The 57,671-nt window shown below is 71.5% G+C and carries 39 protein-coding genes and 1 pseudogene; 15 read left to right on the forward strand and 25 right to left on the reverse strand.

The genetic code is table 11. From position 1 onward, the window contains the following. Positions 1–59 precede the first annotated feature (59 nt). From IF99_RS0100005 to hemG, 3 genes are all read right to left on the reverse strand, one after another. Complete coding sequence (locus tag IF99_RS0100005; RefSeq protein ID WP_030994164.1) at positions 60–1,640, reverse strand: FMN-binding glutamate synthase family protein; 1,581 nt, start codon at positions 1,638–1,640, stop codon at positions 60–62. 213 nt (positions 1,641–1,853) lie between these two features. Beyond that, entirely contained in the window at positions 1,854–2,570 is a 717-nt protein-coding gene (gene hemQ / locus IF99_RS0100010; RefSeq protein WP_030994165.1) for a hydrogen peroxide-dependent heme synthase, read from the reverse strand. 98 nt (positions 2,571–2,668) lie between these two features. After that, positions 2,669–4,147, reverse strand: a complete 1,479-nt coding sequence (gene hemG, locus IF99_RS0100015; protein WP_030994166.1) for a protoporphyrinogen oxidase — start codon at positions 4,145–4,147, stop codon at positions 2,669–2,671. A gap of 224 nt (positions 4,148–4,371) precedes the next feature. Between hemG and IF99_RS0100020 the strand changes: the two genes are divergently transcribed. Continuing rightward, a complete protein-coding gene (locus IF99_RS0100020) occupies positions 4,372–5,745 on the forward strand; it encodes an FAD-dependent oxidoreductase (RefSeq protein ID WP_030994167.1) in 1,374 nt (457 codons plus the stop codon). Between the two features lie 97 nt (positions 5,746–5,842). Here IF99_RS0100020 and hemE read toward each other — a convergent pair whose 3' ends face one another. Beyond that, entirely contained in the window at positions 5,843–6,901 is a 1,059-nt protein-coding gene (gene hemE / locus IF99_RS0100025) for a uroporphyrinogen decarboxylase (protein WP_030994168.1), read from the reverse strand. 214 nt (positions 6,902–7,115) lie between these two features. On the opposite strand from hemE, the gene IF99_RS0100030 reads away from it, so the two are divergent. From IF99_RS0100030 to IF99_RS0100050, 5 genes are all read left to right on the forward strand, one after another. Next, positions 7,116–7,778: a DUF3000 domain-containing protein gene (locus tag IF99_RS0100030; protein ID WP_030994169.1), complete on the forward strand. Its 663-nt coding sequence runs from the start codon at positions 7,116–7,118 to the stop codon at positions 7,776–7,778. A gap of 429 nt (positions 7,779–8,207) precedes the next feature. Then, positions 8,208–8,867 (forward strand): helix-turn-helix transcriptional regulator, encoded by a 660-nt coding sequence (locus IF99_RS0100035; RefSeq protein ID WP_007820863.1) that lies wholly within the window; start codon positions 8,208–8,210, stop codon positions 8,865–8,867. 99 nt (positions 8,868–8,966) lie between these two features. After that, complete coding sequence (locus tag IF99_RS0100040) at positions 8,967–10,262, forward strand: HRDC domain-containing protein (protein ID WP_030994170.1); 1,296 nt, start codon at positions 8,967–8,969, stop codon at positions 10,260–10,262. A gap of 273 nt (positions 10,263–10,535) precedes the next feature. Further along, positions 10,536–11,750 carry a thiolase family protein gene (locus tag IF99_RS0100045; RefSeq protein WP_030994171.1) on the forward strand — a complete coding sequence of 405 codons (1,215 nt, stop codon included), beginning with the start codon at positions 10,536–10,538 and terminating at the stop codon, positions 11,748–11,750. Continuing rightward, positions 11,747–13,876, forward strand: a complete 2,130-nt coding sequence (locus IF99_RS0100050) for a 3-hydroxyacyl-CoA dehydrogenase NAD-binding domain-containing protein (protein WP_030994172.1) — start codon at positions 11,747–11,749, stop codon at positions 13,874–13,876. The genes IF99_RS0100045 and IF99_RS0100050 overlap by 4 nt, the downstream gene beginning before the upstream one ends. A gap of 96 nt (positions 13,877–13,972) precedes the next feature. Here the strand turns inward: IF99_RS0100050 and IF99_RS0100055 are convergent, their stop codons facing one another. Genes IF99_RS0100055 through IF99_RS0100070 form a run of 4 tightly spaced genes read right to left on the reverse strand, consistent with a single transcriptional unit; the run spans position 13,973 to position 21,149 of the window. Beyond that, positions 13,973–16,072 carry a glycosyltransferase family 4 protein gene (locus tag IF99_RS0100055; RefSeq protein ID WP_030994173.1) on the reverse strand — a complete coding sequence of 700 codons (2,100 nt, stop codon included), beginning with the start codon at positions 16,070–16,072 and terminating at the stop codon, positions 13,973–13,975. Then, complete coding sequence (locus IF99_RS0100060; protein ID WP_030994174.1) at positions 16,069–17,829, reverse strand: stealth family protein; 1,761 nt, start codon at positions 17,827–17,829, stop codon at positions 16,069–16,071. The genes IF99_RS0100055 and IF99_RS0100060 overlap by 4 nt, the downstream gene beginning before the upstream one ends. Beyond that, positions 17,826–19,487, reverse strand: coding sequence for a sugar phosphotransferase (locus IF99_RS0100065; protein ID WP_234340522.1), 1,662 nt, complete (start codon positions 19,485–19,487; stop codon positions 17,826–17,828). The genes IF99_RS0100060 and IF99_RS0100065 overlap by 4 nt, the downstream gene beginning before the upstream one ends. Positions 19,488–19,517: 30 nt before the next feature. Beyond that, positions 19,518–21,149 (reverse strand): stealth family protein, encoded by a 1,632-nt coding sequence (locus tag IF99_RS0100070; protein WP_234340523.1) that lies wholly within the window; start codon positions 21,147–21,149, stop codon positions 19,518–19,520. Positions 21,150–21,588: 439 nt separating this feature from the next. On the opposite strand from IF99_RS0100070, the gene IF99_RS0100075 reads away from it, so the two are divergent. Continuing rightward, a complete protein-coding gene (locus IF99_RS0100075) occupies positions 21,589–22,665 on the forward strand; it encodes an LCP family protein (protein WP_030994177.1) in 1,077 nt (358 codons plus the stop codon). 66 nt (positions 22,666–22,731) lie between these two features. On the opposite strand, the gene IF99_RS0100080 is transcribed toward IF99_RS0100075, so the two are convergent. Then, positions 22,732–23,838: a hypothetical protein gene (locus tag IF99_RS0100080; RefSeq protein WP_030994178.1), complete on the reverse strand. Its 1,107-nt coding sequence runs from the start codon at positions 23,836–23,838 to the stop codon at positions 22,732–22,734. Positions 23,839–23,965: 127 nt separating this feature from the next. Here IF99_RS0100080 and IF99_RS0100085 point away from each other — a divergent pair, with 127 nt between their 5' ends. After that, a complete protein-coding gene (locus IF99_RS0100085) occupies positions 23,966–24,337 on the forward strand; it encodes a hypothetical protein (RefSeq protein ID WP_030994179.1) in 372 nt (123 codons plus the stop codon). 261 nt (positions 24,338–24,598) lie between these two features. Here the strand turns inward: IF99_RS0100085 and IF99_RS0100090 are convergent, their stop codons facing one another. The 11 genes from IF99_RS0100090 to IF99_RS0100140 all read right to left on the reverse strand — a co-directional run bounded on the left by IF99_RS0100090 (position 24,599) and on the right by IF99_RS0100140 (position 41,685). Continuing rightward, positions 24,599–26,110 (reverse strand): amino acid permease, encoded by a 1,512-nt coding sequence (locus IF99_RS0100090; RefSeq protein WP_030994180.1) that lies wholly within the window; start codon positions 26,108–26,110, stop codon positions 24,599–24,601. Positions 26,111–26,313: 203 nt separating this feature from the next. Then, positions 26,314–28,245, reverse strand: coding sequence for a 1-deoxy-D-xylulose-5-phosphate synthase (gene dxs, locus IF99_RS0100095; RefSeq protein WP_030994181.1), 1,932 nt, complete (start codon positions 28,243–28,245; stop codon positions 26,314–26,316). Positions 28,246–28,546: 301 nt separating this feature from the next. Continuing rightward, the gene (locus IF99_RS0100100; RefSeq protein WP_030994182.1) at positions 28,547–29,848 is read right to left on the reverse strand and encodes a sugar ABC transporter permease; all 1,302 of its coding nucleotides are present in this window, start codon (positions 29,846–29,848) and stop codon (positions 28,547–28,549) included. Next, positions 29,845–30,633 carry an ATP-binding cassette domain-containing protein gene (locus IF99_RS0100105; RefSeq protein ID WP_030994183.1) on the reverse strand — a complete coding sequence of 263 codons (789 nt, stop codon included), beginning with the start codon at positions 30,631–30,633 and terminating at the stop codon, positions 29,845–29,847. Before IF99_RS0100105 ends, IF99_RS0100100 begins: the two co-directional genes overlap by 4 nt. A gap of 215 nt (positions 30,634–30,848) precedes the next feature. Continuing rightward, the gene (locus IF99_RS0100110; protein WP_107048905.1) at positions 30,849–31,979 is read right to left on the reverse strand and encodes a substrate-binding domain-containing protein; all 1,131 of its coding nucleotides are present in this window, start codon (positions 31,977–31,979) and stop codon (positions 30,849–30,851) included. 118 nt (positions 31,980–32,097) lie between these two features. Further along, positions 32,098–33,297, reverse strand: coding sequence for an ROK family transcriptional regulator (locus IF99_RS0100115; protein ID WP_030994185.1), 1,200 nt, complete (start codon positions 33,295–33,297; stop codon positions 32,098–32,100). Positions 33,298–33,694: 397 nt separating this feature from the next. Continuing rightward, a complete protein-coding gene (locus tag IF99_RS0100120; protein ID WP_030994186.1) occupies positions 33,695–34,669 on the reverse strand; it encodes a carbohydrate ABC transporter permease in 975 nt (324 codons plus the stop codon). After that, positions 34,669–35,706 (reverse strand): carbohydrate ABC transporter permease, encoded by a 1,038-nt coding sequence (locus IF99_RS0100125; RefSeq protein ID WP_234340524.1) that lies wholly within the window; start codon positions 35,704–35,706, stop codon positions 34,669–34,671. The genes IF99_RS0100120 and IF99_RS0100125 overlap by 1 nt, the downstream gene beginning before the upstream one ends. Beyond that, the gene (ngcE, locus tag IF99_RS0100130; protein WP_030994188.1) at positions 35,706–37,151 is read right to left on the reverse strand and encodes an N-acetylglucosamine/diacetylchitobiose ABC transporter substrate-binding protein; all 1,446 of its coding nucleotides are present in this window, start codon (positions 37,149–37,151) and stop codon (positions 35,706–35,708) included. Before ngcE ends, IF99_RS0100125 begins: the two co-directional genes overlap by 1 nt. A 521-nt stretch (positions 37,152–37,672) precedes the next feature. Continuing rightward, positions 37,673–40,393, reverse strand: coding sequence for an aconitate hydratase AcnA (gene acnA, locus IF99_RS0100135; protein ID WP_030994189.1), 2,721 nt, complete (start codon positions 40,391–40,393; stop codon positions 37,673–37,675). 380 nt (positions 40,394–40,773) lie between these two features. Continuing rightward, on the reverse strand, positions 40,774–41,685 hold the full coding sequence (locus IF99_RS0100140) for an LLM class flavin-dependent oxidoreductase (protein WP_030994190.1): 912 nt from the start codon (positions 41,683–41,685) through the stop codon (positions 40,774–40,776). A 197-nt stretch (positions 41,686–41,882) separates the two neighbouring features. Here IF99_RS0100140 and IF99_RS0100145 point away from each other — a divergent pair, with 197 nt between their 5' ends. The 4 genes and pseudogenes from IF99_RS0100145 to secD all read left to right on the forward strand — a co-directional run bounded on the left by IF99_RS0100145 (position 41,883) and on the right by secD (position 48,026). Further along, positions 41,883–43,412, forward strand: a complete 1,530-nt coding sequence (locus IF99_RS0100145) for a UDP-N-acetylglucosamine 1-carboxyvinyltransferase (protein ID WP_030994191.1) — start codon at positions 41,883–41,885, stop codon at positions 43,410–43,412. A gap of 87 nt (positions 43,413–43,499) precedes the next feature. Then, positions 43,500–43,649, forward strand: a pseudogene (locus IF99_RS34225) (hypothetical protein); the annotation flags it as partial. Between the two features lie 471 nt (positions 43,650–44,120). Further along, on the forward strand, positions 44,121–44,906 hold the full coding sequence (locus IF99_RS0100155) for a rod shape-determining protein (RefSeq protein WP_107048906.1): 786 nt from the start codon (positions 44,121–44,123) through the stop codon (positions 44,904–44,906). Positions 44,907–45,704: 798 nt separating this feature from the next. Continuing rightward, positions 45,705–48,026 carry a protein translocase subunit SecD gene (secD, locus tag IF99_RS0100165; RefSeq protein WP_030994194.1) on the forward strand — a complete coding sequence of 774 codons (2,322 nt, stop codon included), beginning with the start codon at positions 45,705–45,707 and terminating at the stop codon, positions 48,024–48,026. Positions 48,027–48,566: 540 nt separating this feature from the next. Here the strand turns inward: secD and IF99_RS0100170 are convergent. After that, positions 48,567–49,313 (reverse strand): SDR family oxidoreductase, encoded by a 747-nt coding sequence (locus tag IF99_RS0100170; RefSeq protein ID WP_030994195.1) that lies wholly within the window; start codon positions 49,311–49,313, stop codon positions 48,567–48,569. Between the two features lie 71 nt (positions 49,314–49,384). After that, positions 49,385–50,455 (reverse strand): aldo/keto reductase, encoded by a 1,071-nt coding sequence (locus IF99_RS0100175; protein WP_030994196.1) that lies wholly within the window; start codon positions 50,453–50,455, stop codon positions 49,385–49,387. Positions 50,456–51,217: 762 nt separating this feature from the next. Between IF99_RS0100175 and IF99_RS0100180 the strand changes: the two genes are divergently transcribed. Beyond that, the gene (locus tag IF99_RS0100180) at positions 51,218–51,793 is read left to right on the forward strand and encodes a TetR/AcrR family transcriptional regulator (protein ID WP_234340525.1); all 576 of its coding nucleotides are present in this window, start codon (positions 51,218–51,220) and stop codon (positions 51,791–51,793) included. A gap of 732 nt (positions 51,794–52,525) precedes the next feature. Here the strand turns inward: IF99_RS0100180 and IF99_RS0100185 are convergent. Further along, positions 52,526–53,044 carry a pyridoxamine 5'-phosphate oxidase family protein gene (locus IF99_RS0100185; protein ID WP_030994198.1) on the reverse strand — a complete coding sequence of 173 codons (519 nt, stop codon included), beginning with the start codon at positions 53,042–53,044 and terminating at the stop codon, positions 52,526–52,528. 303 nt (positions 53,045–53,347) lie between these two features. Continuing rightward, positions 53,348–54,277 (reverse strand): alpha/beta fold hydrolase, encoded by a 930-nt coding sequence (locus IF99_RS0100190; RefSeq protein WP_234340526.1) that lies wholly within the window; start codon positions 54,275–54,277, stop codon positions 53,348–53,350. A gap of 99 nt (positions 54,278–54,376) precedes the next feature. On the opposite strand from IF99_RS0100190, the gene IF99_RS0100195 reads away from it, so the two are divergent. After that, the gene (locus IF99_RS0100195; protein ID WP_030994200.1) at positions 54,377–54,967 is read left to right on the forward strand and encodes a CGNR zinc finger domain-containing protein; all 591 of its coding nucleotides are present in this window, start codon (positions 54,377–54,379) and stop codon (positions 54,965–54,967) included. Positions 54,968–55,483: 516 nt separating this feature from the next. On the opposite strand, the gene IF99_RS0100200 is transcribed toward IF99_RS0100195, so the two are convergent. Beyond that, entirely contained in the window at positions 55,484–56,572 is a 1,089-nt protein-coding gene (locus tag IF99_RS0100200) for an alcohol dehydrogenase catalytic domain-containing protein (protein WP_030994201.1), read from the reverse strand. Between the two features lie 112 nt (positions 56,573–56,684). Between IF99_RS0100200 and IF99_RS0100205 the strand changes: the two genes are divergently transcribed. Next, a complete protein-coding gene (locus IF99_RS0100205) occupies positions 56,685–57,578 on the forward strand; it encodes a LysR family transcriptional regulator (protein WP_030994202.1) in 894 nt (297 codons plus the stop codon). Positions 57,579–57,671 lie beyond the last annotated feature (93 nt).

Below are 57,671 nucleotides of genomic sequence, written 5' to 3' on the forward strand. Positions count from 1 at the left end.
GGGTCCGGGCGGGACGAGCGTGACGCGGGCGGGGTGGCCGGGCGGGAGGGGAGGGCGGCTCAGACCGCGAAGACGTCCGGGTCCGCGTGCTTCCAGTCGGCGGCCCAGGCTTCGGGGGCACCGGTGAGCAGTTCCCCGTCCTCCAGCCAGTCGTAGAGCTCGTCGAAGGCGCGGAAGGCGCGGTCCGGCTCGCGCCGCATCAACTGCCCCGGGTGCAGGCCGCCCGGCTCGCTGACGCCCATCGCGGCCATGATCTGCAAGGCGCTCTTGACGGTCGCCTCCTGGTAGCGGGCCACGCGCGCCGACTTGTCGGCCACGTCCAGTGCGCGGGCCCGCCGCGGGTCCTGCGTGGCGACCCCGGAGGGACAGCGGTTGGTGTGGCAGCGCTGCGCCTGCACGCAGCCGACGGCGAACATCATGGCGCGGGCGGCGTTGGTGTAGTCGGCTCCCATGAGCAGCCGCTTGACGAGATCGCTGCCGGTCGCGACCTTGCCGCTGGCGCCGATGCGCACCCGCTCGCGCAGGCCGGTCCCCACGAGGGCGTTGTGCACCGTGATGAGTCCTTCGGTGAGCGGCATCCCGAGGTGGTCGGCGAATTCGAGCGGGGCGGCGCCGGTCCCGCCCTCGGCACCGTCGACGACGATGAAGTCCGGGGTGACGCCCTCCTCCCGCATCGCCTTGCAGACGGCGAGGAACTGACGGCGCGAACCCACGCAGAGCTTGAAGCCGACCGGCTTGCCCCCGCCCAGCTCGCGCATCCGGGCGAGGAAGCGGACGAGTCCGCGAGGCGTGGAGAAGACGCGGTGGTACGGCGGTGAGATGACCGTCTCGCCCTGCGGCACACCGCGCACGGAGGCGATCTCCGCGTTGACCTTGTCGCCGGGCAGCACCCCGCCGATCCCCGGTTTGGCGCCCTGGCTGAGCTTGAGCGACAGGCAGCGCACCGCCGGGTGGGCGGCCTTCTCGGCGAACTGCTCCGGGTCGAAGTCCCCGTCGGGTGTGCGGCAGCCGAAGTAGCCGGTGCCGATCTCCCACACCAGGTCCCCGCCCGGGCGCAGGTGGTACTCGGAGAGCCCGCCCTCACCCGTGTCGTGCGCGAAGCCGCCGCGCGCCGCACCGGTGTTGAGGGCGAGTATCGCCTGGGCGGAGAGCGAGCCGAAGCTCATCGCGGAGACGTTGAGCAGGGCCATGTCGTAGGGCTGGGAGCAGTCCGGCCCGCCGATCCGTACCCGGGGTGCCTCCTCGGGCTGCCGGACGGGCGCGAGGGAGGGGACCAGGGACTCGTGACCCACCGCGTAGACGTCGCGCTCGGTGCCGAAGGGCTGCTCGGCGTCGACGCCCTTGGCCCGCTCGTAGACGATGCTCCGTGTGTCCCGGTCGTAGGGGCGGCCGTCGAAGTTCCGCTCCACGAAGTACTGCTGGAGTTCGGGCCGCAGCGATTCGAGCAGGAAGCGCAGGTGCCCGAGGACGGGATAGTTGCGGAGGATCGAGTGCCGGGGCTGGAGGAGATCGGCCCAGGCCAGCAGGGCGAGCGCGAGCAGCGGGGCCGCTCCGCACCACCACCAGGGCGAGACGGCGAAGGCGGCGACCGCACCGGCGGCCGCGCAGAGCGACAGGAGGACGACCACGACGAAACGCATCACGTTCAGGGCCTGTCCGCCCGCGATGCGTTCATGCCCCACGGGATGTTCATGAAAAGGCAATTCCCGTGCGACTTCCGCCGGATTCGCTCACGAACCTCACGCGGCGCGCCCCGTGCCCGACGCGGCACGGGCACCGGCGGGGGGCGCCTCACCCGCGCCTGCGGTACCGGGCGGCGAAGCCGTGCGGCCCGCCGCCCGGTACCCCGCGCCTCAGGCCAGGTCGCGCACCAGTTCGCTCACCGAGCGGCGGCGGCCCGTGTAGAAGGGGACCTCCTCGCGGACGTGGCGGCGCGCCTCGGAGGCACGGAGGTGGCGCATGAGGTCGACGATGCGGTGCAGCTCGTCGGCCTCGAAGGCGAGAATCCACTCGTAGTCGCCGAGCGAGAACGACGCGACCGTGTTGGCGCGCACGTCGGGGAAGCCGCGGGCCATCTTGCCGTGGTCGGCGAGCATCGTGCGGCGCTCCTCGTCGGGCAGCAGGTACCACTCGTAGGAGCGTACGAAGGGGTACACGCTGACGTAGGCGCGCGCGTCCTCGTCGGCGAGGAACGCCGGGATGTGGGACTTGTTGAACTCCGCCGGGCGGTGCAGCGCCATGTTCGACCAGACCGGCTCCAGGGCACGGCCGAGGCGGGTGCGGCGGAAGAGGTTGTACGCCTCCTGGAGCGCGTCCGAGGTCTCGGCGTGCCACCAGATCATGAGGTCGGCGTCGGCGCGGAGCCCGGAGACGTCGTACGTGCCGCGCACGGTGACGTCCTTGGCGGCGAGCTGGTCGAAGAGGTCCTGGACCTCCTCGGCGTAGCCGGACCGGTCCTCGGGCAGCACGTCGCGGAGCTTGAAGACGGACCACAGGGTGTAGCGGATGACCTCGTTGAGGTCCTTGGCCTTCTTGCCCGCGTTGGGGATCTTCTCAGGAGCAGCACTCATACCGCTCATTCTGCTTCCTCGCTCTTCGCGATCCGACGCCGGGCTCCCCAGCCGTGGCGACGCTCCGCCGCCGGGGAGCCCGCACCGTGCCGGAAGGCTCAGCCGGCGCGCAGCAAGCCGTCGACCGCCGCCCGCGCGCTCGCCACGCACGCCGGGATGCCCACGCCGTCGTACGCCGCGCCGCACACCGCGAGGCCGGGAAGCTTCGCGACGTGCTCGCGCACGCGCGCGACGCGGCCGTGGTGGCCCACCGGGTACTGCGGCAGGCCGTCGTTCCAGCGCGTCACGAGGGAGGCGACGGGGCGCGCGTCGAGGCCCGTGGCGAGGCGGAGGTCGCGCCGCGAGAGGCTCACGAGCTCCGCGTCGTCGCGCGCGAGGTCGGCGGTGTCGCCGTAGCGCCCGACCGAGGTCCGCAGCACGAGCAGTTCGGGATTCTCCTCGTCCACCCACGCCCACTTCTGGCTGCTGAACGTCGAGGCCTTGATCGTGCGGCCGTCGACGGGCGGGACGAGGAAGCCGCTGCTCCCCGCGGGCAGCGCGGCCGTGTCGGAGCGGCGGTAGGCGAGCGTGACGAGCGCCATGGAGGCGTACTCGACCGCGCGCAGTTCGGCCGCCGCCGCCGGGGACTCCGCGTCGAGCAGCCGCGCGGCGCGGGGCGCGGGCAGCGCGACGACGACCGCGTCCGCCGCGAGGACACTGCCGTCGGTGAGGACGACGCGCCAGCCGTCGGGGGTGCGGCGCAGTTCCTCGGCAGCCGTCCCCGTCCGGATCTCGCCGCCCCGGTCGCGCACGGTGCGGGCCACCGCGAGCGGCAGGGTGCCGAGGCCGCCCTTGAGGCCCTGGAAGACCGGGCCGCCCGGCTGCTTGCCGCTCGCCGCGCGCGCGGCATCCGCCTGCGCGGCGCGCACCGCGTCGGTCAGGCGCGGGTGCTCCTGGGCGGTCTTCCACAGCTGCGGTACGGCGGCCCGCATCGAGAGGCGGTACGCGTTGCCCGCGTAGACCCCGCCGAGCAGCGGCTCCACGAGCCGGTCGACGACCTCACGGCCCAGGCGGCGCGCCACGTACTCGCCGATCGCGACGTCGTCGCCCAGTTCCTCGGGCGGCAGACCCGCCTCCGCCTCGATCCGCCGCAGCCCTTCGTCCGAGAGCACCCCCGCGAGGCTTCCCGCCTCCGCCGGGACGCCCATGACGTGTCCCTTCGGCATCGGGCGCAGCGCGTCGCGCGTCCACAGCGAGGCACTCGCCGTGTTCGGCGGCTGGAGCTTGTGGCGCAGTCCCGCGGCGCCCGCGAGAGCGACGGCCTCGGGGCGCCGGGCGAGCATCGACTCGGCGCCGAGATCGACGCGTACGCCCTCGATCTCGCCGGAGCGCAGCTTGCCGCCGAGCCGCGCGGCGGCCTCCACGAGCGTCACACGGGCACCGGCGTCGACCGCGTGCAGCGCGGCGGCGAGCCCGGTGATGCCGCCGCCGAGGACGAGGAGGCGGGGAGCGGTGCCGGGTGCGGGCTCGCCGGGGGACGGCGCGGGCAGCGGTGAGGAAGTGGCGGAGACGGGGGTGCTGCGGGGGACTTCGCTCATGGGTCCACTTTCTCACCGTACGGACAGCGGGCGGCGGCAGGGTCGGGCTTGCGGGGGCGGTCGCCGGAGGCGCGCGCCTCCGCGCCGTGCTTCCCTCCCCGGGCCCCTCGGACCCGCCGGACGCCCCGGCGCCGGCGGCACACCCGAGCCCCCGCCACCGACACCCCCGGCGCGGACCCGCGGTCCCCCCGCCCGGCGCTGATCACTCCGCGTAGCCTGCCCGTATGAGTGAACGACTGGTCGTCATCGGCGGCGACGCGACGGGGATGGCGGCGGCCTCGCAGGCACGCCGGCTCAAGAGCCCGGACGAGCTGGAGATCATCGCCTTCGAGCGCGGGCGGCACACCTCGTACTCGGCCTGCGGCATCCCCTACTGGGTCGGCGGGGATGTCGCGGGCCCGGACGAACTCGTGGCGCGCACGCCCGAGGAGCACCGGGCGCGCGACATCGACCTGCGCACAGGCACCGAGGTGACGGAACTCGACATCGAGGGGCGCCGCGTGCGGGCGCGCGAGGTGGAGTCGGGCGGCGAGTACTGGACTTCGTACGACAAGCTCGTCCTCGCGACCGGGGCAGCGCCGCTGCGTCCGGACCTGCCGGGCATCGACGCGCCCGGTGTGCACGGCGTGCAGACGCTCGACGACGGCGAGCGCCTCCTCGCGACGCTGTCCCGGGCGCGCGGCAAGCACGCGGTCGTCGTCGGCGCGGGCTACATCGGCGTCGAGATGGCCGAGGCCCTGATCCGGCGCGGCTACGAGGTGACCGTCGTCAACCAGGCGCCGCAGCCGATGACGACGCTCGACCCGGACATGGGCGCGCTCGTCGACGAGGCGATGCGCGGCATGGGCATCACGATGGTCAACGGGACGGCCGTGACCGCGCTCCGCACGGGACGGGACGGGCACGTGGAGGCGGTGCGCACCAACGAGGCGGAGTACCCGGCCGACGTCGTCGTGCTCGGCCTCGGGGTCCGCCCGCAGACCGACCTCGCGCGCGCCGCGGGTCTCCCGCTCGGGCCGGCGGGCGGGCTGCTCACGGATCTCGCGATGCGCGTGCGCGGGCACGAGGAGATCTACGCGGGCGGCGACTGCGTCGAGGTGCTGGACCTGCTCGCCGGGCGCACCCGGCACATCGCGCTCGGCACACACGCCAACAAGCACGGCCAGGTCATCGGCTCCCGCGTCGGCGGCGGCTACGCGACGTTCCCGGGCGTCGTGGGCACGGCGGTGAGCAAGGTATGCGAGCTGGAGATCGGGCGTACGGGGATGCGCGAGCGGGACGCCGCCGAGGCCGGGTACCAGTTCGTGAGCGTGACGATCGAGTCGACGAGTCGCGCGGGGTACTACCCGGACGCGGCACCCATGACGGTCAAGATGATCGCCGAGCGCGTCACGGGGCGGCTCCTGGGCACGCAGATCGTCGGCCGCGAGGGCGCGGGCAAGCGCGTGGACATCGCGGCGGTCGCGCTCACGGCCGGGATGACGGTCGAGCAGATGACGGCTCTCGACCTCGGCTACGCGCCGCCGTTCTCGCCGGTGTGGGACCCGGTGCTCGTCGCGGCCCGCAAGGCGGTCAAGGCGGTACGGGCGGCGGGATGACGGGCCCGGTCCGGGGGCGGGACGGCGGTACGGAGGCGGCCCTCACGTCCGCGCCCCCGCCCGGGAGCCCGCCGCCGCCCCGTACCCCCGCTGCCGTTCAGCGCCGCGTGCGCTCGTGGACGTCCGCGACGAGGTCCGCCAGGACGCCGGGGTCCGTCGTGGGGAGCACGCCGTGGCCGAGGTTGAAGATGTGGCCCTCCAGGTCGCGGGCCGCGTCCAGGACCTCCGTCGTCTTCTCGCGGATCGCGGCCTCGTCGGCGAAGAGCACCGCCGGGTCCAGATTGCCCTGGAGCGCCTTGCCCGGGCCGACGCGGCGGGGCGCCTCGTCGAGCGGGGCCCGCCAGTCCACGCCCACGACGTCCGCGCCCGCCTCGCCGAGGTCGTGGAGCAGTTCGCCCGTACCGACCCCGAAGTGGATGCGGGGCACGCCGTACCCGGCGACGCCGGCGAGGACCTTCGCGCTCGCGGGCCGGACGTAGCGGCGGTAGTCGGCAGGGGAGAGCGCGCCGACCCAGGAGTCGAAGAGCTGCACGGCCGAGGCGCCCGCCTCGATCTGCACCTTGAGGAAGCCGGTGGTGATGTCGGCGAGGCGGTCCAGAAGCTGGGCCCACAGCTCGGGCTGCCCGTACATGAGTGCCTTGGTGCGCTCGTGGTTGCGCGAGGGGCCGCCCTCGACGAGGTAGCTCGCGAGCGTGAAGGGCGCGCCCGCGAAGCCGATGAGCGGGGTCGCGCCGAGTTCGGCCGTGAGGAGGCCGACCGCCTCGGTGACGTAGGAGACGTCCTCGGGCACGAGCGGGCGCAGGCGCTGGAGGTCGGCGGCGGTGCGGACCGGGTCGGCGACGACCGGGCCGACGCCGGGCTTGATGTCGACGTCCACGCCGATCGCCTTGAGCGGGACGACGATGTCGCTGTAGTAGACGGCCGCGTCGACCTTGTGGCGCCGGACCGGCTGCATCGTGATCTCGGCGACGAGTTCGGGGCGCCGGCAGGACTCCAGCATCGGGATGCCCTCGCGCACCTTGAGGTACTCGGGCAGCGACCGCCCGGCCTGGCGCATGAACCACACAGGCGTGTACGGGACGGGTTCGCGCCGGCACGCCTTGAGGAAGGCGGAGTCGCGGGGGGTCACGGGCGGCGGGATGTCATTGGCACTCACGACGACAAGTCTGTCATTCCCCCCGCCACGCCCTCGCACGAGGAGCCCGGTCCGAGCGAACCCCTCCGGCGTGCGGGGAGCGGGGGCCCGGGCCGGGCCCCGTGTCCGGGACCGCGGCGGGGTCCCGCGAGGCCGCCCCGACTTCCGGCCAAACCTTTCGCCACACGGCGAGCACCCCCCGTCCCCCCGCGCGAATGCGCATACGCTTCGCCGCATGGCTGCGGCTCAGGAACCACAATCCGGTGGTACGGACGGAACAGGCGGTACGGGTGGGACTGACTTTCAGGGGGCTCCGGCCGATTTCGGTGCCGCCGTCGCGGCCTTGCGCGCGGCGCGCCCCCGCCCCGAGATCGAGCTGAGCCCCACGCGGGCCCCGCGGCGCCTCGCACCGTGGGCGTACGCGCTGGAGGCCGCCGTCGCCGACGGCGAGGACGAGGATCTCGCGGACGGACGGCTCGTCCTGCTCCACGACCCCGCCGGGCACGAGGCCTGGAAGGGCCGCTTCCGCCTGGTCACGCTCGTCCGCGCCGAGCTGGAACCGGAGCTCGCCGCCGACCCGCTGCTCCCTGAGGTGTGCTGGTCGTGGCTGACCGGAGCCTTCACGGCGCGCGGTCTCGCCTACGGGGAGGCGGGGGGCACGGTGACGCGGGCGAGTTCGCACTACTTCGGTGGCCTGCGCGAACGCCCCTCCGCCTCGCAGATCGAGATCCGCGCCTCCTGGACCCCGCGCGAGTCGCCGAGCGGCGTGCCCGACGCGACGGCGCACCTCGCGGCGTGGTGCGAGCTGCTCTCGCAGATCGCCGGGCTCCCCCCGGCGACGGGGCCGGGTGAGGCGGCGGTGGTCTCGTTGCCGCAGCGCAGGGGACCGCGCTCCTGAGGACGGACGGACCGGGCGGCGAGGCCGCTGACAGGCCCGGTCGCGGGGGTCCGGTGACGGGCCCGGACGCAGGTCGGCCCCTGGGCCCGCTGACGGGCCCGCCCGGCAAGCCCGGTGACGGGTCGGCAGCAAGGCCCCGGCGCACGGGACTGACGATTACGGATCGGTTACGGACCGGTAGGGGAAGACATGGCGTCGTTCACGAACGGATGACACGCGGGACCTGATTCGTTCGAGTTCTCGTTCCGATCTCTTCGTGATCGAAAACCCGTCCTAATCATTCCGGCTTTTTCCTCCCTCGTTCGTGATCATCCCCTAAAGGACTCCAGGCGTGCTGCCGACATTCATTTCGACCTTGTCGGCACGGTTCGCCCGGCTTCTTCCCCGGCCGGGACCGTCCCGCTCCTCTCCCCCACCACAGGAGGCCCGGTGTCCGTTCTTCTTGAGCAGCCCGCAAGCCTGGTCGCCTACCGTCCGAACAAGCCGACCGCGATGGTCGTCGTGGCCGACCCCCGGGTGCGCTCCACGGTCACCCGGCACCTCTGGGCGCTCGGCGTACGCGACGTCATCGAAGCCTCGTCCATCGCCGAGGCCCGTCCCCGCATCGGCAACCCGCGCGACATCTGCGTGGCCGATGTCCACCTGCCCGACGGTTCCGGGCTCACCCTTCTCTCCGAGACCCGCGCCGCGGGCTGGCCCAACGGGCTCGCCCTCTCCGCGGCCGACGACATCGGTGCCGTGCGCAACGCCCTCGCGGGCGGGGTCAAGGGCTATGTCGTCACCGGCACCCGTACCAACGTCGGGCTGCCGGGCCGTCCCGGCGCGGCCCAGCTCGGCGCCGCTTCCCGCACTCACCGTCGCCCCCCGGGTACCCCGAGCCACCCGGGCGGCTACCGCGAGCTGTCGGGTCGTGAGGTCGAGGTGCTCAGACTGGTCGCGGAGGGCCAGTCCAACAAGGCCATCGGCGTCTCGATGGGCCTGTCCGCACTGACCGTCAAGAGCCACCTCGCCCGTATCGCCCGCAAGCTCGGCACCGGTGACCGCGCCGGAATGGTCGCCGTGGCCCTGCGTACCGGCATCATCCACTGAGTACCCGAGCACCCGGGTCCACACCCCCGTCCCCCAGGGAGGCCACCGGCGGAACATTCCGTCGGTGGCCTCCGGCACGTCCCCGGATACCCTTGACCGGTGACCGATGCCACCGACGCCCAAGACAGCCCAGCAGCCACCGCACCGCAGGTCTCCGGGACGGACCCCGGGCCCGCCGAAGGCGCCGCGCATCCGGCACCGGTCCCCCTCCTCGAACCGCGCGAGGGCATTCCCCCCGTCATCGCGGACCCCGAGAGCCTCGCCTCCGCCGTCGCCGCCTTCGCGAGCGGCAGCGGCCCCGTCGCCGTCGACGCCGAGCGGGCCTCCGGCTACCGCTACGGGCAGCGCGCCTACCTCGTACAGCTGCGGCGCGAGGGTGCGGGCACCGCGCTCATCGACCCCGTCGCCTGCCCCGACCTCTCCGGACTCGGCGCCGCGCTCGCCTCCGCCGAGTGGGACCTGCACGCGGCGACGCAGGACCTGCCGTGCCTGCGCGAGATCGGGATGATCCCGCACTCCCTCTTCGACACGGAGCTGGCCGGGCGGCTCGCGGGCTTCCCGCGCGTCGGGCTCGGCGCGATGGTCGAGAGCGTCCTCGGCTACACGCTGGAGAAGGGGCACTCGGCCGTCGACTGGTCGACCCGGCCGCTGCCCGAGCCCTGGCTGCGGTACGCGGCGCTCGACGTCGAACTCCTCGTGGACCTGCGCGACGCGCTGGAGAAGGAGCTGGAGCGGCAGGGGAAGCTGGAGTGGGCGCTGGAGGAGTTCGACGCGATCGCCTCCGCGCCGCCGCCCGCCCCGCGCAAGGACCCCTGGCGCCGCACCTCGGGGATGCACCGCGTCCGCAGGCGCCGTCAGCTCGCGGTCGTACGGGAACTGTGGACGCTGCGCGACCGCATCGCGCAGCGGCGCGACATCTCGCCCGGCAAGGTCCTGCCCGACGCCGCGATCGTCGAGGCCGCGCTCGCCGTGCCGGTGAACGCGCACGCGCTCGGCGCGCTCCCCGCCTTCGGGCGGGGCGCCCAGAAGCGGCAGCTCGACCAGTGGCAGGCCGCGATCGACCGGGCCAGGGAGCTGCCCGAGAGCGAACTGCCGCAGCAGGGCGCCTCGGTCGCCGGGCCCCCGCCGCCGCGCGCCTGGGCGGACCGCGACCCGGAGGCGGCGGCCCGTCTCTCGGCCGCGCGGGCCGGCGTCAACACGCTCGCGGAGCGCCTGCACCTGCCGCAGGAGAACCTGATCACGCCCGACACCGTGCGCCGCGTGTGCTGGGAGCCCCCGGCATCCCCCGACCCGGACGCGGTCGCGGAGGCGCTGCGGGGGTACGGGGCGAGGCGCTGGCAGATCGAGCACGTGACCCCGGTCCTGACCCGGGCCCTCCAGGCCCACGCGGCCTAGCCACACCCGAGGCCCGGAGGGCCGAGCAGCGTCGACGGAGCCGAAGGAAGCGCGACGGTGTCGAGACGCCCGTCGCGCGCAGGTGGGCGAGGAACGAGCCCACCGAGCACGTCGGGTGGCTCGACACCGGCACCGGCGCTTCCGGAGGCGGAGCCGACGCGAGACAAGAGGGGGGTGCCACTTACGGTTACTCACGAGTAGCATGACCGGGAGAGCGACACGCCCCGCCGTGCCGCGTGGCAGTTCCGTCCCGCACCCTGGAGGAGAGCCAACGTGCCTCGTACCATCCGGGACGTCGTCTTCGTCGACGGCGTCCGCACCCCGTTCGGCAAAGCGGGCCCCAAGGGCATGTACCACGAGACACGCGCCGACGATCTCGTCGTGAAGGCCATCCGGGAGCTGCTGCGCCGCAACCCGGACCTGGACCCGCAGAAGATCGACGAGGTCGCGATCGCCGCGACGACGCAGCTCGGCGACCAGGGCCTGACGCTGGGCCGCACCGCCGGCATCCTCGCCGGGCTGCCCCAGTCGGTCCCCGGCTACTCCATCGACCGCATGTGCGCGGGCGCGCTCACGGCGGTCACGACGACCGCCGGTTCGATCGCCTTCGGCGCGTACGACGTGGTGATCGCCGGTGGCGTCGAGCACATGGGCCGCCACCCGATGGGCGAGGGCGTCGACCCGAACCCGCGCTTCGTCTCCGAGAAGCTCGTCGACGAGTCCGCCCTCTTCATGGGCATGACGGCGGAGAACCTGCACGACCGCTTCCCGCACCTGACCAAGGAGCGCGCCGACGAGTACGCCGTGCGCTCGCAGGAGAAGGCGGCGAAGGCGTACGCGAACGGCAAGATCCAGGCCGACCTGGTGCCGATCTCCATCCGCCGTACCTCGCCCGAAGGCGGGGAGACGGGCTGGGGCCTCGCGACGGCCGACGAGCCGATGCGGCCGGGCACGACGATCGAGCAGCTCGCGGGCCTGAAGACCCCCTTCCGCCCGCACGGCCGGGTCACCGCCGGGAACGCGGCGGGTCTCAACGACGGCGCGACCGCGTCGGTCATCGCCTCCGAGGACTTCGCGCGCGAGAACGGCCTGCCGGTCAAGATGCGCCTCGTCTCGTACGCCTTCGCGGGCGTCGAGCCGGAGGTCATGGGCTACGGGCCGATCCCCGCGACGGAGAAGGCGCTCGCCAAGGCGGGCCTGTCCATCTCCGACATCGGTCTCTTCGAGATCAACGAGGCGTTCGCCGTCCAGGTCCTCGCCTTCCTCGACCACTACGGCATCGCCGACGACGACCCGCGCGTCAACCAGTACGGCGGCGCGATCGCCTACGGCCACCCGCTCGCCTCCTCCGGTGTCCGGCTGATGACCCAGCTGGCGCGGCAGTTCGAGGAGCAGCCCGAGGTGCGGTACGGCATCACCACGATGTGCGTCGGCTTCGGCATGGGCGCCACCGTGATCTGGGAGAACCCCCACTGGGAGGGCAAGTGAGCACCACCACCGAGCTGCTGCGGGAAGCCGCCGCGCTCTTCCCCGACGAGGTCGTCACGCAGGCGCACGTGCGCCACCTCGACCTCCCCGGCGCGGGCCGCTTCGCGCTCATCACGCTGGACAACGGCCTCGACCACACGAAGCCGACGACCTTCGGCCCCGCCTCGCTCGCGAACCTGAGCGCCGCGATCGACCAGGTCGAGCAGGAGGCGGCCGACGGGCGGATCGTCGGGGTCGGCATCACCGGCAAGCCGTTCATCTTCGCGGTCGGCGCCGACCTCAAGGGCGTCGGGCTGCTCAAGCGCCGCGAGGACGCGCTCGCGATCGGCCACGGCGGGCACGAGGTCTTCAAGCGCCTCTCCGGCCTCGCGGTGCCCACGTTCGCGTACTACAACGGCGCGGCGATGGGCGGTGGCGTCGAGGTCGGCCTGCACTGCGCGTACCGCACCGTCTCCGCCGCGCTGCCCGCGTTCTCGCTGCCCGAGGTCTTCCTCGGCCTCGTCCCCGGCTGGGGCGGCTGCACCCTGCTGCCGAACCTGATCGGCGCCGAGAAGGCCGTCAAGGTCGTCATCGAGAACTCGCTCAACCAGAACCGGCAGCTCAAGGGCAAGCAGGTCTACGAACTCGGCATCGCGGACGCGATCTTCGAGGGCGCGGACTTCCTGGAGCAGTCGCTGCTGTGGACGGCGGCCGTCCTCAAGGGCGAGATCACCGTCGAGCGTCCCGAGGTGGACCGGGGCGAGGCCTGGGACCAGGCCGTCGCCACGGGCCGCTTCCTCGCGGACGGCAAGGTGCACGGCGCCGCCCCGGCCCCGTACCGCGCCCTGGACATCATCGCGGCGGCGAAGGACGGCGACCTCCAGGCCGGCTTCGACGCCGAGGACGAGGCGCTCGCGGACCTCATCATGAGCGGTGAGCTGCGCAGCGGCCTGTACGCCTTCGACCTCGTGCAGCGGCGCGCGAAGCGCCCGGCGGGCGCGCCCGACAAGTCGCTCGCGCGCCCGGTCAACAAGGTCGGCGTCGTCGGCGCCGGGCTCATGGCCTCGCAGCTCGCGCTCCTGTTCGTGCGCCGCCTCGAAGTGCCGGTCGTGCTGACCGACATCGACCAGGCGCGCGTCGACAAGGGCGTCGGCTACGTGCACGACGAGATCGACAAGCTGCTCGCCAAGGGCCGCGTCAACCAGGACAAGGCGAACCGCCTGAAGGGCCTGGTCAGCGGTGTCCTGGACAAGGCCGAGGGCTTCGCGGACGCGGACTTCGTGATCGAGGCCGTCTTCGAGGAGATCGGCGTCAAGCAGCAGGTCTTCGCCGAGGTCGAGGCGGTCGTGCCCGAGGGGGCGATCCTCGCGACGAACACGTCCTCGCTCTCGGTGAGCGAGATGGCGTCGAAGCTCAAGCACCCCGAGCGGGTCGTCGGCTTCCACTTCTTCAACCCCGTCGCGGTCCTGCCGCTCCTGGAGATCGTGCGCGGCGAGGCCACGGACGACGCCTCGCTCGCGACGGCCTTCGCCGTGGCGAAGAAGCTGAAGAAGAGCGCGGTGCTCGTCAAGGACGCCCCGGCGTTCGTCGTGAACCGCATCCTGACCCGCTTCATGGGCGAGATCCAGAACGTCATCGACGAGGGCACCCCGGTCGCCGTCGCCGAGAAGGCCGTCGAGCCGCTGGGCCTGCCGATGTCGCCGCTCGTGCTCCTGGAGCTCGTCGGCCCGGCGATCGGCCTGCACGTCTCCGAGACGCTGCACGGCGCCTTCCCCGACCACTTCACGGTCTCGCCGAACCTCAAGGCGGTCGTCGAGGCGGGCAAGCGCGGCTTCTACGTGTACGACTCCGGCACGCCGGAGCTGGACCCCGAGGTCGCCGCGCTCCTCCAGCAGGGCGACAAGGTCCTGACGGAGGACCAGGTGCGCGACCGCGTGCTCGACGCGGTCGCCGAGGAGGTCTCCCTCATGCTCGCCGAGGGCGTCGTCGCCGAGGCGCAGGACATCGACCTGTGCCTCATCACGGGCGCGGGCTGGCCCTTCCACCTGGGCGGCATCACCCCGTACCTGGACCGCGCGGGCGTCAGCGAGCGGGTCACGGGCAAGCGTTTCCTGGCCCCTGGAGTAGCCTCGGTCCCGGCGGCCTGAGCCGGCACGAACAGGCAGGACGACGGCGGGCCGCCCCGGATCTCCCGGGGCGGCCCGCCCTGTTGTGCTGGTGCCCGTGCGGAACCGGACGGCGGCTCAGCGCTCCACGACGTTGAGCGCCATCCGGCCGGACGAGGAACAGTACGGTCGCACCCGCACCGGCGCGAAGCCGTACACCCCGAGGTGCGGCCCCTCCAGATCGCCCTCCGCGGTGAGGGTGGGGTGGACGACCACGGACTTCACGTCGGCGAAGTCCTCCAGCATGTGGCACACCGGGCGGGTTTCGGGGTCGGTGCCGTGGAGGAGCACCCCCCACTCCCAGTCCTCCCAGTCCTCCAGTCGCCGGTCGATCAGCTCGCGCACGGGGAGCACGGCACGCACCACGCGGGGGGAGACGAGCTCGACGGGCACCGTCAGCCGGTCGGGGTGCGTCCCCCGGCGGTCGAGGACGAAAAGGCTTCCGGGGCCCGGCTCCGGGCCGCTGCCGCACACGCGGGCCGTCACCGTGATGGTCTCGCCCGGCCCGACCCGGACGCCGGCGCACTCGACGTGCTCCGCGCGGTCGAGCGTGCGCAGCAGCAGCCGGCCGTTGCGATGGGCGTACGGGAGTATCCAGCGCACCCGTGGCCCGGAGCGACCGCCGACGAGCAACAGCTGCCGCGCGGCGAGGAGTTCGCGGGTGTCACGCACTCCGGCCCGCAAGGGGACAGCGGCCTCGGCGGAGGTGCCGAGCAGCACGTGCCACGTGCCCTCCCCCGCCCGTTCCACCGTGTCGGGTCCGACGACCGCGCAGTACGTCGTGCTCTCGTGACCGCGGTGCTCGTACCGGGTCTCCAGCGGCAGACAGAGACGGCCGCCGTCCTCGTCCTTCGCGGTGGCCCGCAGGAACAGGCGGCGGCGTTCGCGGCCGTCATAGGGCGCCCCGACACTCAGCCGTACCTCTCCGCCCGGCTCGACGAAGGCCTCGGCCTCCCCGGCCTCGCGCAGCAGGTGCGAGCGTCCGCTGCGGCGACCGGTACCGGTCGAAGGCGCGCGGTAGCCGCGGGAGGAGGAGGCACGACGGGCGGCGGCCTCCTCGAAGAGCCGCGTGTAGAGGTCGGCCACGTGTTCGGGGTCGTAGCGCTCGGAGTTGCGCAGCGCGGCGGCGCTCATCTCCTTGCGCAGTACGTCGTCGCCCATGAGGCGGCCGAGCCCGTCCGCGATGGCGTTCACGTCCCCGTTCGCGACGAGCAGCCCGTCCTCGCCGTGGCGCAGGATCTCGCGCGGGCCCACCGGACAGTCGGTGGAGACGACGGGGAGACCGCACCGCATGGCTTCGACGAGAGTCATGCCGAAGGACTCGGCCGAGGACGTGACGGCGGCGACGGAGCCCTTGGCCCACTCGGACTCGATGGGGGAATGCCCACCCATGAGCAGGACGCGTTCGTCGAGCCCCGTCTTCCTGATGAGCCTGCCGAGTTCGGCCTGCTCGTCGCCGGTCCCGTAGATGCGCAGGTGCCATTCGGGGAAGTCGGGGGCAAGCAGCGCGAAGGCGCGCACGAGCAGGTCGTAGCGCTTGATGTGATGGAGGCGCCCGGCGCTCACCACGACCCGGGCGGTGCCGTCCGAGGGCGCGACGCGGGGGCGCGGGACGCTGTTGGGGATGGCGACGACCGGGACCCCTGCCACGGGCGTGTGTTCCCGGAAGGAACGGGCGTCGGCTTCCGTGACGGTGCTAATGGCGTCCAGGCGCGGGTAGACCCTCGCCATCGCGGCCCGGACGGCCGGCGGGATGGCGAGATGGGTCATGTGCTCCTGCGCGACACGCAGCGCCCGGTCGGCGGTGTGGGCCGCGACGAAGAGGTTGAGGCTCGGCCGGGTGCCGATGACGACATCGGCATCGGTGCCGCTCAGTTCCTCTCTGAGCCGTTCGTCGCTGAAGCGCGTGTACTGGGAGTAGTACTCCTCCTGCTGCGGGACGACCTCGCTGGGCCCGGAGGCGAGATGCGGGGCCCGGTCGGGGCGGCCGGGCCGGGTGTCGAGGAGGGAGCGCACGCGCACGGCCGGGGAGATCGTGAACTGGGGGGCCGCGGCGCGCTGGAACACGGAGACGATCTCGACCTCGTGCCGGGCGGAGAGCGCCTCGGCGAGGTTGATGACAGTGCGGTTGGTGCCGCCGATCCCGTAGATGTTGTTGATCAGGAAGGAGAGCTTCATCGAGGCCCGGTCTCCTTGCGCTCGAAGGGGCTGGGCACGGGGAAGTAGGACTGAAGGAAGGCTTTGACCTGCTGGGTGCGGCGCTCGCCCTCGCCGAAGTCTTCGGTGAGGGTGTCGTTGATGCAGAAGGCCTGCCGGTCCCGGCGGGCGAGGAGGATGCCGAGCCGCCGGGCGATCTCGGTCCGGGCCAGGTCGAGGTAGGCGAACTCGATGTCGGAGGGCACCGCGCGGCCCGTGAAGTAGGCGTAGTAGTGGTAGAGCGAGGAGGGGATGGAGATGTCGGCGGGGCTGCGGAAGCGGCTCGCCGCCGTCTTCGCGTGCTCGTGCGCGAAGGCCTGCTCCAGCTCGTAGAGGACGGAGCGGCGCAGCGCATAGGGCGCGTGCCGCAGCTTCTGCACGATGGTGGACCCGAAACGCTCCCGGATCAGCCTGCGGTTGTTCTTCCCCGCCGCGTCCACGGGGCGGTCCGCCTCGCCCCAGTCGTGGCTAGGGACCTGCGCCGGGGAGAGGAAGATGCGGGTCATCCCGTTGGAGAGGAAGAAGGTCTGCGGGAGAACGGGGCGGCCGAGGAACATGTCGTCGTTGAAATAGAGGAAATGCTCGGCGAGGCCGTCGATGTGGTGGAGCTGGCTCTCGATGGCGTGGGAGTTGAAGGTGGGCAGGAGCCCGGGATCGCTGAAGATCTCGCGGTGGTCGACGACGGTCAGCCAGGGCTGGAAGTCGTCGAGCCAGGCCGGACGCTGCTGGTCGGTCACGAGGAAGACGCGGCGTATCCAGGGGGCGTTCTGGTGCAGGGAGCGCAGAGAGAACCGCAGTTCGTCGCGGCTGATGTAGCGCGCCGCGTTGGCCGCCTCCGCATGGTAGCCGCCCTCGCCGAAGGCGGCGCGGCGCGACTGCCAGGCGGGGTCCTCGCCGTCCACCCAGGTGTAGACGGCGTCGATGGGGAAGCGGATGTCCTCGGGCAGGGCGCCGAGCGCGATCGGGAGCGTCGGCACGCGCCGCCCCTCGGCGGAGTGCGCGGGCGAGAACTGCGTCAGCCGCCGGGCGGGGGCGAGGACGAGGTCCTCGTTCACGGCGACGGCCTCGGTGACGCGGTTGGGGCGCGGTGCGTGGAGCATCCCGTCCTCCGCCCGCCAGAACTCCAGGTCGCAGCTGTGGGTGAGGCCGAGGACATGGCTTCCGCCGGGGTCGCTCCACAGGACGCCCACGCGCAGCACGCTCGCCTGCCGCAGGAGACGCTCGGCGTGACCGCTACCGCAGAGCACCGGGCGTCCGCGCAGGGACTCGCCGTCGCAGGCGCCGACGTAGAGCGGCAGGGTGACGGCCAGTTCGGTGAGCGCCGCCGCGACCTGCTCGCGGGCGTGTTCCGGCACGGCTATGACGCTGCGCAGCTCGGACTTGCCCCGTACGGCGAAGTGGTCGATGCCCTCGCGTTCCAGGAGACCGGCGATGAGGTCGAGGTTCTCCTCGCGGAGCAGGACGGGGGTCGCGTCCTCGCGGACCATGGCGATGGAGGAGCCGCGCACGGCCACGGTGCGGGACTCCTCGCCCTCCCGCATCCCCGGCCAGCGGCGTCGCGCCCTCGCCTCGCGCACAGCTCCGGTGAGCGGGGCGAGGAACTGGCTCTGCCGGAGGATGCCCTTGACTCCCTGCCGGACGCGCGGCGGCACATGACGGGCCACCTGGCCGCGGACGGAGGGGGGTACGAGGGAGCGGTAGGCGGTGACCGCCGCCCCCGCCTCCGCGTTGCCGCTCACGCCTGTCCCCCGGCGTTCGTGACCACCCGGTCCGGGGCGGCCGTGGCCCCGGGGACGGCGGGGGACGTGCCGGCACCGGCCGGGACGGCGGGGGAAGATTCGTAGGGGCTCGGCACCGGGAAGTACGCGCGCAGGAAGTCGAGCGCGGCCCTGGTGCCGTCGGCGAGCGCGGTGGCCGAGCCGAGGCCGAAAAGGTGCAGGTGCTGGACATCGCGCCGCACGAGGAGCCGGGCGTAGAGCCGCCGTGCCCCGGGGTGGGCGGCGTGGAGGGCGAGACCCTTGCCGCTGAGCGGTGTGGCGGCGTCCGCGACGCGGGCGTGGTGGTGCGCCAGTCCGTCCAGGGGGTGCGTGGTGGGCAGCGTGTCGCGCGTCTGGCCGTCGCCGCAGGGGTCGGCCGGCAGCGCGGCGCCCAGCTCGGCGAGGGTCGCACGGCTCAGCGGCTGGGGGCCGTGCGCGTAACCGCTGGTCACGGCACGGCCGGTCAGCTCCTGGGCGCGCGCGGTCCATTCAGCGAGGGCTTCGTCGGCGGTCCACGGCCCGGTCCTGGGGCGGGTCGCGCCGGTCGGCGTGAAGTAGTCGAAGGGGCGGGTGGGCCGGCCGAGGAGGGCGCCGGGCCGCAGCAGCAGGAAGTGCTCGCTGAGCCGGGGTATCGCGTGCAGGGCGCTACCGTGCCCTGACCGGTGGACCACGAGCCGTTCGCCGGGGGCGAGCCAGGAGGGGACCGGGGACTCGGCGAGAACGTGGACGACGTCGATCCAGGGAGCGTGCTGGTGCAGGGAGCGCAGGGCGGCGCGCAGCAGCTCCTCCGCCCAGGGCGCGGTGTCGCGCCACAGCACGACCGCGTCCACGGGGAAGGTGATGTCCTCCAGCCGCGGGATGTCGAAGGGAGCCAGCGAGGTAGTGCCGACGGAGGGGTCGGCGATGTAGCCGCTGAGCTGCCGCAGACCCAGCTCCACGCGGGGGGTGTCGCGTGCGACCACGCGCTGGACGCGGTTGGGCCTGGGGCCCACGAGACGTTCCGTGGCCAGCTCGTTGTTGACGGTCCAGAACTCGATCTCGACCCCGGCGTGCTGGCCGAGCACGAGGCTCGCGGTGGGATCGGCGCGCAGCCACTGGACGCGGAAGACGCGGACGCGCCCGTAGTTGCGCCACGCGGCGAGGTCACCGCCGGGTATCCGACTGGGCGCCGGGTCTCCCGGCATCACGGAGCTGACATAGCCGGTGTGCTCCTGGAGGAGGGCGCGCAGTGCCCGGCGCACGGGGCCCTTGTAGCGGCTCTCGACGGCGAGGCTGAGCCGCCGGTCGTCCAGCGCGGGCACGGCGAACCACGGGATACCGGCCGAGTCGAGGGCGGCGGTGACCACGTCGTGGTCGATGCGCCAGGCCTCCTGCGGAGTGAGGCCGGGGCTGACGTGCGCGGTCCTGCCGTCGGCGAGAAGGACCTCCTGGCCGGAGAGGAGGTGGAGTTCGGTGCGGCGCAGACGGCGCAGGGCGCGCTTGTGCAGCCCCACCTCACGTATGTCGAGGGTGCGGGCGAGAGACTGCTTCGCCTTGCGGCGCACACCTGCCGGCATACCGGAGGCCAGGGAGCGCAGGGGACGCGGGACGACGCGCCCGTACAGACGGGCGGCCGAACCCAGGGACGAGGGGTCAGGCACGGTGGCAGCTCCGGGAGGAGTTCTCGCTGGTCATCGTTCGTGGGGACTCGGGGTCGGGAAGTAACGGTGGAGAAAGGAGTCGAGTACTTCTTGCTGGGCCTCGACCTCCTCGGGGAGCGAGAAGGCGTCGTTGAGGCAGAAGCTGTCCTTGTCCCGTTCGATGAGCAGGCGGTCCAGCCGCGCCACGAGGTCGGGCACGGCGAGCTGGATGTAGGAGAACGGCAGCGACGACGGCAAGGCGCGTCCGGTGAGCGCCGCGTAGTAGAGGGCCATGGAGGAGGTGGGGGACAGGTCCGTCATGGCGCGGAAACGACTCGCCGCGGTCCGTCCCCAAGCCTCGGGGAAGTCGCGCTCCGCCTCCTCCATGGCGCTGCGGCGCAGGGCGTACGGGGCGTGCTCCATGGGTTGCGTGATGACGCGCCCGAAGCGCTGACGCAGCAGGGCCCGGTTGTTCTTGCACGCGGCGTCCACCGGGGTGTCCGTCTCCACGACCGGTCCTTGGGGGATCCGGTTGCGGGAGGGGAAATAGCGGGCGACACCCGTGGGACCGAAGAAGGTGTGGGGTGTGACGGGGCGGCCGAAGAACATGTCGTCGTTGAGGTAGAGGAAGTGTTCCGCCAGGCCGTCGATGTGGTGGAGCTGACTCTCGATGGAGTGCGAGTTGAAGGTGGGCAGATCCTCGGGACGGGTGAAAATCTCCCGATGGCTGACGACGCGTACACCCGGGACATCGGTGCGCAGCCAGGCGGGCGTCTGGTCGTCGGTGACGATGTGGACGGTGCGCACCCACGGCGCGAAGAGGTGCACCGAGCGCAGGGAGAAGCGCAGTTCGTCCCGGCTGATGAAGCGGGCGTCGCTCGCGGACTCGGCGTGGTACACCTCGCCCTTGACGGCGGCCTTGCGGCGCTGCCACGCGGGGTCGTTCCCGTCCACCCAGGTGTAGACGAGGTCGATGGGGAAGGTGATGTCCTCGACAGTGGGGACCAGGAACTCGGGCCTGGTGGGCAGCGGGGGGGCCAGTTCCGGGGGCGTCCACGGGGAGACGAAGCGGCTGAAGAGATGGGCGGGCCCGGTGACGGTGGGGCCGTCGGCGGCCACGGCCCAGGTGACCCGGTTGGCGCGCGGGGCGAGGAGCCGGTCCCCTTCCTGCCGCCAGAACTCCACGGCGCAGCCGTACTGGTCGCCGAGCAGGAGGTGTCCGCCGGGATCGGAGCGGTGCCAGGCGAGGTGCACGGCGAGGGCTTCGTGGGCGTCGAGCCAGGCTCGGGAGGCGGCGCACGGGGCGGCCTCGGTCGTCCCGCCCTCGGGGTCGAGGACGAGGGACAACATGGCGTCCTCGTCGGCGAGATCCTGGCGCAGCGCGCTGAGCGCCCGGTCCCTGTACTCCTCCGCCACGGCGAGCGTGGTGCCGTGGTCGCCGCGGCCCCGGACGGTGAAGTACGGGATGCGCGCGGCGTCGAGGACGCGGGTCACGCCGAGGCGGTTGGCCTCACGGGCGCCCAGCGGCGTGGCGCGTGGGTCGGTTCGGACGCGGGGCCCGCTGAGGGCGTAGGAACCGGCGGCGGGGTGTCGCGTCTCGTCCCAGGGATGCGAGAGGGAGGTCTCAGCCGCTCCTCCGGCTCTGATGTCCTGACCGGACCCGGGTGCGGAAATCGTCGCCACTGTCCACCTTCCCCACGGCGGCACCCTGTGCGCGACTGTCCTAGCGGTGCCGAAAAATGCCCGGCACGACGAGGCGACACGGACCTGATCGAGGGAGCCGTTTCGCCGGTGTTCCGCCGCCGTCACCCAGGCGTACGTCGGGCCACTCTGGAAACCTGCTCCACATCTTCCTCATATCGTCGCTTACTTCTTCAATAATTGTCAACGACGGTTCACTTGGTCACAAATGTGAACAAGGATGATCGACAGAGGTATCTCAGCAGCGCGAGAAGAGTGCGCAAGGGAGCGAGGGAAGAGCGGAACCCGGCACCCTCGGGGAAGCGTCTGTACGTTCGATGTCGCCTATATATAGTGCGGATTCACGCGCAGCCCGGTCCTCGCCGCCCCGTGACGGCTCACTCCCCCACACCGAGGCCCCTCAAGCGACGACTGGAGCAGCATGAGCCACAACGAGGCGCCGCCCGCCGCCCCTTCCCGACGTGCCCGGCCGCGCAGGAAGCGGCACACAGGGCGGTGGATCCTCGTCGGCCTGCTGGTCGTCGTGCTCGCCGCCGGCGGTACCGGCTGGTGGTACTACGAGCACCTGAACGGCAACCTCAAGGGCGTGGACCTGAGCAAGCAACTCGACGAGTCCACGCGGCCGAAGAAGGCCGTCGCCGCCGGGGACGCCACCAATCTCCTGGTCCTCGGCTCCGATTCGCGCGCGGGGGACAACGGCAAGCTCGACGCGGGGAACGTGAGCGGGGCCCGCTCGGACACCGCGCTGCTCGTGCACATCCCCGAGGGGCGGCAGAAGGCGGTCGCGGTGAGCATCCCGCGCGACACGCTCGTGGACCGGCCCGAGTGCACGAAGCACGACGGCTCGGCCCTCCCGGCCGCGCACCGCGTCATGTTCAACTCGGTGTACTCGCTCGCCGGGCCCGCCTGCGTCGTCAAGACCGTCGAGAAGATGTCGGACGTACGCGTCGACCACCTCGTCGAGGTGGACTTCGCCGGCTTCAAGGGCCTCGTGGACGCGATCGGCGGCGTCACCGTGACGACGGACGAGGACATCCACGACGCGAAGAGCGGCTTCGACCTGCCGAAGGGCACGCACAAGCTCGACGGCACCGACTCGCTCAAGTTCGTCCGCACCCGCTACGGCCACGGCGACGGCAGCGACCTCGGCCGCATCGGTCTCCAGCAGCAGTTCCTGCTGGCGCTGCTGAGCGAGGTGAAGAACCAGGACCTCCTCGGCAGCCCCGCCAAGGCCATCAAGATGGCGAACTCCGCGACCAAGGCGCTCACCACGGACGAGGACCTCGCCTCGCTCACGTCCCTCGCCAAGTTCGCCCGGAGCATGCGCGGGATCGACCCGAACACGATGGAGACCATCATGTTGCCGGTCGCCTACGACAAGCAGGACCCCAACCGCGTCGTTCCGGCCGAACCGCAGGCCACGCAGTTGTGGAAGGCGCTCCGCAACGATGTGGACATCCCGGAGTCGGCGAAGAAGTCACCGGCGACGGGGGGCTGAGCGCTGAGCCCCGTGTCGTGCCGCACGCCGGCGCCCCGCGTCGCGACGGTCCCTGGGGCCCGCTCCTCAGACCGTCAGCGCGGGTCCCATCAGGAGACCCGGCTCGTCGCTGCGGCGGCTGAGGCGCGGGCGGCCGTCCGTGCCGAACACGCCGAGGGTCACGCGGCCCGCGCCGTCCAGGGCCAGGCAGGGGCGGCCGGTGCCGCTGAGCCCGCTAGGGGCCCACCACAGCCCGTCCTGCTCCTGCTCGCTACGGCACATCGCGACCATGACCTGCCCGGCCGCGTCGCGATAGGCGAAGACCGTGCGGTCCTCGCCGTCGATCCGCGCGCGCAGCACTGACAGGGTGTCGTCCACGGGGGAACCGCCCATGGGTATCAGCCAGCTTCCCGGGCGGTGCGCGACGAGTCCTCCGTTGGCCGGGTCGGTCCAGTAGAAGGTGACCACGCCGGGCGAGGTCTCCAGCCCTCGTACGCTCCCGCTCCGTACCGAGAGCGGAATGTCCGGCCGCTGCGCGAAGGGGCCATGCGCCTTGTCCCGCACCCAGTAGGAGGTGAGGGCCTCGCCCGGGGCGAGCACCTCCACCGTGCCGGCCGAGGTGGCGACGGCCGCGGGCACGTCGTAGAGCCTGGACCCCTTGAGATCCTTCCACCCCTCCCACTTCCCCGTCTTGTCCTCGCGGCGCAGCATGAGGCCGCGGCCTGCGTTGCGCACCAGGACGTGGACGGTGCCTCCGTCGTCCACGGCGACGGCGGGGACGCCGAGCCGGGCGGCCCGCGTGGGGCTCTTGGTGTGCGGGTTGCCGAGGCCGCGGAAGGTGCCGAGGGCACGCCCCGTCTGGTACTGGACGGCGTGCACGAGATCGACGGCAGTCGGCGCGTCCTCCCGCGGCACCGCGCGCCGGCCGACGAGATGGGTGTAGCCGTTGGCGCCCTGGCCCACCGTGAGGGAATCGAGGTGCGGAACGGGGAAGAAGTCGGGCCCCTCCCAGTCCGGGGCACCCGCGCGCCGCTCGGTCCAGCGCAGTACGCCCTCGGCGGTGTGCGCGAAAGCGGTCAGCCGTCCATCCGTCCCACGCGTGAGCCACGTCCCACGCGGCACCCGCACCTCGACGACGGCCGCTCCGTGCCCCGTCTGCTCGGCCGCCCCGCCCCGCTGTCCCGCTCTCGCCATCAGCCCGCCCTTCTTCCCAGGCCGGACCACCGGCCGCCGCGGGCCGTACCGTCACCCGGGCAGCGCCCATCATAGGAGCCGTCGGAGAACGGCTCCGCCCCCGTCCCCGCCGCGCGATGATGAGGCCATGGACGCACAGCGCACACTCGTCGTGGACGCCGCCAATGTCGTCGGCTCGGTGCCGGACGGCTGGTGGAAGGACCGCAAGGGGGCCGCAGAGCGGCTCCGGGACTCGCTCGCGCGGTACGGGAGCGAGGGCTTGCCCGGCTGGCCGGCGCCGCTCGACGTGGTGCTCGTCGTCGAGGGCGCCGCGCGGGGCGTGACGGCGGTGGAAGGCGTACGGGTCGTGGCCGCCCCCGGCAGCGGCGACGACGAGATCGTGGCGGAGGTCGAACGGGCCCCCGGCCCGGCCCTCGTCATCACGGCCGACCGCGAACTGCGCGAGAGAGTCACGGCCTTGGGCGCGGAGGTGGCGGGCCCCCGCACCGTACGGCCCTGAGGGGACCCCCGGCCCGCGAGGGGGCACCCCTGCCGCCCCCCCACTCCCCCGCCGCAGCCCGACCACGGCTGCGTCTCCACCCCTCCCGCCCGTACGCAGCCTGCCGCGGCGATGTGACCCCGGAGCGGGAGCGCCGTCGAGGAGCGTCCACGACGGCGCCGCAGAGGCTCCCGCAGGCGGCGGGCTCCGGAGAGGGGCGGGGACGACGGAGGGGGCGGGGTGAGCATGGCGCTCAGCCTGTCCGCCCCCTTCCGCCCTGTGCTACCCCTTCCCGGACGACGCCTCGTGGGGGTCGAGCCGGCTGTGGCGGTGGCCGTAGGTCGCGTACAGGATCGTGCCGATGACCATCCAGATGAGGAACCGGAGCCAGGTCTCGGCCGGGAGGTTCAGCATGAGCCACAGCGAGGCGAGGACCGAGGCGATCGGCAGCCAGGGCACGAGCGGCGTGCGGAACGAGCGGTGGAGGTCCGGGCGGGTGCGGCGCAGGATGACGACGCCGAGTGCGACGACGATGAAGGCGAAGAGCGTGCCGATGTTGACGAGTTCGGCGAGTTCGTCGATCGACGTGAACCCGGCGACGACCGCGACGACACCGCCGAGCAGCGCGGTGGAGCGGTACGGGGAGCCGAAGCGCGGGTGGACCTTCGAGAAGCTCTTGGGCAGCAGGCCGTCCCGGCTCATGGCGAAGAAGACGCGGGTCTGGCCGAGGAGCAGGATCATGCAGACCGAGGTGAGCCCGACCGCCGCGCCGAAGCTGATGAGCCCGGCCCAGAAGGGGTGCCCGACCGCCTTGAAGGCGTCGGCGAGCGGGGCGTCGACGGTGAGGTCCGTGTACTTCTGCATACCGGTGACGACGACCGAGACAGCGATGTAGAGGACCGTGCAGATGGCCAGGGAGCCCAGGATGCCGCGCGGGACGTCGCGCTGCGGCTTGCGGGTCTCCTCGGCGGCGGTCGCGACGACGTCGAAGCCGATGAAGGCGAAGAAGACGACCGCGGCGGCCGTGAAGATGCCCATGACGCCGAAGTTCGACGGCGTGAAGCCGGCGATGAGCTGGATGAGCGGGGCGGTGAGGCCGCCGCCGCCTTCCGTGGGCTCGGACGGGGGCACGAAGGGCTTGTAGTTGGCGCCCGTGATGAAGAAGGCGCCGACGATGACGACGATCAGGACGACGGTCACCTTGACGGCGACGATGACGTTCGTGACGCGCGAGGAGAGCTTCGTGCCCGCGACGAGGATGCCGGTGAGGACGAGGACCAGAAGGGCCGCGAGAAGGTCGAAGCCGAAGTGACCGCCGTGCGTGCCGCTGAGCCATTGCGGCAGGTGGAATCCGGCCGTGTCGAGGAGCGAGCGGATGTAGCCGGACCAGCCGACCGCCACCACCGCCGCACCGAGCGCCAGTTCGAGGATGAGGTCCCAGCCGATGATCCAGGCGGGGAACTCACCGAGCGAGGCGTAGGAGAAGGTGTACGCGGAACCGGCGACCGGGACCGTCGAGGAGAACTCGGCGTAACACAGCGCGGCGAGCGCGCACACGACGCCGGCGACGGCGAAGGCGATCGCGACCGAGGGGCCGGCGTTCTGCTTGGCGACCTTCCCCGTGAGCACGAAGATTCCGGTGCCGATGACGACCCCGACGCCGAAGACGGTCAGGTCGAGGGCCGAGAGGGATTTCCGGAGCGAGTGCTCGGGGTCCTCGGTGTCCTTGATCGACTGTTCGATGTTCTTCGTACGGAACAGGGTCCTCGCACGGAAGGGGCTGTGGCTGTTCAACGGGGCGACCTCCCACCCTCGGGTGCACGCATGATCGCGAAAGCGATGGGCCACGTCTGCCCGGCCACGGCCCTTTTCACGCGAACGGACCACCGTTTCCGCCCCGGAGAGGGGTTTCGACGGCGGTCCGCACCCGGAGGAACGAGCGCGCGCCTCCACCTGCCGGTCCCGGGGCGCGCGGTTCCGTGCGCCCCGGCGCCCGCTCAGTCGCGCGTGCGCTCCACCTGCTCGTCGGCGGCGGCCCGCTCCGTCTCGTACGCGCCCTGGAGGCTCGCGACGAGACCGGTGACCTGCCGGGCGATGTCGGGGGCCGTGAGGCCGATCTCGGCGAGCACCTCCTTGCGCGAGGCGTGGTCGAGGAAGCGCGGCGGGATGCCGAAGTCGCGCAGCGGGAGGTCGACGCCCGCGTCGCGCAGCGCCTGCGCGATCGCGGAGCCGACGCCGCCGACGCGGCTGTTGTCCTCGACGGTGACGACGATGCGGTGCTTCTCTGCGAGCGGGGCGAGCGCCTCGTCGACCGGCTTCACCCAGCGCGGGTCGACGACGGTCGTGGAGATGCCCTGCTTGTCGAGGAGCGTCGCGGTCTCCAGGCACATCGGGGCGAGGGCGCCCACGGAGACGAGGAGCACGTCGGGGTGCTCGCTGCCCGCCTCGCGCAGCACGTCCATGCCGCCGACACGGCCCACGGCCGGTACGGCGGGCCCGACGACGCCCTTGGAGTAGCGGACCACGGTCGGCGCGTCGTCGACGGCGACGGCCTCGCGGAGCTGGGCCCGCAGCTGCTCGGCGTCGCGCGGCGCGGAGATCCGCAACGACGGGACGATCTGGAGCAGCGACATGTCCCACATGCCGTTGTGCGAGGCGCCGTCGTCGCCCGTGACGCCCGCGCGGTCCAGGACAAAGGTCACTCCGCACTTGTGCAGGGCGACGTCCATGAGGACCTGGTCGAAGGCGCGGTTGAGGAAGGTCGCGTACACCGCGAAGACGGGGTGCAGGCCACCGGTCGCGAGCCCGGCGGCGGAGACCGCCGCGTGCTGCTCGGCGATGCCGACGTCGTAGACGCGCTCGGGGAACGCCTCGGCGAACTTCTTGAGGCCGACCGGCTGGAGCATCGCCGCGGTGATCGCGACGAGGTCCTCGCGCTCACGGCCGATCCGGACCATCTCGTCGCCGAAGACCGAGGTCCAGCTCGCCGCCGCCGTCTTGACCGGCAGGCCGGTGTCGGGGTGGATGGGGCCGATGCCGTGGAAGCGGTCGGCCTCGTCGTGCTCCGCGTGCTCGTAGCCGCGGCCCTTCTGCGTGATGCAGTGGACGATGACGGGGCCGCCGAAGCGCTTGGCGCGCGTCAGGGCGGACTCCAGGGCCTCCATGTCGTGGCCGTCGATGGGGCCGACGTACTTGAGGCCGAGGTCCTCGAACATGCCCTGCGGCGCGATGAAGTCCTTGAGGCCCTTCTTCGCGCCGTGCAGCGTCTCGTAGAGCGGGCGGCCCACGACGGGGGTGCGCTCCAGCATCTCCTTGCCGCGGGTCAGGAAGCGCTCGTAGCCGTCGGTCGTGCGGAGCGTGGCGAGGTGGTTCGCGAGGCCGCCGATCGTCGGCGCGTAGGAGCGCTCGTTGTCGTTGACGACGATGACGAGGGGGCGGTCCTTGGCGGCGGCGATGTTGTTGAGCGCCTCCCAGGCCATGCCGCCGGTGAGGGCGCCGTCACCGATGACGGCGACGACGTGGTCGTCCTTGCCGAGCACCTGGTTGGCCTTCGCGAGGCCGTCGGCCCAGCCGAGCACCGTCGAGGCGTGGCTGTTCTCGATGACGTCGTGCTCGGACTCGGCGCGCGAGGGGTAGCCGGAGAGGCCGCCGCGGGTGCGCAGCCGCGAGAAGTCCTGGCGTCCGGTGAGGAGCTTGTGCACGTACGCCTGGTGGCCGGTGTCGAAGAGGACGCGGTCGCGCGGCGATTCGAAGACGCGGTGCAGGGCGATCGTCAGTTCGACGACCCCGAGGTTGGGGCCGAGGTGGCCGCCGGTCTTGGAAACGGCCTCCACGAGGAAGGTCCTGATCTCCCCGGCGAGCTGGTCGAGCTGCTCAGGGCTGAGCCGGTCCAGATCGCGCGGTCCCGTGATGCGGGTCAGCAGCGGCACCCGTGCCTCCTTGCAGTAGAGCTGTCGAACCTTGCCGGGTCTGGCGGTCTTGCGAGTCTAGTGTTCCGCCTCGGCGCCTCGTCACCGGTTCGGGGCGAGCTGTGTCACTTCGTACGCGGGGGCGGGGCCGGTCCATGATCCACCCTGCCGGGGGCGCAGGCCACCCGGGGGGGGCCGTTTGCCCGCGGCGCTTCCGGTACCGCGTCGCTTCCGGCGCCGTCAGGAAAGTACGACAACATACGGGTGCCCCGCCTCTCCGTACGTAGACGTGGAGACGGGGCAGCCCGGTCGCCGGTTGCCGTCAGGCGCGACCGGCCGACTTCTGGGTCTTGCGGGTCACGGAGTCGATGACGACCGTGGCCAGCAGCACCGCGCCGGTGATCATGTACTGGACCGGCGAGGCGACGCCCTCCAGGGCGAGACCGTTCTGGATCGAGCTGATCACGAGGACACCGAGCAGGGCGTGCCAGGTGCGGCCGCGTCCGCCGAAGAGGCTGACGCCGCCGATGACGGCCGCCGCGATGGAGTTCATCAGCAGGTCACCGGTACCGGCGCCCTGGTTGGCGGTGGCGATCTTGGAGGCCAGGAAGAGGCCGCCGGCGCCCGCGAAGGCGCCCGCGATGCCGAAGACCGAGATCCGGATCAGGGTGACGTTGATGCCCGCGCGCCGCGAGGCCTCGACGCTGCCACCGAGGGCGAAGACCTTGCGGCCGTAGGAGGTGCGGCGCAGTACGAAGTCCGTGAGGACCACGAGCGCGAGGAAGACGACCAGCGCGAGGGGGGTGCCCTTGTACTGGTTGAGCATGATCGCCACGGCGAAGGCCAGGACGGCGAGCAGCACGGTCCGCAGGATGATCTCGCTGAGCGGACGCGAGGGGACGTCGGCCGCCTTGCGACGACGGGCGTCCAGGAAGGAGCTGAGGAAGAAGAGCACCACGGTGACGAGCGCGAGGCCGTAGGCCACGGCGACGTCGCTGAAGTAGTACGTGGTGAGCTTGACGATCCCGCCGTCGGGGTTGAGGTTGATCGTCCCGTTGTCGCCGAGGATCTGGAGCATGAAGCCCTGCCAGAACAGCAGTCCGGCGAGGGTGACGGCGAAGGCGGGGGCGCCGAGGCGGGCGAAGAAGAAGCCGTGGATGGCGCCGATGACGAGGCAGGTGGCGATGGCGATGAGGATCGCCAGCCAGTCGTCCACCCCGTGGTTGACGGAGAGGACCGCCGAGAAGGCGCCCGCGACACCGCTGACCGAGCCGACCGAGAGGTCGATCTCGCCGAGCAGCAGGACGAAGACGATACCCACCGCGATGAGCCCCGTGCCGACCATGGTGATGCTCATGGCGGTGAGGTTGCCCGCGGTGAGGAAGCCCGAGTTCAGGCTCTGGAAGATGATCCAGATGACGACGAGACCGGCGATGACGGGCATGGTGCCGAGCTCGCCGCCGCGTATGCGGCGCTTGAACTCGGTCAGGTAGCCGGCGAAGCCCTGCTCGCGCACGAGCAGCCGGGGGTCGACCGCGGCGATGGCGCCCGCGGCGCTCTCCGGGTTGCTGGTGCTGTCCTGCACCGCCCCCGGGGTGTCCTTCTTCACGTTCTGGGCGCTCACTTCTGGTCTCCCACACTGCGGGCCGCGCGGCGGGTCACGGCGTTCTCCGTGGCACCGGTGATGGCGGAGATGATCTCTTCCTGGGAGGTCGTCTTCACGGGGAAGACACCGTTGTTGCGACCGAGCCGCAGAACGGCGACGTTGTCCGCGACGGACTTCACGTCGGCCATGTTGTGGCTGATGAGGACGACCGCGAGGCCCTGCTCGCGCAGGCGCTCCACGAGGTCGAGGACCTGCGCGGTCTGCTCGACGCCGAGTGCGGCGGTCGGCTCGTCGAGGATGACGAGCTTGGGCTCGCCCAGCATCGAGCGGGCGATGGCGACGGTCTGGCGCTGACCACCCGAGAGCGAGGCGACCGGGATGCGGACGCTCGGGATGCGGATGGAGAGCGTGGTGAGCAGCTCGCGGGCGCGGCGCTCCATCTCGACCTCGTCGAGCACGCCCCAGCGGCGCACCTCGCGACCGAGGAAGAGGTTGCCGACCACGTCCAGGTTGTCGCAGAGCGACAGGTCCTGGTACACGGTGGCGATGCCCAGCTCCTGGGCGTCGTGGGGGCGGTTGATCGAGACCGGGCGGCCCTCCCACTCGATGACACCGTCATCGATGGAATGGGCACCCGCGATCGTCTTGACCAGAGTGGACTTACCGGCGCCGTTGTCGCCGACCAGGGCGAGCACCTCGCCAGCGTGGACCTCAAGCTCTACGTCGGTGAGCGCCTGCACGGCACCGAACCGCTTGGAGACCCCGCGCAACGCCAACACGGGCGCAGCGGACACGTGAACCATCTCCTTCGCCGCCTGACCGGCGGGGATGCCGCGCCCGGTGGGGGGACCGGACGCGGTGGGTTGAGCAGATTGGGGGGATTCCCGCCCGGTGGTCCGTCCGGCGCCCCGTCCCGAGAGCGGGACTGTGGAGGGGACGGGGCACCGGACAGGTCTGGGAGGGCGCGAGACGAGGCGCTCACCGGCCGGGGACCGCGTGAGCGCCGTCTCGACCGCGCTTACTTCAGGCCGGCCTTGTCGCAGGCGGCCTTGTAGTTGGCGGTGCAGATCTCCGAGAGCTTGTAGATCTTGTCCTTCAGGACGGTGTCCTGGATGTTGTCCGCGGTCAGCGAGACAACGGGGATGATCTTGCTGGGAATCCCCTTGTCGGTGCCGCTGTCGACCTTGTCGGGCGCCACGGAGGCGAGGTCCTCGCCCTTGCCGATCGCGACGGCCAGCTCGGCGACCGTGTTGGCTTCCTGCGGGTAGGACTTGTAGACGCTCATGTACTGCTCACCCTTGAGGATGCGCTGCACGGCGGCCAGCTCGGCGTCCTGACCGGTGACCGGGGGGAGCGGCGAGATACCGGCGGCCTTGAGGGCGGTGATGATGCCGCCGGCCATGCCGTCGTTGGCGGAGTAGACGCCGACGATGTTCTTCTTGCCCAGGGCCGAGATGGCGCCCTCCATGTTGGAGTTGGCGTTCTCCGGCTTCCACTCCTTGGTGTCGTACTCCTTGCCGATGTCGACCTTGCCGTCGAGGACGGAGTGCGCGCCCTTCTTGTAGTCGCCCGCGTTCGGGTCGGTCGCCGACCCGTTCATCATGACGACCTTGCCGTCCTTCGCCTTGTCGCCCAGGGCCTTGAGCAGGGCCTCGCCCTGCGCCTTGCCGACCGACTGGTTGTCGAAGGAGGTGTACGCGGAGATGGGGCCCTCGGCCAGGCGGTCGTAGGCGACCACCTTGATGCCGTCGTCCACGGCCTTCTGCACGGAGGAGCGGATGGCCTTGGCGTCCACGGCGTCGACGATCAGGACGTCCACCTTGTTGGTGATCATCGTGTCGACCTGCTGCGCCTGGAGGCTCGCGTCCTGCTTGGCGTTGTTGTAGACGACGGTGCCCTTGCCGTTGGTCAGCTCCTTGACCTTGGCGGTGATCAGCGGCTTGTCGAACTTCTCGTAACGCGCGGTCTGGTTCTCCGGGAGGAGCAGACCTATCTTCAGCGCGTCGCCCTTGGACTTGCCCGACGAGGACGAGTTGGCGTCGTCCTTCTTGCCGTCGTCGCTCTCCTTGGCGGACCCGCAAGCGGCCAGCGAGACGGCCAGACCGGTGGCGGCAAAGGCAAAGGCAGCACGACGCATACGCGTGTTCATGGAAACCTCCCTGACGAGGCCGCGTCGCTGCGGCCGAGGTGGCTGGAAGTCAACTCGGCCACACGAGCGGCGTCAAGGAGTTAATACTTAACGAGATGGCAACGGTGTCATGCGTTTGCTAAGTGAAGGCAGGGCGTCCGGCCGAAACCGGCGCCTCCAAGAGGGTCGAATCCCCCATTTCACTCAGCGCGAGAGCGAGCGCTCCCAGGACCTCCGCCCGGCCTCCGAGGGCCCCGGGGAGCACGGAGAGCTGCCGCGCGGCGCTCGGGATCGCGTACCGGCCCACCGACTCGCGGATAGGACCGAGGATCAGCTCCCCCGCCTCGGCGAGGTCCCCGCCGAGCACGACACGGCTCGGGTTGAGCAGATTGCAGAGGTTCGCGACCCCGCTGCCGATGTGCCGTCCCACGTCGCCCACGACGCGCCTGCACCCCGGGTCGCCCTCGCGGGCCAGGCGCACCATGCGCTCCAGGGTGAGCTCGGCGCCGTGGCTGGAGTGCAGCAGCGGCAGGACGTAGCGCGCCGCCGTGAAGGTCTCCAGGCAGCCGCGGTTGCCGCAGCGGCACACCGGGCCCGCCTCGTCGAGCGTGATGTGCCCGATCTCGCCCGCCGTGCCGCCCGGACCCCGGTAGATCCGCCCGTCGATGACGAGCCCGGCGCCGACCCCGCTCGCGACCTTGATGTACGCGAGGTCGCGCACCCCGCGCCCCGCCCCCCACACCAGCTCGCCGAGCGCGCCGAGGTTGGCGTCGTTGTCGACGTGCACGGGCACCCCGAGCCGTCCGCTCAGCTCCTGGGCCGGGCGGGTCCCCGACCAGCCCGGCAGGATCGACGTGGAGCCGAGCGTCCCGGACTCGACGTCGATGGGCCCGGGCACGCCGAGCCCCACGCCCGCGATCTTCGCCTCGTCCACCCCGGTCGCCGAGATGAGCCGCGCGACGACCTCCTCGGCCCGGTCCAGACCCTGCGCGGCCGAGGCGTCCACGTCGAGCGGCTCGGACTCCTCGGCGAGCACCTGGTGCGCGAGGTTGCCGAGCGCGACCCGCAAGTGCGTGTGACCGAAGTCGACGCCGATGACGATGCCCGCGTTGCCGCTGAGCGAGACGCTGCGCGCCCGGCGCCCGCCCGCCGAGGTGGGCGTGACCTCGACGGTGCCGATCTCGCGCAGCTCTCGGACGATGTTGGAGACGGTGGCCGCGGAGAGGCCGGTCGTCCGCGCGATCTCCGCCTGCGTCAGTGAGCCGGCGAGCCGCACCGCCCGTACGACGCGTTCCAGATTGGCCCGGTGCAGCGACGACTGCGACCCCGGAGTCTCCATTGCCCCATCCACTCCCGCCCTCGACCGGGCGCCCCGCAGCGGGGCACCCGCGACCGGTCACAAGGAGTGACGGCGGCCACGTACAAGTTGTGAACTCCAAGTTCCGCTGTCGGGGTTGCCGCAGTCAAGTCCTTGACGGACTTCGTTGTTCGCGCGTGAGCGGTCCGCCACCGGGCGCGGCCCGGCCGGGAGACCCGGAGGACCGCGCCCGCCGCCGCCCCGTGGGACCGCGGCGGGCGCGGTGCGTTCCGGCCGGGCCGATGCGGTGTCAGTTCGCTTGCGCGAAGGGTGAATCCCGGGGAGCGGGGCGGGCGTTCACGCTCCCGCGCCGCTCGCCCACCCCGTACCGGCTACTCGGGCATTCGCGCTCCCCGCCGCTCGCCCCGCCCCGTACCGGCTACTTCACGGCCCCCGCGGTGAGCCCTTCCTGCACTTGGCGCTGGAAGAGGATGTACGCGGCGAGCACCGGCAGCATCGCCATCACGAGCCCCGCGAAGAGGCCCGAGTAGTCCCCCTTGTACCCCTGGCTCGTGGCGAGGGCCACGAGCCCCTGGGTGAGGACCTTCTTGTCCTCGTCGGTGTTGAGCACCGTCGGCAGCAGGTACTGGTTCCACTGTCCGAGGAAGTTGAAGATCCCGACGCTGATGAGCCCAGGGCGGGCCATCGGCAGCATGATCTGGAAGAAGGTGCGGGTGTGGGACGCCCCGTCGATCATCGCCGCCTCCGCGACCGAGCCCGGCAGGGTCCGGAAGAAGGCGGTGAGGAAGAAGACCGTGAAGGGCAGCGAGTAGGCGATGTAGACGAGGATCAGGCCGTGTGTGGTGTTGAGCAGCCCGAGGTTCTTCATGACGAAGAAGAGCGGCACCAGCGCGAGGATGACCGGGAAGCTCATCCCGCCCACGAACAGGTAGTAGATGAAGCGGTTGCCGGGGAAGTCGAAGCGCGCCAGGACGTAGGCGCACATCGAGCCGAGCAGCAGTGTGCCGACGAGCGAGAAGCCCACCACGACGACCGTGTGGAGGAAGTAGTCGCTCATGTGCGCGTTGGTCCATGCCCGCGACCAGTTGTCGAAGTGCAGCGAGTCCGGCAGGGCCCACGGGTGGTTGAAGATCGACCCGTCGTCCTTGAAGGAGGTCATGACCGCCCACAGGAGCGGCATGACGACGAGGATCGCCCAGAGCACGAGGAAGCCGTGCGAGAAGACGTTGAGCACGCCGCCCGTCTTCGCTCCGCCCCGCGGCTCACGGGCACCCGCCGTGGCCGTACCGCCGGTTTTGCCCACCGGGCCGTCCTGCCCGGGTACGGACGCCTCCGGGGCCGCGTCGGCGGGTTCGCCCCGCTCCGCCGGGGAGGGGGTGTCGGTGGTCTTCATCAGAACTCCAGCCGCTCGCGCCTGCCCAGCCGCATCACGAGGCCGGAGAAGATCAGCGTGATGACGAGCAGGGCGACGCCGATGGTCGTGGCGTAGCCCGCCTGCCCCTGGCCGAACGCCTTCTGGTAGACGAGCAGCGGCAGCACAGTGGTGGAGTCGGCCGGGCCGCCGGGGCCCACCGACATGATCTGGACGACGGCGAATGCTTCCGCACCGAGCGAGAGGATGCCCATGTAGACCCAGCCGGACTGCACGGTGTCCCAGAGCAGCGGCAGGGTGAGGCGGAAGAAGGTCGTGAAGCGCCCCGCGCCGTCGAGCAGCGCGGCCTCGTACAGCTCCGAGGGGATCGAGGCCATGCCGGCCGAGAAGAGCACCACGAAGAAGCCGACCTGCGTCCACACGAGGACGGCCATGATGCACCACAGGGCGAGGTTCGGGTCCCCGAGCCACTCCGGTTGCACGCTGCCCAGACGGACGCCGCGCAGCACGGAGTTGAGCGCGCCGGTCTTCGGGTTGTACGCGAACTGGAAGAGCAGGGCCACGATGGCGATCGAGAGGACCTGCGGGAAGAAGTAGACGATCTTGTAGAAGGACGAACCGCGCACCCCCGCGATCGCCGCGCCCTTCCGGCGCCGCCCGCCCACGTTGATCATGAACGAGAGGAAGAGGGCGATGCCGAGGACCACGACGGGCAGCAGGACGACGTACGTGACGCTGTGCTGCGCCGACTTCCAGAAGGTGTCGTCGTCGAACATCTTCTTGTAGTTGCCGAACCCGACCATCTTGAAGTCGGGGCTCAGACCGGTCCAGTCAGTGAAGGAGTAGTAGATGGCCTGGATGAACGGCCAGATCACGAAGACCGCGTAGAGCGCGAGCGGGACGATCAGGAAGCCGATGACGAAGGGGTACTTGCCACGGTCGGCGGCGCTGCGGGGGCGCTTGGCCGCGCGGCCCGGGGCTGTCTTCCGCGCCCGGCCGGGGGCCGGGGCGGACGCGGGATCCGTCCCGGCTCCGGCTGCGCTGTGCTCGCTCGCCATCAGCGGTGCTTGTAGTGGGGGATCGAGTCGTCCTTGGCGGCGGCGTCGGCGAAGTCCTGGCACTTCTTGATCGCCTCGGCCGGGGTCATGCGCCCGGCCATCATCTCGCCGAGGGCGCCGACGCCGATCTTCTGCTTGTTCAGGTCGACGTACCAGTCCTGGAGCCGCGGGTTGAGGACGTTCTCGCCCGCCTTCTCCAGGGCGTCGATGCCGGACTGGAGGGCGCTGGAGAGTTCGAGCCCGTCGGTGCCGCCGTTGAGGGCGGAGAGCGACTTCACCTTCCGCGTGAAGTTCCTGGAGCTGGCCTCGGAGAGCATGACGCGGAGCTGCTCCATGCCGCCGTCGGGGTTCTTGGCGTTCTTCGGCACGATGAAAGGCTCGCCGCCGGAGGCCCACAGGGTACCGAAGGGCAGCGCGTCCGACGTGTCGAGGCTGGAGGGCGCAGCGACCTTCATCTGAAAGTCCTTCGGCGTGGTCTTCGCCGCCTCGTTCTCGACCCAGGAACCGTTGGGGATGAAGAGCGCGTTGCCCTTGGTCCACTCGGTCTGCGACTGGATGTGGTCGAGCCCTGGGGTGCCCTTGAGGACGTAGCCCTTCTTGTACAGCTCGTAGTACGCCTCGAAGCCGGCCTTGACGGCCGGGTCCTTCCAGGCGTTCGGCTCCAGGTTGTCGATCGCGTCGAGTACCTTGCGGCCACCGATCTTGCCGATGAACGGGAAGAGCGAGAAGGGGATGTAGTACGGGTACTTGCCGGCGTACGTCCAGCCGGCGATGCCCTTCTTCTTCGCCGTGGCGCAGACCTTGAGCATGTCGTCCCAGGTCTCGGGGTACTCCACCTCCAGTTTGTCGAGGGCGGTCTGCGAGTACCACACGCCGTAGACGGTGTAGGCGTAGTTGAAGACGTAGCACGCCTCGCCCTCGTACTGGCCCATCTCGACGATGCCGGGGCGCAGGGTGTCGCGCACCTTCTTGGCGGGGTCGTCGTAGGAGGGGGCGTCGAGGAGCGGGGTGAGGTCGGCGAGCTGCTTCTTGCCGACGAGGACGCCCATGTCCATCTGCTCGGCGCCGGAGTTGTCGATGAGGTCCGGCGGGGTGCCGCCGTTGAAGCGCGGCTGGAGCGTGGACTGGATCTTCTGGGTCGGGGTGAACTTCACCTTCGCCTGGGGGAAGTTCTTCTCGTAGATCGCGACGGCGTCCTTGCCGTACTCGCTGCCGAAGCCGCCGTCGAAGAGGACGAAGTCGAGCGGGGCCTGCTCGTTGACACCGAGCGGGTTCTTCTTGCTCTTGGTGCCCTTCTTCTCGGGCTTGTCGTCCGAGCCGCTGTCGCTGCTGGCGCAGGAGGCCAGGAAGCTCATCGTGGGCACGGTGACAAGGCCGATCGCGGCGGAACGCTTGATGAGGTCGCGCCGGCCGAGACCGCTGCCGTTCGCTCGGGAAGATCCCATGCTCAAGTCCTCGCTTTCATCCAGGACTCAGGCGGTGAACCGGACCCTCCCCGGCACCGCGGTGAAGTGTGACTGGGGTCGTGCTGCACGCCGGTCGGGTGCGGAACGACGGCGTGCGGGCGTATCGTGCCCGCGTGTCCGTGCCCTTCTCCCCCGGTTTCCGCGCGGATCAGGCTTCCCGGCCCGGGCGGTCGCCGACAGGTATAGTCCACTTGCGCCACAAGGGGCAAGATCGAAAGCCTCATCGGCCTTGGAACTTTCCCTAGTTGAGACCTCCGGGAAACGCCAGTAGCCGGATGTGTCGGCAACTTCCCAGTACAGAGTGGTTTTTGGGGACGAGTGCGACGGCGATTGTTCCCCCGCGCAACGAAGTGCGGGGCGCCGCCGGGTAGTTCGCAAAAGCGTTGACGCGGAATTCGCGCCGCCGTTTTCGGGATGCGTCCGGACATCACGCGAAAGGGCCCCTTCCCGGTGACCGGGAAGGGGCCCTTACCGCCTGCTGGCGGCCTCCGTGCCGCGACCTACTTGCGGATCAGCGAGCGGAGCACGTACTGCATGATGCCGCCGTTGCGGTAGTAGTCCGCCTCGCCGGGGGTGTCGATGCGGACGACCGCGTCGAAGTCCACGCCGGTGTCGGTGGTGACCTTGACCGTGCGGGGGGTCGTGCCGTTGTTCAGCTCGGTCACGCCGGAGAAGGAGAAGGTCTCCTCGCCGGTGAGGCCGAGGGTCTCGGCGGTCTGGCCCTCGGGGAACTGGAGGGGCAGGACGCCCATGCCGATGAGGTTCGAGCGGTGGATGCGCTCGTACGACTCGGCGATGACGGCCTTGACGCCGAGGAGCGCGGTGCCCTTGGCCGCCCAGTCGCGCGAGGAGCCGGAGCCGTACTCCTTGCCCGCGAGGATGACGAGCGGGATGCCCTGCTCGATGTAGTGGCGCGAGGCGTCGTAGATGAAGCCGACCGGGCCGCCCTCCTGCGTGAAGTCACGCGTGAAGCCGCCCTCGGTGCCCGGCGCGATCTGGTTGCGCAGGCGGATGTTGGCGAAGGTGCCGCGGATCATGACCTCGTGGTTGCCCCGGCGCGAGCCGTAGGAGTTGAAGTCGCGCCGCTCGACGCCGTGCTCCGTGAGGTACTTGCCCGCCGGGGTGTCGGCCTTGATGGCGCCCGCCGGGGAGATGTGGTCGGTGGTGACCGAGTCGCCGAGCTTGGCGAGCACGCGGGCACCGGCGATGTCCTCGACCGGGGCCGGCTCCATCTCCATGCCCTCGAAGTACGGGGGCTTGCGCACGTAGGTGGACTGCGGGTCCCACTCGAAGGTGTTGCCGGTGGGGACCGGGAGGGCCTGCCACTGGGCGTCGCCCGCGAAGACGTCCTCGTAGGACTTCTCGAACATGTCCTCGCCGATGGCGCTCGCGACGACCTCGTTGACCTCGGCCTCGCTCGGCCAGACGTCCGCGAGGAAGACCGGCTCGCCGTTCTGGTCGGTGCCGAGCGCGTCCTTGGTGATGTCGATCTTCATCGACCCGGCGAGCGCGTAGGCGACGACGAGCGGCGGGGACGCCAGGTAGTTCATCTTGACGTCGGGGTTGATCCGGCCCTCGAAGTTGCGGTTGCCGGAGAGCACCGAGGTGACGGCCAGGTCGTTGTCGTTGACGGCCTGGGAGACCTCGTCGGGCAGCGGGCCCGAGTTGCCGATGCAGGTCGTGCAGCCGTAGCCGACCAGGTTGAAGCCGACCTTGTCGAGGTACGGGGTCAGGCCCGCCTTGTCGAAGTAGTCGGTGACGACCTTCGAGCCCGGGGCGAGGGTGGTCTTGACCCACGGCTTGCGGGTCAGGCCCTTCTCGACCGCCTTCTTCGCCACGAGCGCCGCGGCGACCATGACGTACGGGTTCGAGGTGTTGGTGCAGGAGGTGATCGCGGCGACGGTGACGGCGCCGTGGTCCAGCTCGTACGTCGTGCCGTCAGGGGCGGTGACGGTGGCCGGGTTGCTCGGCACGCCGTTGGAGACGGCCGGGGCGTCGGAGGCCGGGAAGGATTCCTGGCCCGCCTCGTCCACGCCCGTGTCCGAGACGTAGTTGCGCACGTCGGAGGCGAACTGGGTGGCGGCCTCGGCCAGGACGATGCGGTCCTGGGGGCGCTTCGGGCCGGCGATGGAGGGGACGACCGTGGCGAGGTCCAGCTCCAGCTTCTCGGAGAAGTCCGGCTCGGCGGCCGGGTCGAGCCACAGGCCCTGCTCCTTGGCGTACGCCTCGACCAGGTCGACCTGCTGCTTGCTGCGGCCGGTCAGGCGCAGATAGTTCAGGGTCTCGTCGTCGATCGGGAAGATCGCGGCCGTCGAGCCGAACTCCGGCGACATGTTGCCGATGGTGGCGCGGTTGGCGAGCGAGGTGGCGGCGACGCCCTCGCCGTAGAACTCGACGAACTTGCCGACCACACCGTGCTTGCGGAGCATCTCGGTGATGGTGAGCACGAGGTCGGTCGCGGTCGTGCCGGGCTTGAGCTCACCGGTGAGCTTGAAGCCGACGACGCGCGGGATGAGCATCGAGACCGGCTGGCCGAGCATCGCGGCCTCGGCCTCGATGCCGCCGACGCCCCAGCCGAGCACACCGAGGCCGTTGACCATCGTGGTGTGCGAGTCGGTGCCGACGAGCGTGTCGGGGTACGCCTGGCCGCCGCGGACCATGACCGTGCGGGCCAGGTGCTCGATGTTGACCTGGTGGACGATGCCGGTGCCCGGCGGGACGACCTTGAACTCGTCGAAGGCGGTCTGGCCCCAGCGCAGGAACTGGTAGCGCTCGCGGTTGCGGCCGTACTCCAGCTCCACGTTCTCCTTGAACGCGTCGTTGGTGCCGAACTTGTCCGCGATCACCGAGTGGTCGATGACCAGCTCGGCGGGGGCGAGCGGGTTGATCTTGGAGGCGTCGCCGCCCAGCTCCTTCACGGCCTCGCGCATCGTGGCGAGGTCGACGACGCAGGGAACGCCCGTGAAGTCCTGCATGATCACGCGGGCGGGGGTGAACTGGATCTCCTGGCTCGGCTGGGCCTGCGAGTCCCAGTTGCCGATCGACCGGATGTGGTCGGCGGTGATGTTCGCGCCGTCCTCCGTGCGGAGCAGGTTCTCCAGCAGCACCTTGAGGCTGTAGGGAAGGCGAGCAGAGCCCTCGACCTTGTCCAGCCTGAAGATCTCGTACGACTCGTCACCCACGCGCAGCGTGCTGCGGGCGTCGAAGCTGTTCGCCGACACGACAGTCTCCTTCATTTCTGTGCGCGTACCACCACAATGCTGCCGCCATGCCGCCGGTCCCGTCAGCTAAGGTAAGACTTAGTTAGGTAACCCTTACCCGGGGCGGCGGTCGCGGTGCGCCTCGGCAGATATCTCGATGTCGAGATAACTCTAGTACACGCGGCCCGCCCGGTCATGCCCCCGGCCGCCCGGTGCCGCCCGGAAGGCGGGCGGCACCGGGCGGCCGGGGGCCGTCGGGGGCGGCCGGACACAGGGAGTTCTTGAGCGCTTTCGTACGGGTATGCCCCCGCCGAACCGCGGGTTTCGCGCGTCCCCGCGCGGTACGGCCATTGCGGTGGCGGTACGGGCGCGTGGCGCGCGTCACGCCCGGCCTGGGGGGCTCAGTACGCGGGCGGGCCCGCCTCGACGCGGCGCAGGACGGGCGCGAGCCGGTCGATGTGCTCACCGTCCCCGGCCTGGCGCTCGTCCCACCACGTCATCCCGGCCTCGGCGTACGGCGCGACGAGTTCGGCGGCCCGGTCGGGGTCGCGCGGCGAGATGCCACCGAGGACGAGGTCGAAGGAGGCGGCGGGAGTGGCGCGCTCCCGTACATACACCTCGGGATGCTCACGGACATGGGCGGCGCGGTGCTCGCGTCCATACTCCCCCGGCTCACGCACCTCCGCGAGGTCCGGCGGCGTCCCGTGCGAGGCGGAGCGGAAGAGCGGGACGGCGCCGTCCCAGCGCGCGGCGCGGCGCATCGGCGGGCGGCTCGGCCAGAAACCGCCGATCCACACGGGCGGGCGCGGGCGCTGCACGGGCGTGGGCAGCAACTGGGCGTCCTCCACGGTCCAATGGGTGCCGTGGTGGGTGACGCGCTCGCCGGACCAGTAGCGGTCGAGGAGCGCGAGGCCCTCGTCGAGCATCCCGGCGAGGACACGCGGGTCGGTGGGCTCGCCGAAGGTGCCGTACTCGTCCTCGACGGGCCCGCCGAGACCCGCGCCGAGGATGACGCGACCGCCGCTGAGCACGTCGAGCGTGGCGACCTGACGGGCGAGCTGGTGGGGGCGGCGGCGTGGGACGGGCGTGAGGAGGGTGCCCAGGCGCAGCCGCGTGGTGGCGAGCGCGGCGGCGGTGAGGAGCATCCAGGGGTCACCGAAGGGGACACCGCGCCGGCGCTCCCGGTCGTGCAGGACGTGGTCCCACACGAAGAGGCCGTCCCAGCCGGCGTCCTCGGCCGCCCGGGCGAGGCGGGCGACGGTGCGCGGGTCGGCGAAGTCACCGAAGTTGGGGATGTTCACGGAGTAGCGCATGGGCGCATCCTCAGGCCCTTACCCGAACGGCGCAATGCCGGTACGGACGGGTCCCGCCGTCACCCGAGTGGCGCGGGGGGCGTGGACGCGGTTCACTGAAATACCCTCACCGCGCCCGGGGTTGCACCTTCATAAGGCCTCGCGCGCCCCACACCCCCCAAGCGGCGACGATCTCATATCTGAGATAGCCTGCATCCATGGCAGACGATTACCTCGTACGCATCGGCAAGCTCATCCGTGACGCCCGTCAGCATCGCGGCTGGTCACAGGCGCAGCTCGCCGAGGCGCTGGCCACGAGCCAGAGTGCGGTGAACCGGATCGAGCGCGGCAATCAGAACATCAGCCTTGAGATGATCGCGCGCATCGGGGAGGCCCTGGACAGCGAGATCGTCTCGCTCGGGTACTCCGGGCCGATGCACCTGCGGGTGGTCGGCGGTCGCCATCTGTCGGGCGCGATCGACGTCAAGACGAGCAAGAACGCGTGTGTCGCGCTGCTGTGCGCGAGCCTCCTCAACAAGGGCCGGACGACGCTGCGGCGCGTGGCCCGCATCGAGGAGGTCTACCGCCTCCTCGAAGTCCTCTCGTCGATCGGCGTCAAGGCGCGCTGGATCAACGACGGCAAGGACCTGGAGCTGGTCCCGCCGGCCGAGCTGGACATGGCGGCGATCGACGCGGACGCGGCGCGCCGCACCCGGTCGATCATCATGTTCCTGGGCCCGCTGCTGCACCGCATGGACCACTTCACGCTGCCGTACGCGGGCGGCTGCGACCTCGGGACGCGGACCATCGAGCCGCACATGATCGCGCTGCGCCGCTTCGGCCTCGACATCACGGCGACCGAGGGCCTCTACCACGCCGTCGTGGAGCGGGCCGTCGTCCCGGACCGCCCGATCGTGCTGACCGAGCGCGGCGACACCGTGACCGAGAACGCCCTGCTCGCCGCCGCGCGCAACAGCGGCGTCACGACGATCCGCAACGCCTCGTCGAACTACATGGTCCAGGACCTGTGCTTCTTCCTGGAGGCCTTGGGCGTACGGGTCGAGGGCATCGGCACCACGACGCTCACCGTGCACGGCGTGCCCGACATCGACGTCGACGTGGACTACTCCCCCTCCGAGGACCCGGTCGAGGCGATGAGCCTCATCGCCGCGGCCGTCGTCACGGAGTCCGAACTCACCGTGCGCCGTGTCCCCATCGAGTTCCTGGAGATCGAACTCGCGGTCCTGGAGGAGATGGGCCTCGACCACGACCGCTCCACGGAGTACGTCGCGGACAACGGCCGCACCCGGCTGACCGACCTGACGGTCCGTCCCTCCAAGCTGGAGGCGCCGATCGACAAGATCCACCCCATGCCCTTCCCGGGCCTGAACATCGACAACGTCCCGTTCTTCGCGGCGATCGCGGCGGTCGCCCAGGGCAAGACCCTCATCCACGACTGGGTCTACGACAACCGCGCGGTCTACCTGACCGACCTCAACCGCCTCGGCGGCCGCCTCCAGCTCCTCGACCCGCACCGCGTCCTGGTCGAGGGCCCCACCCGCTGGCGCGCCTCCGAGATGATGTGCCCGCCCGCCCTGCGCCCCGCGGTCGTCGTCCTCCTCGCGATGATGGCGGCCGAGGGCACCTCGGTCCTGCGCAACGTCTACGTCATCAACCGCGGCTACGAGGACCTGGCGGAGCGCCTGAACTCGGTGGGCGCCCAGATCGAGACGTTCCGGGACATCTGACCGGCGGCTGCCGCCGCGCCCCGTCCGACCTGCTGCCCAGCGGGCCGGGGAGGGGTGCGGCGGCATCTCCGGGGCCACTGTGGGACTTTGGGCCCGCTGCGGGCTACGCACGGCAATCTGAACCTGCTCGGCCGCTACAGCTTCACCGCCTCCACCCCGGCCGCCGGCGCCCCGCGCCCGCCGCGCGCCCCGGACGCGTCCGCACTCGACGAGGAGGACGACGGCGAGCCGGAGTGAGCGCGGGGGCACCGGCGGTCGTGGAGGCGGTGGAGACTCCGGCCGAGGTCGCAGGAACCCTGGAGGCGGTGGAGGAGCCGGCCGGGAGGGCGAGCGTCGTGGAGGCCGTAAAGGTCCGAGACGGTTCGGAGCGCCTTCGAATCGGGAGGGAAGTGGCTTTCCCTCACCCGGTATTGCATAGTGATGGCTCGGTCATGCCTCGCTATCAGCGGGCCGATGGGTGCGTGGGCGGCTGTGGCCGGCCGGGGAGGGGCGATGCGTTCTCCGTACGACGGACAGCGACGCGGTCGTGCCGTCCCCCTGCAAAGCCGGCCCGGTGACGGGCTCCCCGGGCCGGTGCACCATGCCCCTTCGGCCACGTGCGGGGCCACAGGGTCCGGCGACGGGGGCGGGGCCGAGGGGTTCGGAACCGGGCGTGAGTCCGGCGCCCTCCGGGTGCGCCACGGACACCGTCGGCTCGTTGGCAGGACCGTGGCCGTCCGAGGACTGGCCCTGGATCTCGGCAGCTCCCGCACCCGGGCCTGGGTGCCCGGACGCGGTCTGGTCACCGACGCCCTCTTCGACAGCCGCAGCGACAGTCCCCTCGGCAGCCCGGACAAGAACGCCGAGCGGCCTGTCCGGCGCGGGCGCATCATCGATCCCGAGTCCTGCGGACTGCTGCTCGGCCGCATCGCCGACGCGGTGCTGGGCCCCGACCGTGCGGACAGCGTCATCGTCCTCAGCCACCCCGTCCTCGCCGGGGCCGTCCAGCGCGACGCCGCGCGGCAGCTGCTCGCCGGGCTCGGACCCACGTGCGTCCTCGTCCTCAGCAGCGCCCGGGCGGCCGCCGCCTACGCCGGGCCGCGCGACGCCGGACCACTGCTCGTCGTGGACTTGGGCGCCGAGCTGACCGAGGTCACGCTCCTCGTCGGTGGCCGGGTCGCCGACGCCCGGCAGGCCGAGAGCGGGCTCAGCGACCTGGACCCGGCGACGCTGCCCGCCGTCCTCGTGGCCATGGTCCTCGACATGGTGACGTCGATGTGGCGGCAGGACCGGCACGGTGCGATCCGGGGCGCCCTGCGCAAGGGCCCCCTGCTGGCCGGGGGCGGGGCGCTGCGCTCCGACGTCACCGACCGCCTCGCCCGCTGCCTCGGCACACGCGTGCGGCTGGCCGGGGACCCGTCGACCACCGTCGTCCGTGGCGCCGGACAGATCCTCAGCTCCGTGCTCCGCCACGGACTGACGCCCGCCGCCGCCCTGCCCGGCCACCCGAGGTGAGCCCGCACCCGGAGCCGCCCTGGGGGACCGCGCTCCGGCCGTGGCAGACCGGCCCGGCGCACCGGGCATCGAGTACGCCGCCCGTCCCGCCGCACCGTGCCCGGCGCGTGCTGGCCGCGCTCGTGCTCGCCGTTCTCGCCCTGGTCGGGGGCGCCCCCGCCGCAGGCGCCGCGCTCCCCGTTGCCCTCGACAGCCTCGCGTCAGCCGCCGCGTACCCGCCGAAGGCCCCGGCTCCCGTCCCGAAGACCGACCGCACCACCCACCCCGGCGGCCCCCACCAGGCCTCGCGGCGCCTCCGTCCGGTCCCGAGCCCCGCAGGGTTCGGAACCGACGGCCGCAACGCCCGCGACCCCAGGCCCGGTTTCGGCCCCTTCCACGTCTGGCCCGGCCCCAGCCCCCTCCACGTCCGCCCCGGCCCCGGCCACCCCCACCACCTCCGCGCGGTCCCCGCCCGACCGGACGCCCAGAGCCTCGACGCCCGGTCACCGAGTGCCGATCCGACCCACCAGCCCGCCCGGGCCGGTATCGGCCCGGCCCACCTCACCAGCCACGCGCCCCCGCCCTCGTACGACGGGCTGCTGACCCGTCCACCTGACCCGATCGGGCCGTGCCGCCCGGCCGGGCGAGCCCCCGAGGCCTCCTTCGCCGCGCCCTCCGGACGTCCGGGCGCCCTGCCCGGTGTCCGTGGTCCTCCGGGCACGAGCGCCGGTCCCCCGACCGGCCACCGGCCCCGCTCTGCTGATCCGGCGTCGCGTCCTCGCTGAGGTGAGGGCGGCCGCGCCCCACCGGAGGATTTCCATGACTCGCGCCACCACGGTGCGAGCGGTCCTGGCTGTCGCCGTGCTGCTCGCCTCCGTCTTCATCACGCTGACCATGTCCCCCAGACTCGGCCTCGACCTCCAGGGCGGCACCCGTCTGGTGCTCCAGGCCGAGGACTCCGACACCACCGAGGCCAACCGGGAGACCACCGACCGCACCCTGGAGGTCCTGCGCCAGCGCATCGACTCTCTCGGGGTCGCCGAACCCGTCCTCACCCGCTCCGGCGAGGACCGCATCATCGTCGAACTGCCCGACGTGCAAGACCGGGGCCAGGCCGCCGCCGTCATCGGCCGTACCGCCCAGCTCAGCTTCCACGACGTCCAGGGGGCTCTGCCTCCCGGCGCCGGCCCCGAGGCCCAGCCGGAGTCCGAGAAGCGGACCGACCGGCTCGTCCTCCCCGACGAACAGGGGACCAGACTCCGCCTCGGCCCCGCCCGGCTCTCCGGCGCTGGCGTCAAGGACGCCACCGCCGCCTTCGAAGCAGCCCAGCAGGCGGCCGGCTGGACGGTCAAGCTGGACTTCCACAAGAACGCCGGAAAGGACTGGACGAAGCTCACCGGTGAGGCCGCCTGCCATCCCGCCGGGGACGAACGGCGGCGCGTCGCGATCGTCCTGGACGAGAAGGTCATCTCCTCGCCCCAGGTCGACCCCTCGGTCGGCTGCCAGGCCGGGCTGCCCTCCGGCAGTACGCAGATCACCGGCTCCTTCAGCGCGGAGGAGGCCCAGGACCTGGCCCTGCTCATCAAGGGCGGCGCCCTGCCCGTCCCCGTCGAGATCGTCGAACAGCGGACCGTCGGCCCGACGCTCGGCGCCGCCGCCATCGACGCCAGTGCCCAGGCGGCGCTGATCGGCGCTGCCGCCACCGCGCTCTTCATCACCCTCGTCTACCGCCTCTTCGGCGCGCTGGCCGCCGTCGCTCTCGCCGCGTACGGGGTGGTCTCGTACGCCGCGCTCGTCGGCCTCGGCGTCACCCTCACGCTCCCCGGACTCGCCGGGTTCGTCCTGGCCATCGGGATGGCGGTCGACGCGAACGTCCTGGTCTTCGAACGGGCCAGGGAGGAGTGCCAGGACCGGCCGGCACTCTCCCTCCGCTCGGCGCTGACCACCGGCTTCCAGAAGGCGTTCAGCGCTGTCGCCGACTCGAACGTCACCACGCTCCTCGCGGCCGGGCTGCTGTTCTTCCTCGGCTCCGGCCCGGTCAAGGGCTTCGGTGTCACCCTCGCCATCGGCGTCATCGCCTCGATGTTCTCCGCGCTGGTCATCGCCCGCGCGCTCACCGAGATCGCGGCGGGCTCCCGCTTCGTCAGCGACTACCGGGGCGTCAACGGCATCGCGCGCCCCGGCAGCGTACGGACCTGGCTGACCCGCAAGGACCCGCAGCTCTTCCGGAAGCCGGTCCAGTGGCTCGTCATCTCCACGGCGCTGGTCGCCGTCGCGGTCGCCGGGATCGTGGTGCGCGGGGTGGATCTGGGCGTCGAGTTCACCGGGGGCCGGCTCGTGGAGTATTCGACCAGCAGGCCGGTCGACGTCGAGACCGCCCGATCCACGCTCGCCGTGGCCGGCTTCGGGGACGCCGAGGTCACCACGACGGGCGACGGCGACATCTCCGTACGCACCGGAAAGCTGGACGACGACGGGGAGCAGGCCCTGCGGACCGCCCTGGCCACCGAGGGCGGTGAGACCACGAAGGTACGGGACGAGCTGATCGGCCCGAGCCTCGGCGACGAACTGCGGCGCAACGCGCTGATCGCCCTGGCCGTCGCCGTGCTCGTACAGCTCGTCTACCTGGCGGCCCGGTTCCGGTGGACGTTCGCCGTCGGGTCGGTGGTCGCGCTGGTGCACGACGTGATCATCGTCGTGGGCGCCTTCGCCTGGCTGGGGCGGCCCGTGGACGGCATCTTCCTGGCCGCCCTGCTCACTGTCATCGGCTACTCGGTCAACGACTCGGTGGTGGTCTTCGACCGGGTACGGGAGCTGTGGGCCGGGAACCGGAAGACACCCCTGGCCACCATCGCGCGCCGGGCGGTGCTCCAGACCGTCCCTCGTACGGTGAACACCGGCATGGGCGCCCTGTTCATCCTGGCCGCCCTCGCGGTGCTCGGCGGCGACTCGCTGACCGACTTCGCGCTCGCGCTGCTCGTCGGCATCGTCGTGGGTACCTGGTCCTCGGTCTTCACCGCCGTACCGGGCGCCCTCGTCCTGGAGCGCACCACCAGCGCACCCCCGCCCGTCCCGGACAAGTCCCCCAAGCGCGCCCGCGCACCCCGGCGCGACCCCTTCGACAACGGGGCCCGCGTCTGACCCGTACGCGAGGAGACGCTCACCGGTCCCCCGTTACCTTTTTCGCGGCCTCGCAAGAGGGTCGATGGCCTCCAGGCCCGGCATGGCTGTTGTCCCCTGTTGGGATGACCTGGGGGCGTCGCCGGGGCCGAGCGGTACCGTCACAGACGCTGATCAGTGGTCCGGTCACCGCTCGGCCCGGCGCGATGCCCGGACGCTGACGGGCGGAAGGTCCGCATCACGTGGATGCGCGAGAACGGCTCCCTGCCTTGGAACCGACACGTATCGACGCACGTGGGGGCACGGTGATCAGCAGCGACCAGGTGGGCGTCTTCCCGGGCCTGGACGAAGTCGCAAGGTAAATGTGGTGCTGGCCAAGGAGAGGAAGGTGGCTGCGGTACCCGAGCCACGGCCGCCCACGCACATCGCTCGGCTGAGATGCCCCAGCCGAGCGCTTGCGTGAACTGCTCGCGGCCTGATCGAGACGACCACGCGTTGGAGCGCTGCCTGAAGCCGCCGTGGCAGCGGGCCTTGCCGCTTTTGGCCGGTCGGCGGACGAGCTCAGAGCTGGGTTTCACCACCGTCCACGGCCAGCTCGATGCCGGTGGTGTACGTGGCGTCGAAGGCGAGGAACGCGGCCGCCTTGGCGAACTCTTCGACGGTGCCGTAGCGCTTCATGGGGTTGCTCGCGGTCCGCTCCGCCCTGAACTGGTCGGCGGCCTCTTCGGACAAGTTCATCGTCTCCAGAATCCCCGAGTCGATGGGGCCCGGGCTGATCGCGTTGACACGAATTCCCCGCGGAAGCAGCTCGCGGGAGAAGGTGCGGGCCATCGAGCGCAGCGCCGCCTTGCCGGCGGCGTAGACGCTGGTCTCCACCATGCCGATGACGTTCGCGATCGAGGTGGTGAGGACGATGCCGGCGTTCGCGCTCAGCAGCGGGGCGAGTTTCTGCACGGTGAAGAAGGAGCCCTTGACGTTGATCGCGAACAGCTCGTCGTACATGTCCTCGGTAGTCGACGCGAGCGGAGTGAGGGGTGAGATGCCGGCGTTCACGAACAAAGCCGCGATCGAGCCGAGTTCGCTTTTCACGCGGTCGGCGAGCATGTCCAGGTCGGACAGGGAGGCCACATCCGCCCGGACGGCCACGGCACTCTCGCCCAGCCGGTCGCGTGCCGCGTCGAGCTTGGCCTGAGAACGGCCGGTGATCACCACGCGGGCTCCGCCGTGCACCAGCAACTCCGCCAGCGCGAGCCCCATGCCGCTGCTGCCGCCCGTGATCACCACATTCTTGTCGCTGTACTCACCCATGAGCCGGGATCACTCCGTTCCCTCATCAAAGACACGTCCGTATATGTGGATGTCGCCGTTCATGAAGCGCGTCAGCCGAGGGTTTCGATCGTCATGCCGCCTGTGGTGATCGCACGGAGGTGATCGCCGGCAAGCACGTCGTGCGGGTTGCCCAGGTCGATGGCGCTGACCTCGTCGAGGCGGGCCAACTGCGAAGGAGTGAGGTCGACTTGCAGGGCACCCAGATTGTCCTCCAGTTGCGCGAGGGTGCGGGCGCCGAGGATGGGTGCCGTAACGCCCGGTGCGTTCAGGACCCAGGCCAGTGCCACCTGGGCGGGTGTGCGGCCCAGCTCCGAGGCCACGTCCTTCACCGCGTCGGCCATGGCGAGGTTGCGGTCGGTGACCCATCCCAGGGCGGCGTTGAGGCTCTTGCGGTTGCCGGCGGTCTCGCCGGCGACGGAGCCCACCGGGTTCTGGTCCTCCCGGCCGTACTTGCCGGTCAACACCCCACCCCCCAACGGGGAGTAGGGGACCACGCCGAGTCCCATCTCCCGTGCCATCGGGATCAGGTCGCGCTCCGTGGTGCGCTGGATCAGGCTGTACTCGGTCTCCAGGGCGACCAGTGGAGACCAGCCGCGCAGGTCGGCGATCGCCTGCATGCGCGACACCTGCCAGGCGGGGGCACTGGAGATCCCCACGTACAGCACCTTGCCCTGCCTCACCAGGTCGTCCAGACCCCGCAGGATCTCCTCCACCGGCGTCCTGAAGTCCCATACGTTCACGTAGAGCAGATCGATGTAGTCGGTGTTCAGCTGCCGCAGACTGGCTTCCACCGACGCCAGCATGCTCTTGCGGTGGGTCCCCCCGGAATTCGGGTCACCGGGCCGGCGCAGCGTCGAGTACTTCGTCGCCAGGACCATCTTGTCCCGGTTGGCGTGGGCGAATTCGCCGAGCAGTCGCTCGGAGCTGCCGTTGGTGTAGGTGCTGGCGGTGTCGAAGAAGTTGCCGCCGAACTCGGTGTAGCGGTCGAAGAGCTTGCGCGCCTCGTCCCGCTCGGCGCCCCAGCCCCACTCGGTGCCGAAGGTCGCCGTGCCCAACGCCAGCGGTGAGACCCGGAGTCCCGAACGGCCCAGCAGCCGATAAGTGTCGAGAGTGAGTGCCATCGTGTTCTCCTGTGAGGTGCGGTTCGTGGTGTCGTGGTGTTCGTGGGGGTGAGGATCGAGGGTCGGCTCGCCCGGATTTCAGGCCCTGAGCGCGTAGCCGCCGACCACGGTGAGGTTCTGGCCGGCGATGTAGCCGGGGGGTCTCCGAGGCGAGGAAGGTCACCGCTTCCGCGCCCTCCCGGCGGGACCCGAAGCGTTCGAAGATCCCTTTCGAGCGCTTGGGGTCCCGGCCGCTCTCGGGACCCAGCGTGTTGAGCGACGGGGTACCGGCGGCCCCGGAACCGACGGCATTGACTCGGCTCCTGAGCGGGGGCCGTTTCGGGCACGTGTGAGCACGGCATGGGCGGCAGCGCACCGCGTGTCGCCGCCCCCCTCGGGGCGTCAGGGGCGCCGCGTGTGGCCTCGGAGGGATCGCGGCAGGAATCGGTGCCGAGAGGTCAGGGCGGTTGGGCCGCCGTTCCTCATGAGCGGAGGGGATCGGACCGCGAGGGCGTCGTCGGAGAAACCGGATCTTGCTCGTGCGAGGGAGCCGGGATTCTGTCCGGTGATCGCGAGCGGGTGGCCGCCTGCGACCAGCAGCTCGGCCGTCGCCGGGCCGATCCCGGGCGTTCCCCGGTGAGGAGCGCTGGAGGCATGGAGAACCTTTCGTCGCTGAAGCGTTGGGTGAGACCAACCCATAATCGGGGACCTCCCCGGTTGTCTCACCGTACACTAAACCGGGGACGTCCCCGAATCGTTCCCAAGCCTCATCCGACACTCACGATGGCGAAGGTCATGACACCTCCACGCAGCACCCTGCGCGCCGACGCGCAGCGCAACCGCGAGCAGTTGATCGCCACGGCCGCCGAAGCCTTCGCGTCCGGACGCGCGGTCTCGCTGGACGCGATCGCCAAACGCGCGGGAGTGGGGAACGCCACCCTGTACCGGCACTTCCCCACCCGAGAGGATCTGGTCGAAGAGGTCTACCGGGACCAGATCCGGCCCTTGCGCGAAGATGCGCGCACCCTGCTGGCTGCCAAGCCGCCCGCGCAGGCACTCCACGCGTGGATGCTCCGGTTCGCCGACTGGGCCGGTGAACGACGCGGCATCTGTGAGGCCCTGGTCGCCATGAGTGCGTCCGGCCGCTTCGGCACCGGACCGGTCTGCGACGAGGTCCAGCAGATCTTGGCGATGCTGCTACAGGCCGGCGCTGAAGCGGGAGAACTGCGCGGCGACATCGACCCGGCCGACGTGGGCGGGATCCTCGCCGGTTTGCTCTCCGCGGCCGGCGCACCCGAGCAGCGCCCCCAGCTGAACCGCATGCTGGGCGTCGTCGTCGACGGACTCAGGCCCCGCTGAGGCGGGTGCGGAAAGTCCTGGGCGGGGCCTGCGATGTCTGCGGTGCCTGCGGTGATCGCGGTGCCGGCGAGGTCCGCCGTGCCTGCGGTGTCCGGTGCGTGCGCCCGGTGCGCCGGCTCCAGATTCTCGTACTGGACGTATTCGGGTTTTGGGCCGGTGGGGCGAGAGCGCGTACCGGGCGCCGTGGGTGCTGCGCAGGGCGTCGCCGACACGCCCTGAGCGATACGCCAGCCGTTCGGCGAGGCGTCGGCCTGTGCCGGACGGCATGGCCTCGGTCGAGGCGGTCGTGACGCCCAGACTTCGCGAGGATCGTCGGGATGGTCGCCGACGTTCGGCCCGCTCCCCGCTCGCGGCAGCGCCCGAACGGCTCGCCAGGTGTTCCGTCGCCGCTCACGGGGATCATCGAGGCCGTAAGTGCGGACACCCTGAAGGGCTCTCGGTGGGAACTCAAGGGTCCGTCGTCTTGCACTGCGGAGTTGCTTCCGTGGGTTCGGGGCCAACTCGCGACCTTGCCGTCCCTGGTCCCTGGACCGGCAAGACGCCGAGCGGCCCCCTGCTCGAACGCGGCGAAGCGGGTTGAGAGCTTGGCGGCGGGGCAGCCTCGGGTCGCTGCTGTACCGCGGGCGCTGAGCGAGGCCGTCGCCACGACGCCGGCGGTAAGCGACGGCGCGCCGTCGACCGGGCCCGCATCCACGTACGCGCAGGTGCGGGCCCTCGTCGACGGGCCCGGCGTCACGTGCCGGTGAGCTTGTCGGGGTCGGGGGCGTAGACGGTCATCCAGTGCGGGTTCAGCCGGTAGTAGACGACCTCGCGGTTCCAGTCGAAGGCGTCGTCGCCGTAGAAGTCCTTCAAGTAGGCGAGGAGTTCCTGCCAGTCGGGCGTGGTCTCGGCGACCTCGGGGTTCAGCTCCTCCACCGTGCCATGGGTGAACACGCCGAGGTCCTCGCCGCGCATGTGCGCGACGCTGGCGGCCGGACGGGCCGCGAGATGACGGGCCTTGGCGGCGCTGCGCGCCGTGCCGAAGTGCCACCGGCCGTGCAGGAAGTGCCCGTCGGCGCCGCTGATCCGCGGTTCGCCCTTCGCGGTCACCGTGGAGAGGGCGAGCGTGCACATACCGGTGAGGACCCCGGTGAGCTGCGCCGCCGTAATGGTGCGGCCCTCGACGATCGAGCGGAGGTGTGAGGTCGAGCCGGAGAGGGAGGAGTCGAGGAGAGACTGGAGTCCGCTGAGTTCTTCTGGGGTCTCGCGCATACGTCCATCGTCGGCCGTAAACCCGACACCTTCTGTCGCCATTGATGAAGCAACGCGACGTTCTCGACGACGCCAGAGCATCGACGCCCCCGACACGGGAGCGCTGCGCCGCGAGAGCAGCCGGTCACTGGGACACCCGGTCGGCCGCCCCTGCTCGCGCGTCGACGGGGTGGTGGCAGTCAGCCACGTGTGCGGGTACGACTCCGCGCTGACGCCACCGTCTTTCAGCCGCGACAGGGCCTGCGCACGGCCGGCAGCGCCCCCGCCCTGGCCGGCAGCGGGGGCGGCGGTATTCCTCGGGCGTCAGGCCGGTGTTGAGTCTGCGGGCGCGAAGAACGACAGGAGCGCCGAAACGAAGGCGTCGGGTGCCTCCTCGGGCACGTAGTGCCCGCATCCCTCGATCACGAGTTCCCTCACGTCGCCGGCGACGCGGCGGACGTCGCCCGCGACGCCGGCTCCGCGGAAGGCGGCGCCGCCGACCGCCAGCACAGGCATCGTCAGAGGGACGTGCTTGCGCGCGTGGTTCTGGGTGATCGTCACGTCGAGGGCCCGGTAGTACTGAAAGCTGGCGTGCAGCGCGCCCGGCTGACGAAGCGCCTCGATGTAGACGTCGACGACGTCCGAGGGCATCGCGTCGGGGGTGGCGCCCTTGGAGGTGAACTGATCGCGGAAGTAGAGATCCTCGCGCCCCTCGATGAGCTTCTCGTTGACCGACGGCAGTCGGTTGAACATGAAGTGCCAGGTGGCCTCGACCGCCCGGGTGACCGGGGGCGTGGCGCTCGGGTCGTCGGAGATACCGGGCAGGGCGGCTTCGGCGAGCACGAGTTGGGTGACGCGCGAGGGGTGATCGCTCGCCAGGGCATAGGCGAGCATCATGCCCACGTCGTGGCCCACCAGCCGGAAGGTCTCGTGACCCAGGGCGGTCATGAGCCGGGCGAGGTCCTGTGCCGCGGTGACGCTGTCATACCCCGTCTCCGGTTTGTCGGAGCACCCCACTCCGCGGGGGTCGACCGCGATCACCGTGAAGTGCTCGGAGAGCGGGAGCATCACCTTGCGCCACTGCCACCAGAACTGCGGCCAGCCACCCACCAGGAGCAGCGCGGGCCCTGAACCGCCCGAGACGGCGTGCAGGGAGATGTCGCCCAGGTCGTAGCGGTTGCTCTGGAACCGTTCACCGAACCCGTCCGGCAGATCGGGCATCGCCGTCACGGTGCCGAATCCGGTCACGGGCATTGCCGGAACAAGCGTCATCGCGCCTCTCCAAAGAGTTGAACCACTTTAAGTGGTTCGCACGGCAGCAGGAGTCCGAGTGAACCGGATAGTGTGGTTCTCATGGCGGACGGAGGACAGGTGGGGGCAAGGGAACGCGGGGGGCGCTCGGACACCGAGGCGCAGCCGTTGTGTCTCCGGTTCACGAAGACGGTGACGGCCCGCGAGACGGCGACCCCGAAGGACTCGCTGCTCCGCCCGTCGGACCTGGCCGAGTGGCTCGCCGCCGCAGGGCTGGGTGGGCGGCCGTCAGGGCTGGACGAGGAGTTGCTGCGCGAGGCGCGCGAGCTGCGGGAGTCGATCTACCGTGCGGCCCGGGCGATCGCGGAGGCACGGGAGATGGATGGGGCGGACCGGGATCGCATCAACGACTGGGCCGGCCGCAACGACGCGTACCGCGTACTCGACGGCGCTGGTGTCACTTGGCGCTTCCCCGGCTCGTCACCGGCTCGGTCCGCCCTCGCGATCGTGGCCGGCGACGCGGTCGACACGCTCGGCGGCCTCCGCGCCGGCACCATCAAAGTGTGCGCGGGGACGGGCTGTGTCGCGGTCTTCCTCGACGCCACCCGCGGCAGGTTCCGCCGCTGGTGTTCCATGAGCACCTGCGGCAACCGGGCCAAGAAAGACGCCATGCGCGTGCGACGCGCCCAGTGACGTCACGCGGTGCGGACAAGGCGGAAATCCTTGGCCTGAGTGCCCTGAGTCCGCTGCGTGCGGCGCCCTGACACCGCCGTCGCCCCCCTCACCTCACGAGTTCGGCGCCCGCCTTCGACGGCAGATCAGCCCTGCACCTCCGCCCGCCCGGCCCGCGCGAGGGGCCTCTCGCTGTGGGGCGCCCGAGGGCTGGCGGGAACTGGCGGCTCACTGCCATCAGTGCCCGCAGAGTCCTCGTCGATCATCAAGACCCACCCACCGCAAGGCATCGGCCAAGCGCCGGTCACTCGACATCCAGGCTCCACCAGCCTCGTCGGAAACGAAGCCCTTCGACGGCCCGTACCGTCGTACAGAGCCGAAAGGCACCCGTCAGCAGGAGAGCCCCCTGGGACTTCCGGTTCCATCAAGCGGCCCGCGCATGACAGCCGGAAGGTCGTTCGCGCGGCTCAGCGACCACTCCTGAAGATCGCCCGCTGGGAGCGCGCAGTCCTCGGCGGTGGTGATCAGCGGGCCTTGTCAGCCTGCCGAGGGGGTGAGGCTGGTGCGGTCGAACGGGCCACCGTGCGCGGTGGCGTACGCGATGGCGTCGTTGACGGCGTCGAGGCCGAACGAGCGGACCCGTTCGGGGGCGAGATCCAAGGCGCCCGAGGCCAGGAGCCGGATGATGCCGACGTTGGCGGCGCGCGGGTACATCCACTGTCCGCGCACGGTGACCGAGTTGCGCATGATCCATGGGTACGGGAGCGCGAGGTCGTCGCCACCGAGCATGCCGACGCCGCCCATGAGGACGACCCGGCCGTACTCGCGCACGACCATGGCTGCCGTGCGCGAGACCGAGCTGGGTGCGCTCGGCGGGAGCAGGTCGATCACCATGTCGACCGGGGCGTCGGCTGCCGCGGACATCGCCGCGCGGTCGGTGGCCTCGTCTCCGGTGAGCGAGACCGGGCGCAGACGCGGACCGAACCGGCCGGCGAGGAGGTCGAGCGCGGCCTGGTTGCGGCCGGGGGCGACCACGCGGCCCGCGCCCATCGCGAGCGCGACCGCGACCGCGCTGCTGCCGAGGTTGCCGGTGGCCCCGCTGACGAGCAGCGTCTCGCCGGCCGCGAGGCCACCCGCCAGCAGTCCGCCGTAGGAGATGGCGTGCACGGTGAGTGCGGCCCAGCGGGCCGGATCGTCCCCCGCCACGGCGGGGAGCGGGAAGACGTTCTCCGTCGGGACCCGCATGAGCTCGGCGAACGCGCCGTCGTGCAGGTACTCGGCGAGCCGCGCGCCGCCCTCGCCGCGCGAGCTCCAGCCCTGGAGCGTGATGTCGGGCGTCAGGGCGTCGTCCCGCGAGCGCACCGTCGAGTCGCACCACACCAGGTCGCCGACCCGCAGCCGGGTGGCGTCAGGGCCGATGCGGACGATCCGCCCCACCGCGCCGACACCGGGCACCACCGGAGGGACAAGGGGGTACTTCCGCTTGCCGCCGAAGACTTCGGCCGCGTAGGGCAGCACGCCGGCGGCAAGGACCTCGACCACCACCTCACCGCCCCCGGCCTCGGGGTCCGGCACCTCCCGCACCGTGAGGGGGGCGCCGAACTGCGTCAGAACTGCTGCTCGCATGTGATGACCTCCGTGCTCGTCCGTTCTTGTCCGTGCTTGTGGGATCGACACTAGGAGCGGGACAGGCCATGCGGGAAGCGAGGATCTCGCATCCGTGGTATGCGTAGGCCGCATGGACATCTCCAGCACCGGACTGCGGGTCCTGCGGCAGATCGCCGAGTCCGGCAGCTTCACCGCGGCGGCCGAACGGCTCGGCTACACCCAGTCGGCCGTCTCACGCCAGGCCGCCGCCCTCGAACGCAGCGCCGGCACCACCCTGTTCGAACGCCGCCCGGACGGGGTGCGGCTCACCCCGTCCGGCCTGACCCTGCTGCGGCACGCCCATACGGTCCTCGCCTCACTCGCGGCGGCCGAGCGTGAGCTCACCGGCACCGTCGCCCGGACCGAACTGGTGCGCCTCGGGGCATTCCTGAGCGCGGGCCCGACGATCCTGCCCGTCGCACTCGCACACCTCGCGGCAGCCGACCCGCAGATCACGGTCACCACCCGCGAGGGCACCACACCCACCCTGATCCGGGCGCTGCGCGCGGGCTCGCTCGACCTCGCCGTGCTGACCTCCCGCCCACCCCACCGGCCCTTCGACAGCGAGTTGCCGCGCCTGCACCTCGAGACCGTCGCGGACACCGAACTGGTCGTGGCGGCGGCTTCGACCGGAGACTTCGCCGGACGCACCGCGGTGCACGTCGACGAGTTGGCCGACGCCGCGTGGATCGCCACCCCGTCGTCGAGCGCCGAGCCGCTGCTCGGCGTCTGGCCCGGCCTGCCCGGACGGCCGCGCGTCGTCCACTCCGCGCGCGACTGGCTGACGAAGCTACACCTGGTCGCGGGCGGTTTCGGCGTGACCACAGTGCCGTCCAAGCTCTCTCCGGTGCTCCCGCCCGGGGTGAGCCTGCTGCGCGTCGACGGCGCACCCCCCGAGATCCGCCGGGTACTCGTGGCACGCCTCTCCGGCCACCCCACCCCGGCGATCACGGCCGTCACCCGAGCGATCACGTCGGCCGCCTGAAGCGCCGCCAAGGCCGCGCACAGGACTGGGGCCCGGACGCGCAGGCCGGACCCATCAGCGTCTGCGCAGTGTCTCTTGCTTCCGGCCGGGCGA

It is taken from the genome of Streptomyces sp. NRRL F-5630 (genome assembly GCF_000719475.1).
In the GTDB taxonomy this organism is placed as follows: Bacteria; Actinomycetota; Actinomycetes; order Streptomycetales; family Streptomycetaceae; genus Streptomyces.

Excerpts from the sequence above, each read along its gene's own strand:
- IF99_RS0100005 (WP_030994164.1), bottom strand. The coding sequence starts at position 1,640 with ATGCGTTTCGTCGTGGTCGTCCTCCTGTCGCTCTGCGCGGCCGCCGGT.
- hemQ (WP_030994165.1), bottom strand. The coding sequence starts at position 2,570 with ATGAGTGCTGCTCCTGAGAAGATCCCCAACGCGGGCAAGAAGGCCAAG.
- hemG (WP_030994166.1), bottom strand. The coding sequence starts at position 4,147 with ATGAGCGAAGTCCCCCGCAGCACCCCCGTCTCCGCCACTTCCTCACCG.
- IF99_RS0100020 (WP_030994167.1), top strand. The coding sequence starts at position 4,372 with ATGAGTGAACGACTGGTCGTCATCGGCGGCGACGCGACGGGGATGGCG.
- IF99_RS0100030 (WP_030994169.1), top strand. The coding sequence starts at position 7,116 with ATGGCTGCGGCTCAGGAACCACAATCCGGTGGTACGGACGGAACAGGC.
- IF99_RS0100055 (WP_030994173.1), bottom strand. The coding sequence starts at position 16,072 with ATGAAGCTCTCCTTCCTGATCAACAACATCTACGGGATCGGCGGCACC.
- IF99_RS0100075 (WP_030994177.1), top strand. The coding sequence starts at position 21,589 with ATGAGCCACAACGAGGCGCCGCCCGCCGCCCCTTCCCGACGTGCCCGG.
- IF99_RS0100080 (WP_030994178.1), bottom strand. The coding sequence starts at position 23,838 with ATGGCGAGAGCGGGACAGCGGGGCGGGGCGGCCGAGCAGACGGGGCAC.
- IF99_RS0100085 (WP_030994179.1), top strand. The coding sequence starts at position 23,966 with ATGGACGCACAGCGCACACTCGTCGTGGACGCCGCCAATGTCGTCGGC.
- IF99_RS0100105 (WP_030994183.1), bottom strand. The coding sequence starts at position 30,633 with ATGGTTCACGTGTCCGCTGCGCCCGTGTTGGCGTTGCGCGGGGTCTCC.
- IF99_RS0100110 (WP_107048905.1), bottom strand. The coding sequence starts at position 31,979 with ATGAACACGCGTATGCGTCGTGCTGCCTTTGCCTTTGCCGCCACCGGT.
- IF99_RS0100115 (WP_030994185.1), bottom strand. The coding sequence starts at position 33,297 with ATGGAGACTCCGGGGTCGCAGTCGTCGCTGCACCGGGCCAATCTGGAA.
- IF99_RS0100120 (WP_030994186.1), bottom strand. The coding sequence starts at position 34,669 with ATGAAGACCACCGACACCCCCTCCCCGGCGGAGCGGGGCGAACCCGCC.
- IF99_RS0100125 (WP_234340524.1), bottom strand. The coding sequence starts at position 35,706 with ATGGCGAGCGAGCACAGCGCAGCCGGAGCCGGGACGGATCCCGCGTCC.
- ngcE (WP_030994188.1), bottom strand. The coding sequence starts at position 37,151 with ATGGGATCTTCCCGAGCGAACGGCAGCGGTCTCGGCCGGCGCGACCTC.
- IF99_RS0100140 (WP_030994190.1), bottom strand. The coding sequence starts at position 41,685 with ATGCGCTACTCCGTGAACATCCCCAACTTCGGTGACTTCGCCGACCCG.
- IF99_RS0100145 (WP_030994191.1), top strand. The coding sequence starts at position 41,883 with ATGGCAGACGATTACCTCGTACGCATCGGCAAGCTCATCCGTGACGCC.
- secD (WP_030994194.1), top strand. The coding sequence starts at position 45,705 with ATGACTCGCGCCACCACGGTGCGAGCGGTCCTGGCTGTCGCCGTGCTG.
- IF99_RS0100170 (WP_030994195.1), bottom strand. The coding sequence starts at position 49,313 with ATGGGTGAGTACAGCGACAAGAATGTGGTGATCACGGGCGGCAGCAGC.
- IF99_RS0100175 (WP_030994196.1), bottom strand. The coding sequence starts at position 50,455 with ATGGCACTCACTCTCGACACTTATCGGCTGCTGGGCCGTTCGGGACTC.
- IF99_RS0100180 (WP_234340525.1), top strand. The coding sequence starts at position 51,218 with ATGGCGAAGGTCATGACACCTCCACGCAGCACCCTGCGCGCCGACGCG.
- IF99_RS0100185 (WP_030994198.1), bottom strand. The coding sequence starts at position 53,044 with ATGCGCGAGACCCCAGAAGAACTCAGCGGACTCCAGTCTCTCCTCGAC.
- IF99_RS0100190 (WP_234340526.1), bottom strand. The coding sequence starts at position 54,277 with ATGCCCGTGACCGGATTCGGCACCGTGACGGCGATGCCCGATCTGCCG.
- IF99_RS0100195 (WP_030994200.1), top strand. The coding sequence starts at position 54,377 with ATGGCGGACGGAGGACAGGTGGGGGCAAGGGAACGCGGGGGGCGCTCG.
- IF99_RS0100200 (WP_030994201.1), bottom strand. The coding sequence starts at position 56,572 with ATGCGAGCAGCAGTTCTGACGCAGTTCGGCGCCCCCCTCACGGTGCGG.
- IF99_RS0100205 (WP_030994202.1), top strand. The coding sequence starts at position 56,685 with ATGGACATCTCCAGCACCGGACTGCGGGTCCTGCGGCAGATCGCCGAG.